At 36.5% G+C, this 57,671-nt stretch carries 45 protein-coding genes, 12 tRNA genes and 1 pseudogene (1 of these 58 running past the window's edge); 38 read left to right on the forward strand and 20 right to left on the reverse strand.

The window, feature by feature from the left end; all coding sequences use genetic code 11:
• Positions 1 to 166: 166 nt before the first annotated feature.
• The 12 genes from AB8P06_RS17410 to AB8P06_RS17465 form a co-directional block, all read right to left on the reverse strand.
• The gene (locus tag AB8P06_RS17410) at positions 167 to 901 is read right to left on the reverse strand and encodes a rhamnogalacturonan acetylesterase (protein ID WP_369843514.1); all 735 of its coding nucleotides are present in this window, start codon (positions 899 to 901) and stop codon (positions 167 to 169) included.
• A 243-nt stretch (positions 902 to 1,144) separates the two neighbouring features.
• Positions 1,145 to 2,122, reverse strand: coding sequence for a pectinesterase family protein (locus AB8P06_RS17415; RefSeq protein ID WP_369843515.1), 978 nt, complete (start codon positions 2,120 to 2,122; stop codon positions 1,145 to 1,147).
• 202 nt (positions 2,123 to 2,324) lie between these two features.
• Complete coding sequence (locus AB8P06_RS17420) at positions 2,325 to 3,233, reverse strand: alpha/beta hydrolase (RefSeq protein WP_369843516.1); 909 nt, start codon at positions 3,231 to 3,233, stop codon at positions 2,325 to 2,327.
• Between the two features lie 150 nt (positions 3,234 to 3,383).
• Complete coding sequence (locus AB8P06_RS17425) at positions 3,384 to 5,051, reverse strand: glycoside hydrolase family 28 protein (RefSeq protein ID WP_369843517.1); 1,668 nt, start codon at positions 5,049 to 5,051, stop codon at positions 3,384 to 3,386.
• A complete protein-coding gene (locus tag AB8P06_RS17430) occupies positions 5,048 to 5,899 on the reverse strand; it encodes a rhamnogalacturonan acetylesterase (RefSeq protein ID WP_369843518.1) in 852 nt (283 codons plus the stop codon). The genes AB8P06_RS17425 and AB8P06_RS17430 overlap by 4 nt, the downstream gene beginning before the upstream one ends.
• 175 nt (positions 5,900 to 6,074) lie before the next feature.
• Positions 6,075 to 7,715, reverse strand: a complete 1,641-nt coding sequence (locus tag AB8P06_RS17435; protein WP_369843519.1) for a glycoside hydrolase family 43 protein — start codon at positions 7,713 to 7,715, stop codon at positions 6,075 to 6,077.
• A gap of 51 nt (positions 7,716 to 7,766) precedes the next feature.
• Positions 7,767 to 9,026 carry a glycoside hydrolase family 88/105 protein gene (locus AB8P06_RS17440; protein WP_369843520.1) on the reverse strand — a complete coding sequence of 420 codons (1,260 nt, stop codon included), beginning with the start codon at positions 9,024 to 9,026 and terminating at the stop codon, positions 7,767 to 7,769.
• A gap of 11 nt (positions 9,027 to 9,037) precedes the next feature.
• Positions 9,038 to 10,033 carry a DUF4861 family protein gene (locus AB8P06_RS17445; RefSeq protein WP_369843521.1) on the reverse strand — a complete coding sequence of 332 codons (996 nt, stop codon included), beginning with the start codon at positions 10,031 to 10,033 and terminating at the stop codon, positions 9,038 to 9,040.
• 47 nt (positions 10,034 to 10,080) lie between these two features.
• Positions 10,081 to 11,496, reverse strand: coding sequence for a pectate lyase family protein (locus AB8P06_RS17450; protein WP_369843522.1), 1,416 nt, complete (start codon positions 11,494 to 11,496; stop codon positions 10,081 to 10,083).
• Between the two features lie 36 nt (positions 11,497 to 11,532).
• The gene (locus AB8P06_RS17455) at positions 11,533 to 12,555 is read right to left on the reverse strand and encodes a pectinesterase family protein (protein ID WP_369843523.1); all 1,023 of its coding nucleotides are present in this window, start codon (positions 12,553 to 12,555) and stop codon (positions 11,533 to 11,535) included.
• An 82-nt stretch (positions 12,556 to 12,637) separates the two neighbouring features.
• A complete protein-coding gene (locus AB8P06_RS17460; protein ID WP_369843524.1) occupies positions 12,638 to 14,452 on the reverse strand; it encodes a RagB/SusD family nutrient uptake outer membrane protein in 1,815 nt (604 codons plus the stop codon).
• Between the two features lie 13 nt (positions 14,453 to 14,465).
• Complete coding sequence (locus AB8P06_RS17465; protein WP_369843525.1) at positions 14,466 to 17,486, reverse strand: SusC/RagA family TonB-linked outer membrane protein; 3,021 nt, start codon at positions 17,484 to 17,486, stop codon at positions 14,466 to 14,468.
• Between the two features lie 879 nt (positions 17,487 to 18,365).
• Here AB8P06_RS17465 and kduI point away from each other — a divergent pair.
• The 8 genes from kduI (at position 18,366) to AB8P06_RS17505 (ending at position 28,071) form a co-directional block, all read left to right on the forward strand.
• Entirely contained in the window at positions 18,366 to 19,202 is an 837-nt protein-coding gene (gene kduI, locus AB8P06_RS17470) for a 5-dehydro-4-deoxy-D-glucuronate isomerase (RefSeq protein ID WP_369843526.1), read from the forward strand.
• Positions 19,203 to 19,210: 8 nt separating this feature from the next.
• Positions 19,211 to 19,993: a gluconate 5-dehydrogenase gene (locus AB8P06_RS17475; RefSeq protein ID WP_369843527.1), complete on the forward strand. Its 783-nt coding sequence runs from the start codon at positions 19,211 to 19,213 to the stop codon at positions 19,991 to 19,993.
• Between the two features lie 18 nt (positions 19,994 to 20,011).
• Positions 20,012 to 21,409, forward strand: a complete 1,398-nt coding sequence (gene uxaC / locus AB8P06_RS17480; protein WP_369843528.1) for a glucuronate isomerase — start codon at positions 20,012 to 20,014, stop codon at positions 21,407 to 21,409.
• 7 nt (positions 21,410 to 21,416) lie between these two features.
• Positions 21,417 to 22,424, forward strand: coding sequence for a sugar kinase (locus tag AB8P06_RS17485; protein WP_369843529.1), 1,008 nt, complete (start codon positions 21,417 to 21,419; stop codon positions 22,422 to 22,424).
• Between the two features lie 2 nt (positions 22,425 to 22,426).
• Positions 22,427 to 23,095: a bifunctional 4-hydroxy-2-oxoglutarate aldolase/2-dehydro-3-deoxy-phosphogluconate aldolase gene (locus AB8P06_RS17490; RefSeq protein ID WP_369843530.1), complete on the forward strand. Its 669-nt coding sequence runs from the start codon at positions 22,427 to 22,429 to the stop codon at positions 23,093 to 23,095.
• A 219-nt stretch (positions 23,096 to 23,314) separates the two neighbouring features.
• Positions 23,315 to 24,841, forward strand: coding sequence for an MFS transporter (locus tag AB8P06_RS17495; protein WP_369843531.1), 1,527 nt, complete (start codon positions 23,315 to 23,317; stop codon positions 24,839 to 24,841).
• A 146-nt stretch (positions 24,842 to 24,987) separates the two neighbouring features.
• Positions 24,988 to 26,451, forward strand: coding sequence for a tagaturonate reductase (locus AB8P06_RS17500; RefSeq protein WP_369843532.1), 1,464 nt, complete (start codon positions 24,988 to 24,990; stop codon positions 26,449 to 26,451).
• 6 nt (positions 26,452 to 26,457) lie between these two features.
• On the forward strand, positions 26,458 to 28,071 hold the full coding sequence (locus tag AB8P06_RS17505; RefSeq protein ID WP_369843533.1) for a UxaA family hydrolase: 1,614 nt from the start codon (positions 26,458 to 26,460) through the stop codon (positions 28,069 to 28,071).
• 391 nt (positions 28,072 to 28,462) lie between these two features.
• Here AB8P06_RS17505 and AB8P06_RS17510 read toward each other — a convergent pair whose 3' ends face one another.
• Positions 28,463 to 29,491, reverse strand: coding sequence for a LacI family DNA-binding transcriptional regulator (locus AB8P06_RS17510; RefSeq protein ID WP_369843535.1), 1,029 nt, complete (start codon positions 29,489 to 29,491; stop codon positions 28,463 to 28,465).
• 367 nt (positions 29,492 to 29,858) lie between these two features.
• Here AB8P06_RS17510 and AB8P06_RS17515 point away from each other — a divergent pair, with 367 nt between their 5' ends.
• The 3 genes and pseudogenes from AB8P06_RS17515 (at position 29,859) to AB8P06_RS17525 (ending at position 32,068) form a co-directional block, all read left to right on the forward strand.
• The gene (locus tag AB8P06_RS17515; RefSeq protein WP_369843537.1) at positions 29,859 to 30,572 is read left to right on the forward strand and encodes a DUF434 domain-containing protein; all 714 of its coding nucleotides are present in this window, start codon (positions 29,859 to 29,861) and stop codon (positions 30,570 to 30,572) included.
• A 1-nt stretch (position 30,573) separates the two neighbouring features.
• Positions 30,574 to 31,221, forward strand: coding sequence for a tRNase toxin domain-containing protein (locus AB8P06_RS17520; protein WP_369843538.1), 648 nt, complete (start codon positions 30,574 to 30,576; stop codon positions 31,219 to 31,221).
• 63 nt (positions 31,222 to 31,284) lie between these two features.
• Positions 31,285 to 32,068 (forward strand): annotated as a pseudogene (locus AB8P06_RS17525) (TatD family hydrolase).
• A gap of 116 nt (positions 32,069 to 32,184) precedes the next feature.
• Here the strand turns inward: AB8P06_RS17525 and deoD are convergent.
• Positions 32,185 to 32,895 carry a purine-nucleoside phosphorylase gene (gene deoD / locus AB8P06_RS17530; RefSeq protein WP_369843539.1) on the reverse strand — a complete coding sequence of 237 codons (711 nt, stop codon included), beginning with the start codon at positions 32,893 to 32,895 and terminating at the stop codon, positions 32,185 to 32,187.
• Positions 32,896 to 33,216: 321 nt separating this feature from the next.
• On the opposite strand from deoD, the gene AB8P06_RS17535 reads away from it, so the two are divergent.
• The 24 genes from AB8P06_RS17535 (at position 33,217) to AB8P06_RS17650 (ending at position 46,655) form a co-directional block, all read left to right on the forward strand.
• The gene (locus tag AB8P06_RS17535; RefSeq protein WP_369843540.1) at positions 33,217 to 33,606 is read left to right on the forward strand and encodes a VOC family protein; all 390 of its coding nucleotides are present in this window, start codon (positions 33,217 to 33,219) and stop codon (positions 33,604 to 33,606) included.
• 202 nt (positions 33,607 to 33,808) lie between these two features.
• Positions 33,809 to 34,456, forward strand: coding sequence for a conflict system bpX4 domain-containing protein (locus tag AB8P06_RS17540; protein WP_369843541.1), 648 nt, complete (start codon positions 33,809 to 33,811; stop codon positions 34,454 to 34,456).
• Positions 34,457 to 35,590, forward strand: coding sequence for an AAA family ATPase (locus AB8P06_RS17545; protein ID WP_369843542.1), 1,134 nt, complete (start codon positions 34,457 to 34,459; stop codon positions 35,588 to 35,590).
• Complete coding sequence (locus tag AB8P06_RS17550) at positions 35,563 to 36,306, forward strand: hypothetical protein (RefSeq protein ID WP_369843543.1); 744 nt, start codon at positions 35,563 to 35,565, stop codon at positions 36,304 to 36,306. The genes AB8P06_RS17545 and AB8P06_RS17550 overlap by 28 nt, the downstream gene beginning before the upstream one ends.
• A complete protein-coding gene (locus AB8P06_RS17555; RefSeq protein WP_369843544.1) occupies positions 36,297 to 38,687 on the forward strand; it encodes a hypothetical protein in 2,391 nt (796 codons plus the stop codon). Before AB8P06_RS17550 ends, AB8P06_RS17555 begins: the two co-directional genes overlap by 10 nt.
• Complete coding sequence (locus tag AB8P06_RS17560) at positions 38,677 to 40,365, forward strand: bpX3 domain-containing protein (RefSeq protein ID WP_369843545.1); 1,689 nt, start codon at positions 38,677 to 38,679, stop codon at positions 40,363 to 40,365. The genes AB8P06_RS17555 and AB8P06_RS17560 overlap by 11 nt, the downstream gene beginning before the upstream one ends.
• Entirely contained in the window at positions 40,358 to 41,380 is a 1,023-nt protein-coding gene (locus AB8P06_RS17565; RefSeq protein WP_369843546.1) for a soluble NSF attachment family protein, read from the forward strand. The genes AB8P06_RS17560 and AB8P06_RS17565 overlap by 8 nt, the downstream gene beginning before the upstream one ends.
• Positions 41,381 to 41,465: 85 nt before the next feature.
• Positions 41,466 to 41,594, forward strand: a complete 129-nt coding sequence (locus AB8P06_RS17570; protein ID WP_369843547.1) for a penicillin-binding protein — start codon at positions 41,466 to 41,468, stop codon at positions 41,592 to 41,594.
• A gap of 563 nt (positions 41,595 to 42,157) precedes the next feature.
• Positions 42,158 to 42,231 (forward strand) — tRNA-His (locus AB8P06_RS17575).
• A gap of 4 nt (positions 42,232 to 42,235) precedes the next feature.
• A tRNA-Lys gene (locus AB8P06_RS17580) sits at positions 42,236 to 42,309 on the forward strand.
• Between the two features lie 4 nt (positions 42,310 to 42,313).
• Positions 42,314 to 42,387 (forward strand) — tRNA-Arg (locus tag AB8P06_RS17585).
• Between the two features lie 5 nt (positions 42,388 to 42,392).
• Positions 42,393 to 42,477, forward strand: a tRNA-Ser gene (locus AB8P06_RS17590).
• Positions 42,478 to 42,485: 8 nt separating this feature from the next.
• Positions 42,486 to 42,557: transfer RNA gene (locus AB8P06_RS17595), tRNA-Asp, on the forward strand.
• A 69-nt stretch (positions 42,558 to 42,626) separates the two neighbouring features.
• Positions 42,627 to 42,698 (forward strand) — tRNA-Pro (locus AB8P06_RS17600).
• Between the two features lie 81 nt (positions 42,699 to 42,779).
• Positions 42,780 to 42,853 (forward strand) — tRNA-Ile (locus AB8P06_RS17605).
• 7 nt (positions 42,854 to 42,860) lie between these two features.
• A tRNA-Asn gene (locus AB8P06_RS17610) sits at positions 42,861 to 42,932 on the forward strand.
• A 465-nt stretch (positions 42,933 to 43,397) separates the two neighbouring features.
• A tRNA-Tyr gene (locus tag AB8P06_RS17615) sits at positions 43,398 to 43,484 on the forward strand.
• A gap of 83 nt (positions 43,485 to 43,567) precedes the next feature.
• Positions 43,568 to 43,639, forward strand: a tRNA-Glu gene (locus tag AB8P06_RS17620).
• Between the two features lie 432 nt (positions 43,640 to 44,071).
• Positions 44,072 to 44,144 (forward strand) — tRNA-Gln (locus tag AB8P06_RS17625).
• An 8-nt stretch (positions 44,145 to 44,152) separates the two neighbouring features.
• Positions 44,153 to 44,223, forward strand: a tRNA-Trp gene (locus AB8P06_RS17630).
• 134 nt (positions 44,224 to 44,357) lie between these two features.
• Positions 44,358 to 44,843 carry a ribonuclease H-like YkuK family protein gene (locus tag AB8P06_RS17635; protein ID WP_369843548.1) on the forward strand — a complete coding sequence of 162 codons (486 nt, stop codon included), beginning with the start codon at positions 44,358 to 44,360 and terminating at the stop codon, positions 44,841 to 44,843.
• A gap of 8 nt (positions 44,844 to 44,851) precedes the next feature.
• Entirely contained in the window at positions 44,852 to 45,253 is a 402-nt protein-coding gene (locus AB8P06_RS17640; protein WP_369843549.1) for a cyclic-phosphate processing receiver domain-containing protein, read from the forward strand.
• Between the two features lie 194 nt (positions 45,254 to 45,447).
• Positions 45,448 to 45,993, forward strand: coding sequence for a 3'-5' exonuclease (locus AB8P06_RS17645; protein ID WP_369843550.1), 546 nt, complete (start codon positions 45,448 to 45,450; stop codon positions 45,991 to 45,993).
• A 110-nt stretch (positions 45,994 to 46,103) separates the two neighbouring features.
• A complete protein-coding gene (locus AB8P06_RS17650; RefSeq protein WP_369843551.1) occupies positions 46,104 to 46,655 on the forward strand; it encodes a 3'-5' exonuclease in 552 nt (183 codons plus the stop codon).
• 50 nt (positions 46,656 to 46,705) lie between these two features.
• On the opposite strand, the gene AB8P06_RS17655 is transcribed toward AB8P06_RS17650, so the two are convergent.
• From AB8P06_RS17655 to AB8P06_RS17675, 5 genes are all read right to left on the reverse strand, one after another.
• Positions 46,706 to 47,152 carry a VOC family protein gene (locus AB8P06_RS17655; RefSeq protein WP_369843552.1) on the reverse strand — a complete coding sequence of 149 codons (447 nt, stop codon included), beginning with the start codon at positions 47,150 to 47,152 and terminating at the stop codon, positions 46,706 to 46,708.
• A gap of 455 nt (positions 47,153 to 47,607) precedes the next feature.
• Positions 47,608 to 49,122 carry a transcriptional regulator gene (locus AB8P06_RS17660; protein ID WP_369843553.1) on the reverse strand — a complete coding sequence of 505 codons (1,515 nt, stop codon included), beginning with the start codon at positions 49,120 to 49,122 and terminating at the stop codon, positions 47,608 to 47,610.
• Between the two features lie 412 nt (positions 49,123 to 49,534).
• The gene (locus AB8P06_RS17665; protein WP_369843554.1) at positions 49,535 to 51,049 is read right to left on the reverse strand and encodes a tetratricopeptide repeat protein; all 1,515 of its coding nucleotides are present in this window, start codon (positions 51,047 to 51,049) and stop codon (positions 49,535 to 49,537) included.
• 109 nt (positions 51,050 to 51,158) lie between these two features.
• The gene (locus AB8P06_RS17670) at positions 51,159 to 51,485 is read right to left on the reverse strand and encodes a helix-turn-helix domain-containing protein (RefSeq protein WP_369843555.1); all 327 of its coding nucleotides are present in this window, start codon (positions 51,483 to 51,485) and stop codon (positions 51,159 to 51,161) included.
• 14 nt (positions 51,486 to 51,499) lie between these two features.
• On the reverse strand, positions 51,500 to 51,925 hold the full coding sequence (locus AB8P06_RS17675) for a transposase (protein ID WP_369843556.1): 426 nt from the start codon (positions 51,923 to 51,925) through the stop codon (positions 51,500 to 51,502).
• A 591-nt stretch (positions 51,926 to 52,516) separates the two neighbouring features.
• Here AB8P06_RS17675 and AB8P06_RS17680 point away from each other — a divergent pair.
• Positions 52,517 to 54,055 (forward strand): SulP family inorganic anion transporter, encoded by a 1,539-nt coding sequence (locus AB8P06_RS17680; RefSeq protein ID WP_369843557.1) that lies wholly within the window; start codon positions 52,517 to 52,519, stop codon positions 54,053 to 54,055.
• A 146-nt stretch (positions 54,056 to 54,201) separates the two neighbouring features.
• On the opposite strand, the gene fusA is transcribed toward AB8P06_RS17680, so the two are convergent.
• Positions 54,202 to 56,268, reverse strand: a complete 2,067-nt coding sequence (gene fusA / locus AB8P06_RS17685; RefSeq protein ID WP_369843558.1) for an elongation factor G — start codon at positions 56,266 to 56,268, stop codon at positions 54,202 to 54,204.
• Between the two features lie 678 nt (positions 56,269 to 56,946).
• Here fusA and AB8P06_RS17690 point away from each other — a divergent pair.
• Together AB8P06_RS17690 and AB8P06_RS17695 are read left to right on the forward strand one after the other, a co-directional pair.
• The gene (locus tag AB8P06_RS17690; RefSeq protein WP_369843559.1) at positions 56,947 to 57,615 is read left to right on the forward strand and encodes an HAD family hydrolase; all 669 of its coding nucleotides are present in this window, start codon (positions 56,947 to 56,949) and stop codon (positions 57,613 to 57,615) included.
• Positions 57,616 to 57,624: 9 nt separating this feature from the next.
• Positions 57,625 to 57,671 carry the beginning of a phosphoribosyltransferase family protein gene (locus AB8P06_RS17695; RefSeq protein WP_369843561.1) on the forward strand. It continues 778 nt past the right edge of the window, so the window shows 47 of its 825 coding nt (coding positions 1-47); it begins with the start codon at positions 57,625 to 57,627; its stop codon lies off the right edge, out of view.

Raw genomic sequence — 57,671 nt, forward strand, 5'->3', positions numbered from 1 at the left:
TGATTAAAAATATTTGTCTATATATTCTTTGTCATTCTGCAGGAATCTAAACTTCATATTTGTCCTCAAAAAATTAGGTTCTACACTCCACTTTTGTTCCGTTCTGAATGACATTAAAATATGTATTTGAAACCAAACTTAAAGATCTGCATAATCTGCGAAAACATTATTTAATATATTTTTCTAATCCAGTTTTCAGATCCTTCAAAGAACCTACGGCCAGTTTTGCAACGGATTCGGCTCCTAATGTTGACAAATGCGTATCATCATCTTTTCCTTTCGGATAGTAAGAATCTTCACCTTCTTTATAATGCAAATGTAATTTTTTTGAATTTTCAGGACCATAAGAAATTTCCAATTGTTCTGTTAATAATTGCATATCCACAAACGGAACTTTTAAATCGTTAGCCACCATTCTTACTACTAAAGGATAATCTGTATGTGTATCTACCAAAACTCCATTTTCATTGAAGTTTCTTCTCACAATAGAAGTCATCAGAATAGGTGTTGCTCCTTTCGCTCTGGTTTCATTGACATATCTTTCCAAATTGGCTCTATACTGAGTAAAAGGATTGGTGAATTTTGTGGAATCTTTTACTTTCTGATCATTATGACCAAACTGAATAATTACAAAATCACCTTTTTTCAACTGCTTCTCCACTTTATCCCATCTTCCTTCCGTTCTGAAACTTTTTGAGCTTCTTCCATTCATGGCATGGTTCTGAACTTCGATACCTGTTGTTAAAAATTGTGGTAAAACCTGTCCCCAACCGTGTTCCGGGTTTTTATCGGGATTTTCTTTGTTGGCCATGGTAGAATCGCCGATTAAGAATAGAGTAGGCTTTTGTGCAAATGTCATGATTGACAAAAACAAAAATAGTATGGAAAGTTTTTTATTCATTTTAAATTTTATTTTTTTTAATTAATCTTCTTTTGTCTTGAAACAGAACCAAAAGTTCAAGACTTGGAAACTCCGCTAAAAATTATTTCTGTTCTCTAAAAATTCTAAAACTCGCGCGAATTTGATATTTGTCTTTTTTATTCAATATTTTGGTCGTGCTCAAACAATAGAATTTTCTTAACGTTCACAGAATTAATTTTCTTGACGCTCCATTTTCCTATGTCGATTTAATTGAAGTTATTATTACTTATTATTTGCAGTCGGATTCCAGCCATCAAAGATTTTCTCAATGGTATATTTTTTTAATTCTTTTTTTGTCAGTTGATGGGACCAGTTTACCCGTTTCGAAGAGTTTCCGCCATCGCCTTTGCTTCCATATTCTGCATAGTAAGCGGTTTTTTCTTTATCAGGGAACATTTTATCACCTTTCCAGGGATTCCAGCCTTCGGGGACAATGTGTTTTCCCATTTCAGTATTGATGAAAACGGTTTTTGCGTAAGGTCGCCACGGTCTTCCTAAATACACTTTTGTGATTCCTTCTTTTGCTATTAATTGACAGTCGAAAAAGACAAAACCATATTCTCTGTCGGCCTCTGTTGCAGCTGCAGTGATGTAAGAATCTGCTAAGCTTTTTAGAGTACAGTTTTTAAAAACAACGGTTGCCTGTCCGAAAATAAAATCTGTTGTTCCTTCGATATAGCAGTTTTCAAAATATTGCCTGCTATGATTGGTTGCGGAATAAATTGTATCCTGACAACCTAAAATATTAGCATTTTTAATCACAAAACGGTCACCTTCTACATGGAGAGAAACTGCCTGGCCTTCATTGCACGAACTGTTCTGAATAGTCAGGTTACTGATTTTAATATCATCACCCATCACCAATAAAGTATAGGAGTTGAAAGTGGTCATTTTTTCATTAAATGCATCCGGTTTTCCTGAAAAATCATTGTTGGTAATGATGGTGTTGTTTTTATTCTCTCCCTCTAAAGTAATTTTATGTTTTGAAGATGGAATAATTACTTTCTCGTTGTATGTTCCGGATTTAATGAACACTAAAGCCTCTGCCGGACCTAAATCTCTGATTGAGTTTATCGCTTTCTGAATAGAGACAAAATCTCCACTTCCGTCTTTTGCAACGGTTATTTTTATGTAGGGATCGTTTTCTGCAAATAGAAAATTGACCATCAATATAAGGAGAATTAAAAATAATTTTTTCATAAACTGATTTATTATTTTTTGACGCAAAGTTTTTTTCTTAATGCTGATTTTTAGAAAGCAAATGCAAATAAAATTTGCTCACAAAGCTATGGCGATAACTTTATCAAATCAACCCGTTGATTCATATTTGTTCACTAAAATATTCATTTACATTAAATTAGATCTTTACGATTAAAATCATAATTAATATTATTTAAAAACTTTATTTAAAAACTTTATTTAAAAAATCAACCGTATATTTCAATGTTTCAGTAAACCATGGCTCAGCCGACCAGAATGAATGCGGTGAATCTTTGATTTCATGAAACTCAGTCGGGATATTGTAGCTCTTTAATTTTTTCATCATATCGTCTCTTCCTGCATGAAATCGTGGTTGCGAACTGTTGATGAAAAGAGTCGGAGGGGTATTTTTATCCACATATTCCAGAGGGGAAGCTTCAGTCCAGTTTTTTAAATTGACATTTCTGTCACCACCCAGCCAATACGAAGCATAAGTACTTTCTTCAGCTTCAGGATGAATGAAGGAAACAATTCCGTCAACATTAATGATGGCTTTAATTTTATTCTTTGATTTTACCCCGACCAGAGTTGCGATCTGAGCTCCTGCAGATTCACCCAAAACGGCTATTTTGTTTTTATCCAATGCATATTTTTCGTGATTTTTCTTTAACCAAAGTATAGCCTTTTCAATATCTTCAACACCTCCGGGATATTTTGCCACATCAGCTAACCGATAACCGACTGCTATTGCGACATAACCTTTTGAAGCCAGTTCCATTGCCATATATTTTTCATTTTCCTTATTTCCTGAAATCCAGCCACCGCCGTGTACCATTGCAATTCCTGCATGCTTTTTTGTTTTGTCAAGTGGATAATAAACATCGGCTTTGAGGGAAAGTCCTTTTATATTGGCGTATTCCACATCTTTATCAATTGCTATATTTTGTGGAACAGGCCGGTTTAAAGGGGTAATAAAAGGATGTTTTTTCTTTAATTTTTCGTAGGTAGACTCATTGGTGTATGGAGAAGCATTCGGACGTTGTGCCTGACCGAATGCTGTCATCCATACAAAGAAAATAGAAATATAAGTATGTTTTCTGTTAAAAATCATGTTGTCAAATTTTTTAAATTTTGAACCATTAAGAGTATTGAAGAACTTAAGATTAATTAAGAAAATCATTCTGATTTTTATCTTAAAGCAGAGCAACTTACATATTCTTAATAACTTAATTTACCTTAATGGTTTAAATAATTGAGACATTTATTTAACTGCATTTTTCGCTACATCCGTCCCGATAGAAAGTGAATTCTTATCGGATATTATTTCTTTCGGCAACAATACTGCTCCCGTTTTGTTTCCTAAAACCTTAATAAACGGCTTATTTTGAGATTCAAACTTTACGGTTGAAAGATTGATGTTTTTACTGTTATACACTGTTGCTCCCGTTCCTTCAGAATATTTCAGCTTTACGTTTTTTAACTGAATTCCGTCTGCATCCACGATTGTTAAAGCTTTTTTTGTGTCAAACTGAGAATCTTCAATGACAATGTTTTTAAGATTCATTTCTGCCAGACCGGATAAAGTAATCGCTTCATAAGAATTCACGGCATTAATGTTTTTAAAGAAAATATTTCTGAAAATCGGAGTCTCTTCTGTAACAGGATACACCTTTTCCGGTGATTTATTGCCTTCTTTTTTTTGTCCGTCTTCCAGAACCGGAGAGGCACCTTCGTAGAACATATTGAACCCGATGGTCTGGGTCGGGATATTGATCATGTCAATATTTTTGATGTAAATGTTTTCAACAATTCCACCTCTTCCACGTGTTGTTTTGAAACGCAGACCGATGTCTGTTCCAATGAACGTACAGTCTGAAACGTGAATATTCCTTGCTCCGCCGGACATTTCGCTTCCCACTACAAAACCTCCGTGGCCGTGATACACGATATTATTTTTAATGATAACATTTTCAGTCGGCATATTTCTTTTTCTTCCGTCTTCATTTTTCCCTGATTTAATGCAGATTGCATCATCACCTACGTCAAAAGTATTGTCGTAAATCAAAACATTTTTACAGGATTCCAGATCAACGCCATCTCCGTTTTGAGAAAACCAGGGATTTCTCACGGTAAGGTTTCTTAAAATTACATTGGTGCACATCAGCGGGTGAAGATTCCACGCCGGTGAATTCTGGAAAGTAGGTCCGTCCAATAAAACTTTATCACAACCCACCAGACTTACCATAACGGGACGAAGAAAATCTTTAACTGATTTAAGTTCTTCTTTAGAAATTTTATCAGGAACATTGAAGCTTGAGCTGCTTTCAAATCCCTTTTTATAACTTTCCGAAGGATACCATGTTTTGCCGTCGGAAGATAAAATTCCGCCCGATGCAACGATTTCTTTCCATTCAGATTCAGATACTTTTCCTTTTTTGATGGCTCTCCATGCATCACCGCTTCCGTCAATCACGCCTTTTCCTGTAATGGCAATGTTGGTTGCATTTCTCGCTGAAATTGGAGACTGGCAACGGATGGTGTTTAACCCTTCAAAACTCACATCAACTAAAGGATAATCGTTTTTATCTTTACTGAAAACAATGAAAGCACCTTCTTCTACATGAAGATTAATGTTGCTTTTTAACTCGATCGGACCTGTCAGCCACATTCCGCGGGGAACAACCAGCTTTCCACCACCTTTTCTGGTGAGGTCATCGATTGCTTTTCTGAAAGCTTCCGTATTTTTTATATTTCCGCCTGCAATTCCGCCGTATTGGGTAATTGAAACGGTGTTTAAAGCGAAAGAAGTTTCTGCCACCTGAGGCATTTTAAACTCAATGTTTTTATAAATATCCGGGTTCTGAGCGTGTATATGTCCAGAAAACATCATGACTGCTACTGAACCGATAATTTTAAGAGACTTCTTCATTTTATTTTTTTTTGAGTTTTAATTAGATTTTTAAATTCCTGATAAACAATTGACGCGACTGCTTTTGCCCCTTCCGGCTGAAAATGCGTGTTGTCTTTCTGACCTTTCGGATAAGCTTCATAAGTACTTTCAGGAAGATTCATGAAATAATGAGAGGTCGTGAAATCCTGACCTTTCCGGGTAAAATATTCCATTGATAATTTGTTTAAATCAATATAAGGAACGTTCATTTCTTTGGCAATATCAATCGGAGCCTGCCAGTATTCTCCGTGTACATTTTTCAGTTTTCCTTCTTTCCATGGATAATTTCTTGCGACAGGTGTTATGATAACCGGGTTTCCTCCTTTTTGTCTTGTCTGGGTTACAAACAATCTTAAAAACTCCTTATACCCCTGAATATTTACATATCGTTCCGTATGCTTTTCCGAGCCGTCATTATGGCCAAACTGCATCAAAACATAATCGCCGGGCTGCAAATTTTCGTAAACATATCTCCACCTCCCTTCCTGAAAAAATGTGCGGGTACTTCTTCCACCATACGCTTTGTCAATAACTGCCACAGAATCTGTTTTAATCATAGGTTTCAAAGAAGCCAGACTGTCTTTTACAAAAAACGGCTGAAAGACCTGTCCCCAACCTGTAATAGGGTAACGTACTTTCATATAATCTTTGCCGGGTTCGTAATCTCCGGTATAATCTGCCATCGTGGAATCTCCGATAAGATAAATGTGCGTGACTTCTTTATTGCGTTTTGTTATTGTCTTTTGAGCGCTGTTTTGTGACTGGCATGCGGACAAAAGTAAAACGGCGGATAAAAATGAAACGGTTTTATAGATTGTTTTTATCATGGACTAATTTTTCAAAATCTATTTACAGGTTAATTGCTAAGGTGTAAGTTTTTATTTTTTAATTCTGTTATTACAACCTTTTCAGAAACCTTATAGGTTTTTAAAACCTATAAGGTTTAAAGTTTAAAATCTAAGGTTTACAGTTTAAGTCAGATTTAAATCAGGTTCAAGTCATTTAATTTTTAGTTATTCTAAACCAGTCAAAATCTGCATATCCACCACGTGGTGCTTTTGCCGTACTTATGCTGTACAGACCTACTTTAGCACCAATCCACTTTCCGGGTTTGGCCTGAAAAACTTTGCCGGCTTTCGTGAAATTTTTACCGTTTTCACTGTAGCTGAACTGACATAGACCATTTGGCTCACTTACATTGACTTTTAAGTAGGCTTCATTTCCTTTTAATTTTGTTTCAAATACAACCTTTTCTTCACCGCCTTTATCCGCTTTTTCGGCTCTTCTTAACTGTAAATAATATCCGTCCGGTTTATTGGTAATGACAATGGATTGATGATCTAATCCCATGATCAGTAATCCTGCGGCTTTTCCTTCTTTAGCATCTTCCGGGGTTAATTTAACTTTGGTAGAAGCGGTGAAATTCGGAGCCGGGAATTTTTGGGTTAATAGATTCGGAACGTTCCAGAGGTTTTTTTCTCCTTCGGGAACTTTTATAGAGAATAATCTTAAAAATTTCTGTCCCGGAAGCTTGGATGACCAGATTATATTTTCGTTCGCACTCCATTGCCATTGGATTCCTAATTTTTCACCATCAAATTCATCGGTTTCAGGAGGTGTAACGATAGGGTGTGATTGACCTGCGTTCGGCTTTTTATAGGTTAAAACCGGTTCTCCGATTCCGTTTTTATTGTTGTCGATTCCTATTACCGGCCAGTCTTTTTCCCATTTCATCGGCTGCAGATGAATGATCCTTCCATAGGTGTCAACATCCTGGAAATGATAGAACCAATCTTCACCTGAAGGGGCGTCTACCCAGGCTCCCTGATGAGGGCCGTTGATTTTTGTGGAGCCCTGTTCCAGAACAACTTTTTCCTCGTAAGGGCCATAAATATTTTTTGATCTTAAAACCAATTGCCAACCTGTAGCCACACCGCCTGCAGGGGCAAAAATATAGTAATAGCCGTTTCTTTTATACATTTTCGGACCTTCGACTGTGGGATGTGCATCGTGACCGTCAAACACATGAACTCCTTTATCCAATACTTTTGTTCCTTCAGGATTCATTTTATTAAGAGTCAAAATACTTTTCACTCCGGCGCGGCTTCCCGCCCAACCATGAACTAAATAGGCATTTCCGTCATCATCCCAAAACGGACAGGAATCGATTAAGCCTTTTCCTTCCATTACCAAAACAGGCTCCTCCCATTTTCCAAGTGGATCTTTGGTTTTTACCATGTAAATTCCGAAATCGGGATCGCCCCAATAAATGTAAAATTCTCCTTTATGAAAACGGATGCTTGGTGCCCAAACCCCGTCACCTCTTTTTGGGGTGGAGAAATGTTCATTGGGAAGAACATCCTGAATAGCATAATTCACTAATTTCCAGTTGACCATATCTTTTGAATGAAGAATCGGTAATCCGGGAGTTTCATTGAAACTTGAAGCGGTCATATAGTAATCGTCACCAACCCGAATAGCATCAGGATCAGAGTAATCTGCATATAAGATCGGATTTCTGTAATTCTTCCCCTGATCGGCAGTCCAAACTTCGGAAACGTAGTTTTTTGCCTGTGCATTGAGATATGTTGAAGCAATTGAAAATATCGTAATTGCTGCTATATTTAAAATTTTTGTCCTCATTAAATCAAATTCATTGTTTTAGGTAATAGAAATTAGGTTGCAGGTTTTAGTTTATTTTTCAAATTCCAAACTTGCCAGAATAAAAGGTCCTGTTCCTTTTGCATCGTTGGAACGAATTTCTTCATTCACATAATATTCGTAAGAACCGTCTCTGTAAGGTTTTCCACCCAAACCGGCAACGGCACAGCATTTATTTAAATTAACCACGCCGTTTTCATCTACTGTAATTAAATTTTTAATGATTCCGTCGTAGCCTTTTTTAGCATAAGCTTTATAAGATTCTGGTAAATAGCCGTTGTTCACAGATTTAATGATTGTGTAAACAAACATTGATGATGCCGTAGCTTCTGTATAATTCCCTTTTTCTCCTGCTTTATCCAACACCTGATACCAAAGTCCGGTTTCTTTATCCTGAACCTTGATGACAGCATCTGTATACGATTTTATATAAGAGATTAATCTTGCTCTTCCGGGATGGTCTTTCGGTAAATAATCCAATACATCTACCATTGCCATTCCGTACCAACCCATTGCTCTTCCCCAGAAATTGGGTGAAAGTCCGGTTTCTTTATTTGCCCAGGCTTCTTTTTTGCTTTCATCCCAGGAGTGATAAAGAAGTCCTGTTTTTTTGTCTGTAAGATTTTTTTGTACTGAATCAAACTGGAAAACAATATCGTCGTAAGCTTTTGTTGCATCTGTACCTTTCACAAAATCCTTGGTATAGTGCGTGTAAAATGGCATTCCCATGTACAGCCCGTCCAGCCATACCTGATACGGATATATTTTTTTATGCCAGAAAGAGCCTTCTGATGTTCTTGGCTGTCCGTCAATTTGTAAACGAAGAGTCTGAAGAGCTTTAAGGTATTTTTCTTTTTTCTCTTTTTCATAAAGATATAACAGAACATTTCCGCTGTTCAGCATATCAATATTGTATTTGTCCAAGTCGTAGGTAAGGATTGTACCGTCTTCTTTAATCAGTTTTTCACCGAAGTCGGTAATGTAGTTGTAATATTCTTTTTTACCTGTTTTAGCATATAATTTTTCAGCACCATCCAAAACAATTGCTGAAGGATACGTCCATTTCGGACTTTTACTGAAATCCAGCATCCAGGATTCCGGGAAACGATGCATTTCGGAAAGCATCATTCTTTCTGACCATTTCAGGTTGGCAGGAACTACTTTTCCTGATTTTGAAGTTTCTGTTGCCGGTTTTGATGCAGCTGCAGATTGGGTTTGAGCGCATGCTAAAAACATTCCTGAACCTAATATTGCAACAGTGTAAGCTTTTATTTTATGATTAATGAAATTCATTGTTTCTAATTTTAAAGTTGATTATTTTTATCTAAAATATCCAGTTTTTTATCCAGATCCTGATAAAAAGATGCTTCTGTTGTCAGGCCATTGGGCTCTAAAGACCATGCTCCCAAAAAGTAATAGGAAACATTTTTAGTTTTCTTGAAAACAATAGTATGGGTTGATTTTGTTTTGACATATTTATCAAAGTTATCAAGAGGGTAGAAGACCGCCATTCCCAGGTTATCATCTTTTTTGGTTTCGGTTTGATTTCCGTACGTGGCAATGTAAGCCCATTTTTTATTTTTACTGATTCCTTGTTTTAACGGAATATTTTTAATGGCAACAATTCCGGTGCATAATCCTGAAAGAGTATTGCTCAGGTTTAAATCTACCTTTACGAAACGGTCTTTATTAAAAATCGTCAGTTTTGACTGTAAATCTATCGCATCACCCCAGGTTTTCCAGCCTTTATAATCTATGATTGCATAAGACCTGTCTTTTTCATTAGCTACTTTTACCGTTGTATTTTTTACGATTTTAAAAGTTTCAACAAAATCATTCTGCTCGTCATATCTTCCGTAAGAACCGATCCCAATCGTACGGCCGGATTTTAAAATATCCTGTCCCCAAGGTGCATCGTGATGATAAGATTCAAAACCGTCCTGCCCAACTTCCGGCAGCACCAATGTGTTTACTTTTTTACCGAAAATATCGGTTGCATTTCTCCAGTCCAGATAGAGTCTGTAACCGATCTGGTTGTTTTCCAGACCAATGCCTTCATACCTGATGTAAGTAGAGTGGTCGGTATGAGATTCCGGAAGCATGAGCTCCTGAATGTTTTTAAAAGCTCCGCCGATGTATTGGTTCCCTTCCCATTTTCCGCCTTCTTTTACAGAAAGTTCCGCATAAGAAAACGGAGCTTTTGGATTCTTACGGATTTTTTCAACCGCAGAAGTCTGGGCAGAAAAATTTGAACTGATAAACACTCCCGTAATTAATATTTTAAATAAATTGAATTTCATACTATTTTTTTATTAGATCACCTTTTAATAAAATTTTTTCACAATTATTACTGTTGTCCTTCGGTTATTTTTTTTACAACATCATTTATATAAACTTCGATATTGTCATAATTTTTATCCAAATCTCTTCCGTTGGCATTTGCCGCTTTTGGGTTTAACTGATATTTGATTTCCCATTCATCCGGCATTCCGTCGTTGTCCAAATCTTGTAGTGGATTTCCGGGCTTCAAATCCGGAAATCCGCCTGCATCTTTCTGAGAATCAATGATTCCGTTGGTGCTTCCTTTTGAACCTTTGTAGGTGAAGCTTCCGTTTTTGATGTCTTTTAAAACATGCAAATCGACTGCATCCCGAACCAGACTTGCGCCTCCGAACTGCAAAGTTTTCACGTAAGCCTCTTTGGCAGAATACGTTTTCACATTATTCTGAATATCATGCGGCTGACTGATTTTTATGGCATTTTTATCCTTATCCGTAAGATTATACGCAGGTTTCATCTGGCTGAAAACACCTTCGTCCCAGTTGTCTTTTGTGGCTTCCGGGCTTCCTTCCACTACGTTTCCGCTGATGTAGTATTTCCCCCAGATATTGTAGACTTCCGTTTGTGGGTTCTCATTTTTATCGATGGCAACAATGCGTTGTTTGGTCATGGTTGCAGGTCCCGGTTTATAATAATTATTGACGATATTCACGTTCATTCCTTCGCCTCCGTAAACATTATTGTGTCCCCAGTTATAAATGACGTTGTTTCTGAAATCCGTGAGATCTGTCAGGGCAAATTTACTTCCTGCATATTCTCCCAATCTAGGATTCCTGCTGTCGTGGTGAGCATAAATATTATGATGGAAAGATGCAAATTTTCCACCGGCAATTCCACCGTATCCGTGGGCTCCTTTCCGGTGGGCAGAATTTCTTAAGCTTTCTGCAATGACACACCATTGAAGCGTTGTATTTTCATTGACATAAATGGAAACCGTCTCATCAGTTGACCAGCTCATCGAACAATGATCCACGATCAGGTTTTTGATAAATCTGGCTCCCAAAGCATCTCCTTCAAAGTTTTTCTGATCTCCCATCCTGAATCTCATATACCGGATAATGACGTTATCTGCTCCTATAAAAGTTTCGTAATTGGCAACGGTAATTCCGTCTCCGGGAGCGGTTTGTCCGGCGATGGTGACATCTCCTTCTTTTATTTTTAATGGTGATTCCAAATAGATCGTTCCACCGGTTTTGAAAACAACATACCTCGGACCTTTCTGGTCTAATGCATATCTTAGAGTTCCTTCCGAACCATCATCCGCCAGTTTGGTCACGAAATAAACTTTTCCGCCACGACCGCCGGTTGTGTATCTTCCGAAGCCTTCCGCACCTGGAAAACTTAACACATTTTGAGCATTTATCAGGATTGAAATCCCACATAAACCTGCTATCGTGAATCGTTTTGTGAAATGTTTTTTCATGATTGAAAATCTTTGGTGTTGAAGGTTGGATTTAAATTATTTTAAATTTTTTTTCACGTTCCAGTTGTCTTTTCCTTTAAGAATATTGTCTGTTGAATATTTTTTTCTTTCTTCTTTTGTCAATTGGTGTGACCAGGAAACTCTTTCTGAAATATTTGCTCCTGCTCCTTTTGAATTCAATTCGGCATAGAAGGTTGTCTTTTCTGCATCAGGCTTGTTCCAATTGTGCCAGCCTTCGGGTTTTATGGTTGAATTCAATTCACAATCGACATAAATTGTTTTGGCAAAAGGCCTCCATGGTCTTCCTAAATAAACCGAGCTGTTTTTGGCATTTCCGATGATTTTTGAATTGATAAAAACAAATCCGAAATCATTTTCCTGTGGAGTAGAAGCTGCTGTCACATAGCTTGCGCTTTCTTTTGAATAAATGGTGCAGTTTTCAAAAACGGCTGTTCCGGCTCCGAAAATATAATCGGTGGTTCCTTCAATATAGCAGTTGTAAAAATAGTTTCTTGAAGGTTTTGTTTTATCTTCCAGATCCTGGGCTCCTTTTAAATAGAGAGTGTCCTGGTTTCCTAAAAACCTGCAGTTTTCAAAAGCAATCCTGTCACCCGAAGTTAAAACGGCAACGGCTTGCCCGACTCTTCCTGAGCTGTTTTCAAATGAAATGTTTTTTGCCGTAAAATCATCTGAATAAATAAAAATCGTTGAAGAACCTGTTGTTCCTATATCTTTTCCGTCCGGATTTTTTTTTGAAGCATAATCATCATAAGTGATCATCGTATTTTCAGGATTTTCACCTTCCATCATGATGGGGCCTTTAGTTTCCGGGATGGTAATTTTTTCTTTGTAAACTCCTGCTTTAATTATAATTTTTGTTCTTGTGGAAAAACTGTTTTCAACGGCATCGATAGCCTGTTGTATTGTAGTGAAGTCACCTTTTCCGTCTTTCGAAACCACGATGATCCGGTCGCCGGCTTTGAAAGAAAGTAAGCTGAATAATGCTACCAGTAAAATTGAAAACAGCTTTGTATTTTTAAGTAAAATGGAAGTTTTCATTGAATAATTTTTGAGTTAAAATACAGACCTGCTTCCTGGGAAGAAAGTCTGTATCAACTGTTGATATGAATGTGTATTGTTTCTAATAACCGTAATCCTGAGTAAGATTATAGTTAGATTGAATGATGTCACTGTAAATAGGTAATAATTCTCTTTTATTCGGCTGGAAATATTGGGCAAAACCTTTCACCGGATCACTGATGTAGGTTGGTAAAACAGCAGCCCGCCATGCAATCTTTGTATAACCTGCCGGTGTGGCATCCTGAGAAGGCATATAAAATACCTCAGATTTGTCTCCGCCGGTGAAGAAAATATCAATATCATTTACATTCTGCTGTGCCGTTTTTGTTGGATCATAAGGTGATTTTTTATAGTAAAGGTTTAAAGGGGCGTTAGCATATTGTCCAGTTCCGTTGGCGAAAGCAGTAAGCTTCTGTCTGGTTTCCGTGATTTTGGCATCCAGTAAATTCCAGCGGATCAGATCATATTTTCTGATTCCTTCAGAGCCCAGCTCCAATAATCTTTCCTTTACAATATAATTGAAGAATCCTGTTTTATCAGCAGGGATGGTTCCTACCTGTCCTAAATTTCCTGTATAAGCTCTGGTTCTCACTGATCTTACTGCATTGATTGCTTCCTGGGAAGGAGCCCCGTGAATTTCGTTATCTGCCTCTGCAAACATAAGCAGTACATCTGAAAAACGGAGTAATGGCCAGTCAACCGCAAGGTTTTGAGAAGGTCCGGTAATATTCGTCCAGGATTTTCTGTATTTGGAATCTGTAAAAGAAATGGCAGTTACTATTTCAGCCTGGTTTGAATTGTTCACTTTGAAAATTCCCACGTTCATGTCTCTTCTTAAGTCATATTTAGTGAATTCGTAGAAGTAAACGGGAAGTGCATTGATACCACCGCCGCCTTTCCAGCTGGAATTATCATCATGTTTCAACCCGTTGTAATAACCGATTTTACTGTCTGTTCTCGCGTTTCCTCCGAAAGCTCCCACACAGAAGATGATTTCATTGGTCGCATCCTGAGTATTGGTATGTAAAGCTCTGAAAACTGCTTCGTAGCTTGGGTTTAAGCTATGCTCAGCGGTATGGTTCATAATATCTTTACATTCATCATAGGCAATCTGATAATAGACTTGAGGATTTGATCCCTGTGCCATTGCCTGTGGACTCCTTCTCAGAGAATATCCGGCTCTTGCCAAAGCAATTCTGGCTCTCAACCCTTTTACAAACCCTTTGGAAATTCTTGCATTGGTTGTACTTCCTTCAGATCTCCACGGTACTAATGTGGATGCTTTTGCAAGATCGGTAAGCATTTTTTCATAAATAACGTCTCTGTCCGTTTTCTGAAGGTATAAATTTTCCAGGTCGGATGACGGAACTTCCTGGAAAGGAACATCACCCCAGTTTCTGATCAGTTCATAATAAAACTGGGCTCTTAAGGTTAAAGCTTCGCCAAGATAACGGTCCATTAATTTTTTATCAGAATCTGAACCTGTTTGATATACCGGTGACAGAGGAATATTTTTAATACAAAGATTGGCACGTTCAATTCCGGAGTACAATTTCAGGAAAGGTTTGTTTAATTCCGTATTGGTAGGACAGGCCCCAAAGGTTGAGATCCCTCTTCTGTCATTACAGTTGTAGTCTCCCGAAGTTCTGAAATCGTCGCTGGAGTGGGGATAGATTAAAGCTAATCTTTGTCCGTATCCGTCATCACCCGCCAATTGGCTGTAAACACCTACCAATGCTGTAAAAGTATCGGAAGTACTGTCAAACTGCTGGGCTTCCGACACACTTGAATAATTTTCTGCATCCAGGTAATCGTTACATGAGTTGAAGGCTGATAACGAAAGAATGCAACTTAGAATTATTATTGTTTTTTTCATGTTTAAGTCTTAATTAAAAGGTTATATCAACACCCGTTAAAATAAATCTGCTTCTCGGATATGCAGCATAGTCAACACCCGGAGTCAAAGGATTTTTTCGGGTACTTGCCTCAGGATCGTATCCATCGTAACCCGTGATGGTAAACAAATTATTTACTGTAACATACATTCTGAAGTTTTTGATAGAAAGGCTTTCCAGTGAGCCTTTTGGCAGGCTGTATCCCAGTGTTACGTTATTTAATCTTAGGAATGATCCGTCTTCAATCGCATAAGAATGCAGAATATAACTTCCCTGTGGAGGCGTCCACATCGTTGTATTAGCATTTAATGCGGCTAAAGCGGCAGGATCCGTAACTTTTATACCGTTGTTGTCAAACCATCTCCATCGGTCTGCAACTTCGGCAGCCATGTTGTTGTCTCTGTAAAGATACTGTGATGTAAATTCAATTTTATTGGCATTGTACACTTTATTTCCGACAGAGAAGTTGAAGAATAAGCTCATATCCCAGTTTCTGTATCTGAAGGTCTGGTTGAAACCTCCGTAGAATTTTGGCTGTGCACTTCCCAGTTCAGTCTGATCGGCTGCCGTGATTTGCCCGTCATTATTAATGTCTCTCAATTTCAGATCGCCCGGCTGAATAGGTTTTGAACCGTTGGCAACAGCGCTACTGCTCGGAACACCTGCTTTTAAAGTATAGACCTGCGTGGAAGCATTATAATCAAAATCGCTGATCTCATATCTTCCTTCTGTGACGTAGCCGTAATAAGTTCCTACAGGATTGCCCACTTTCGCAATAAAATCATATAAATTGTTTACCCATCCTGAAGCTACAAGATAGTAATCATTATTGGCAGAAACGTTTGCCCCTAAGCTTTTAATAATATTTTTATTGGCCGAGATGTTGAAATCTGTTTTCCAGGTAAAATTCTCTTTATTGAAGATAATACCACCTAAAGATACTTCAATCCCTTTATTCTGGGTTTTTCCTGAATTCTGGTATTGATATTCATATCCTGATGTCTGAGGGATTTTAGCTAAGATAAGCAGATCTTTGGTGTCTGTGATATATCCGTCTACACTACCGTATAATCTTCCGTTAAAGAATCCGAAATCAAGACCGAGGTTCTTGGAAACCGTAGCTTCCCATGTCACGTTTCTGTTGGCTAGTGTATTTCCGGTAGTTGCTCCCGGAGTTACACCGCTTCCGAAAGTATATCCGTAATCCGTAGAAGTCGTGAAGAATGTATCATACAGATATGACGGAATTCTGTTGTTTCCGGCCATTCCATATCCGAAACGAAGCTTAAGCTCATCCAGCCATTCTTTATTTTTAAGAAAATTTTCCTGTTTGATTTTCCATGCTAATGAAACTGCGGGGAATGTTCCCCATCTTTTTCCTTCCCCGAAAACATTGGAACCGTCAGTTCTGATCGAAAATGTTGCGATATATTTGTTGTTGTAAATATAGTTGACCCTACCAAAGAAAGAAGCTAATCTGTCCGGTGGCAAAGCTGCTGTTCTTGCTGCATCCTGAATCATTCCCGAAGGCGGAATGGCTGCCTGGATATTAGAAAAAGCTTCATTGGGAAGAATAGACGTCGGTAGCCATTTTACATAAGTATTGGATGATTCCCCGTCTGTCTGTACCGTTTCCTGGCCAATTAACAAGTCGAGTTTATGATCCCCGAATTTCCTGGTATAATTTAAAGTATTCGTATTGGTGATTCTTCTCGTCTGTGATCTTGTAAGTTGTACAATCGGCTGGTTATTGTTGGCTCTGGCATCGCTGGTTACCGTACCCCAGAATTGATTGACTGAATTGTCTCTTTGTACATAACCTACCACACTTCTGAAAGTTAAATCTTTCGTGATGTTATAGTTTAAATAGGCATTTAATAACAAATCGTTGGTTCTGTTATCCTTTACCTCATTGTCGTTTAAGATCAGCGGATTGACAAGATTGGTAATCGTTGCATAATTCGGATCAAAATCATCAATCGGAACATTGCTTCCCCCTTCAAAAGGCTGATACCTTACTGCATTTCTCAGTCTGTTGGTTCCCTGGGAACCTGTTGCGGAAGTCCCGGCTCCGGAAATCAGCTGTCTGCTGTATCTTGCGTTGAAACCGACCTTTAATTTTTTAGAAATATCATAATCATATTTGAAGTTGGCCATGCTCCTTTTGAAACCTGAATTAAGCATGATCCCATCCTCTTCCACATGATTTAGGGTCAATGAGAATGCAGATTTCTCGGAACCTCCCGTTACACTTAAGTTATGCGTAAAGTTGAAAGCTTCCTGTCCGAAAAGCTCATCCTGCCAGTCTCTTTTTTTGATGTTTTTATACTTGTTTTCCAGCTCATTAAAACTTCCGTATCTCGTTTCAAAAGTTGTAATATCTTCTGCAATACCGCCTTTATTATAAAGCTCATACTGATACATTACAAATTCGTAGGGATCGAGCACAGGAATTGTATTCATGATTTTTCTTACCCCTGTATATCCGTTATAATTGATGGAAGTAATCGCTTTTTTGCGGCCGCCTTTTGTGGTGATCAATACCACACCGTTAGCACCCCTTGATCCGTAGATTGAGGTGGAGGCAGCGTCTTTCAGAACTTCTATAGATTCAATTTCTTTTGGAGAAATAATAGACAGGGCGTTATCCATCTGGATTCCGTCAACGATATAGAGTGGGGCATTACTCTGGGTAATCGAAGTACCCCCTCTTACTTTAATTTCAATATCTGCACCTGGGGAGCCTTCACTTGCCATCACCTGTACCCCTGCGACTCTACCCTGGATTGCCTCTGCTGCACTGTTTACAGGCATATCCTTCACTGCATCAGCTTTTACGGAACCTACTGCATTCGTCACGTCGGCTTTAGAAACTTTAGAATAACCTACCAGAACCACTTCATCGATCTTGGTTTCTTTTTCCTTTTTTGTTTCTTTTTCTTGAGCCATAGCAAGTACAGGAAGGAGAAAGACAGTTAAATATAACCACTTTATTGATTGTACTTTTTTATCCATGTTGTATCCTTATTGTTTTAATTATTGGTTGAAAGTTTTTTTCAATCTTTTGTTTTTTTGTGGATTTCGTAAGTATTCTATTTTTCTAGTGGTAAATATTTCCTGAAAATTTTACGCTTTTTATTGTGCAATCGATTGCGTAATTTTTCATAATGAAATAACTTGGCTTCTAAACTAATATTATTTTCCAATACACAAAGAAAAAAATATTATTTTTTCATTAATTTGATTGTTTAAAATCTTAAAGTTGACAAAATATTTGTTGAGTATTTTAATTTAATGTATTGATTGTTAGTTGTTTGTATTGTATTTGATTAGAATTTAAATTATTTAAAAAAATGTAAAAATTTACACTGTTTAATAATCCCAAAAGATAAAATATATAAAAAAACATCAGATTTTCTGGATATTAAATTCCCCAAAAATATCGCTCAAAGATAAAAAATTGAATTGTTTCCTGATTTTTGTCATCTTTTCATGGACGAAAATTATTCGTTTTTGTCAATTAATAACGATTGATCTTATTATGTATAGTATATATATGAAAATCATAATATTCTTATCAAATCAATATTGAATAATCATGGCTTTGTTTTGGCATGATTTTATTTTAAAGTTATACTTTGGTGATATTTATGGGAGAAATAAACTGCCATATTTTCTTTAAATTCTTTTGTGAATATTAAATATTTTATTTTTATTTAATTGATAATCAAGTTTTTATTAAATTAAATTAATTTTTTGTTAACTAATTGAATAATAATTATATATTTATCAACAAGTATTTCTATCGAATTTTAGTGTAATTTTATGCAATCGATTACGCAAAGTTTAACAGGTTTTGATAAAACCACAAAAGAAAAGTATAAAACAAGTAGTATGACACAATCGGAATTTCGATACGCCCACCATCCTGAAGATGCTAAAAAGTATACCACTGAAGATCTGAGGCGGGAGTTTCTTATCGATGATTTATTTAATGAAGACCGGATAAAGCTGGTATATACAATGTATGACAGGTTGATTGTAGGAGGGATAATGCCTTCAGAGAAAGCTTTGAAGCTTGAGCCCACAGACGATCTTAAAGCGGAGTACTTTCTTGCCCGCAGGGAATTGGGAATCATCAACGTAGGCGGTACGGGAAAAGTGACGGCAGACGGTGATGTATATGAGCTCCGGAATAAAGAAGCTTTATATATTGGAAAAGGAGTGAAAGAAGTGATCTTTGAAAAATCAGGTGATGAACAACCGTATTTCTATATCAATTCTGCTCCGGCTCATCATGCTTATCCGACCAAAAAAATCACTAAAAATGAAGCTGAAATTGTAGAGCTGGGTGAGGAAAAATATGCCAATAAAAGAGTCATCAATAAGCTGATTGTCAACAGTGTTCTGAAAACCTGTCAGCTACAGATGGGAATGACCGAGCTTCAGCCGGGAAGTGTATGGAATACAATGCCTGCACATACCCACACCAGAAGAATGGAAGCCTATTTCTACTTTGATCTTGAAGAAGGGCAGACGATCAGCCATTTCCTGGGACAGCCTCAGGAAACACGTCATATCTTTATGACCAACAGGCAGGCGGTTTTATCTCCGGAATGGTCAATTCATTCAGGGGTAGGAACTTCCAGTTATACTTTTATCTGGGGTATGGCCGGAGAAAATATGGACTACGGCGATATGGACGGTATCAAAACTAATGAACTAAAGTAATTTTTCTGATGAATTTATTTGATTTATCCGGCAAGGTAGCCGTTGTTACAGGCGGTACTCATGGATTAGGAATGGCAATGGCAGAAGGTCTTGCCTCCGCAGGTGCTGAATTGGCGATTACAAGTACGACCCCGTCAAAACTGGAAGAAGCTTTAAACCATTACCATGAAAAAGGGTACAAGGCTACAGGTTATATTTTTGACGTTACAGACGAGCGTGAAGCAGCCCAGAAAGTTGCTTTAATGGAAGCTACACATGGGAAAATAGATATCCTTGTCAATAATGCAGGGATCATCAAACGGATTCCGGCGATTGAAATGGAAGTGGAAGACTTCAGAAAAGTAATAGATGTAGATCTTACCGGCCCTTTTATCATGTCACAGCTGATTGGCAGGCATATGATCAAAAGAAAGTCAGGGAAAATTATCAACATCTGCTCAATGATGAGCGAGCTCGGGCGTGATAATGTGGTAGCTTATGCTTCGGCAAAAGGCGGATTGAAAATGCTGACCAAAAACCTGGCTACAGAATGGGCAAAGCACAATATTCAGGTAAACGGAATCGGACCCGGATATTTTGCAACGTCACAAACAGAGCCTATAAGAGTAGATGGACATCCTTTCAATGATTTTATCATCAGCAGAACCCCGGAAGGAAGATGGGGAAATCCCGAAGACCTTGCCGGAACAGCTATTTTCTTAGCCTCCGATGCAAGCAGATTTATCAACGGACAGATCATTTATGTGGACGGCGGTATTCTGGCCACCATCGGGAAGCCTGCAAATGAATAACAACAGAATTAAACAAGAATGAAATCTTTTATAACAGATCAATTTTTATTACAGAATAAATACGCTGAAGAGTTATACTTTAACTACGCAGAAAAATTACCGATCATCGATTATCATAATCATTTGATCCCTAAAGATATTGCAGAAGATACCCGTTTTGAAAATATTTCCAAAGTATGGATTGCCGGTGACCATTATAAGTGGCGGGCAATGCGTACAATGGGTGTGAATGAAAAATTGATCACGGGAAGTGCTTCTGATAAAGAAAAATTTCAGGCCTGGGGAAAAACGGTTCCTTATACTTTAAGAAATCCGCTATACCACTGGACACACCTGGAACTTAAACGCTATTTCGGAATTAATGAGTTGCTCAACGAAAATAATGCCAGCGAAATTTATGATAATATCACGGCACAATTGCAAACCCCTGAAAAATCAACAAGAGGGTTATTAAAAATGATGAATGTAGAATCTCTGTGCACAACGGAAGATCCTACAGATACGTTAAATTACCACCAGGACCTTGCAAAAAGTGATTTCAGTATAAAAGTAAGCACAGCTTTCCGTCCTGATAAAGCGATTTTAATCGAAAATTACAACTTCGCAGATTATATGGGGAAACTTGGCGAATCGGCAGGAGTTACCATTGATTCTTACCAGAGTTTATGTGATGCTTTATTAAATAGAATTGAATATTTCCATGAAAACGGATGCAGACTGTGCGACCACGGATTGAATAATATTTCTTTCGAAGAATTCACAGATGCTGAAATCAACACTATTTTCAAAGATAAATTATCAGGGAAAGTGATTGCCGAAAAACAGGTCAATCAGTTTAAAACAGCTATTTTATTATTCCTGGGTGAAGCTTATCACAAATTCGGCTGGGTTCAGCAGTTCCACTTGGGAGCTTTGAGAAATAATAACGAGCGTATGCACAGAATTTTAGGCCCTGATACAGGCTGGGATTCTATCGGCGATTTCGTTCAGGCTGAAACCCTGTCTAAATTCTTAAATACTTTAGACGGAAAAGATAAACTGACTAAAACTATTGTATATAATTTAAACCCTGCCGACAATGAAATTTTTGCAACAATGATCGGAAATTTCAATGATGGCAGTGTAAAAGGAAAAGTGCAGTTCGGTTCCGGATGGTGGTTTCTGGATCAGAAAGACGGAATGATCAAACAGATGAATGCATTATCCAATATGGGACTGATCAGCTGCTTTGTAGGAATGCTGACAGATTCAAGAAGCTTTCTTTCTTATCCGAGACATGAATATTTCAGAAGAGTATTGTGTAATCTGTTCGGAGAAGAAATGCAGAACGGTGAATTGCCGGATGATATTGAGCTGATCGGAAGAACGGTTTCCGATATCTGCTACTATAACGCTAAAAATTATTTTGATTTTTAACTGAATTATGGGCAGTAAAATAGTCACATTCGGTGAAGTGATCATGAGGCTTTCACCACCGGGAAACAGAACCATGAAGCAGAGCCACGAAATGGAATTCTTTTTCGGAGGCACAGAGCTTAATGTTGCCTCTTCATTGGCGACAATGGGTTGTGATGTAAAGCATGTAAGTTGTCTTTCAGATGATTTTGTGGGTGAATCTGCCGTTTCTTTCATTAAAAGTTTTGGAATTGATACAGGTTTCATCAACAAAAATGAGCATCCGCTTGGATTATATTTTCTTGAAACCGGATCATCTGTCCGGGCAAGCAGAATCGCTTACAACCGTTTAAATGGATCTTTCGCCAATATTAAACCTGAGCAGGTTGACTGGAAAAAAGCGTTGGAAGGCTGTGAATATTTTCACTGGACAGGCATCAGTCCCGGAATTTCCGAAAGTGCCTATGAAACTTTGAAAGAAGGCTTAAAAACTGCCCGGGAAATGGGAATTCAGGTTACATCTGATCCTGCATACCGCTCAAACCTCTGGAAATATGGTAAAAACGGAAATGATATTTTAAAAGAACTGGTTTCATATTCCACCATTTTTATCGGCGGTGTGAATGAGATTAATGAAATTTTAGGAACTCAGTTTCCGTCAGATAAAGAAGGTTTCATTGAAGCCTGTAAAGAATTAAAACAACAAATTCCTTCCATTCATAAAATTTTCGATAAAATAAGAATCGGAGTTACGGCAAGCTCTCAGCAAACGCAGGGAAGGGCTTTGACCGATGAAAATTATTTTGAGACCGGACTTCTGGAAGTTAATCCTGTGGTTGACAGAATCGGAACCGGAGATGCTTTTGCAGCAGGCTTAATTTACGGATTACTGAATTTCGATGATGAAAAAGCATTAAAATTCGCAAATGCTGCCTGTGCGATTAAGCATACCATTCCGGGAGATATCAATTATTGTAGCGCAGAAGATATTCTGGAAGTGATGAACGGAAACTCAGGAGGAAGAATAAAAAGATAATTATGGCAAAATTTACGCGTATAGAAGTTGCATTAAAAGCAAAAGAAACAGGATTGGTCCCTGTATTTTACCATGCAGATACAGAGATCAGTAAAAGAGTCGTGAAAGCCTGCTACGACGGTGGCGCCCGTGTTTTTGAATTTACCAACAGGGGAGATTTTGCCCATGAAGTTTTTGCAGAGCTGCTGAAATATGCGACTAAAGAACTTCCCGGAATGATTCTGGGAATAGGCTCTGTCCTAGATGCCGGAACAGCCTCCCTGTATATTCAGAACGGAGCCAATTTTATTGTTTCACCCTTATTGAATGCCGATATGGCTAAGGTTTGCAACAGAAGAAAAATCTCATGGATGCCCGGTTGCGGATCGGTTTCTGAAATTTCTTACGCAGAAGAATTGGGTGCTGAAATTGTGAAAATTTTCCCGGCAACACAGGTAGGCGGACCGGAATTTATCAAAGCGGTAAAAGGCCCGATGCCCTGGTCAAACATTATGCCTACAGGCGGTGTGCTCCCGACAAAAGAAAACCTTACGGAATGGATCAAAGCCGGAGCATATTGTGTTGGCCTTGGCTCGCAGTTATTTGTGAAAAATGAAAACGGAGATTACGATTACGTAAAAATTACGGAGACTGTAAAAAATTCAATTCAAACGATTAAGGAATTAAGATAAAATGTATTTGGACCATTAAAATATTGAAGATGTTAAGTTTAATCAAGCTCGTCCTTACGGTTTTTAAAACTTAACCAACCTTCATGTTTTCATATGTCTTCAAACTAAACTATTGATAGTGATAAAAGTTTTTCTTTGCTTAAAATAGCGTGAAAAAGGGAGTTTTACATCTAAATTGCTTTCAAAATCAATAAAAAATCAATACTATTAAAGATTGATATGAAAAAAGAAATATCCTCGAAACCGAGTAACTTCAGATGGACGATATGCGTGCTGCTTTTTATTGCCACCACCATCAATTATATGGATCGCCAGGTATTGTCGTTAACCTGGAAAGACTTCATTGCACCGGAGTTTCACTGGAATAACAACGATTACGGGAATATCACCGCGCTGTTTTCTATTTTTTACGCGGCAAGTATGCTTTTTGCAGGGAAATTTGTCGATTGGATGGATACAAAAAAAGGTTTCCTCTGGGCGATTGCCATCTGGTCTGTCGGAGCGTGCTTACATGCATTCTGCGGAATTGCCACATCTGGAATCCTTACAGGAAACTGGTTGGTAGGTTTTCATGAATCTAAAGAAATTATCGGAACGGTAAACAATATTTCTACAGTGATAAGCACCAGTGTAACCTTGTTTATTTTTGCAAGATTTGTATTAGCAGTAGGTGAAGCAGGAAATTTTCCGGCAGCAATCAAAACGACGGCTGAATATTTTCCTAAAAAAGACAGGGCTTTGGCTACCAGTATTTTCAATGCGGGAGCAACAGTGGGAGCTTTGGCAGCACCGGTTACAATCCCTTTTATTGCAAAATCAATGGGTTGGGAATGGGCTTTTATCATCATCGGGGCTTTAGGCTTTATATGGATGGGATTATGGGTGTTTTACTATAAAAAACCACACGAGCATCATAAAGTTAATGAACATGAATTAACCTATATCCAACAGGATCAGGATGATATTCCGAATACGGATCCGGGTGTTCCTGAAAAAAGATTTTCTTTCAAAGAATGCTTCAGCTACAGACAAACCTGGGCTTTTGCTTTCGGAAAATTCATGACCGACGGGATCTGGTGGTTTTTCCTTTTCTGGACACCGGCTTACTTAAGTTCCGTTTATAAAATGGATTCTACGCAAAGTGCATTTCCGTTGTTTGTCCTGTATATGATTACCCTATTTTCAATCATCGGTGGGTGGCTTCCTAAATACTTCGTTGAGAAAAAGGGAATGAATGCCTACACCGGAAGAATGAAAGCGATGCTGATCTTTGCATTTTTCCCTTTACTGGCATTGCTGGCTCAGCCCTTAGGCTCAATCACCTATTGGCTTCCGGTTTTGATTATAGGAGTTGCAGGAGCAGCGCATCAGGCATGGTCGGCCAATATTTTTTCGACAGTCGGCGATATGTTCCCTAAAAAAGCTATTGCAACCATCACCGGTATCGGTGGAATGGCGGGCGGAATCGGATCATTTCTGATCAATAAATCTTCAGGAGTCTTATTTGATCATGCTCACAAAGCCTGGTCAACAGTTGACGGAATACCTTTTTTAGAAAAATATCCTCAGTACACCAACGAAAGATTGCCGGACGGTTTTTTTGAACAGTTAGAAAAGTCAGGAGCCGTTGTGGTAGACGGAATAGATAAAGGATATATGATCATATTTTCAGTGTGTGCTGTTGCTTACCTGATCGCATGGAGCGTAATGAAAGCATTGGTTCCAAAATATAAAGTAATAAAATAGTAAACCGCATAGCAAAAGATTTCAAAGATTTTTGCTGAGTGAAATTCCTTTGCGAACTTAAAATAAACGGGATTATTTGCAAAAAACTTTGCGGACTTTGTGTTAAAAATAAAATCATCAAATCAAAAGATGATAAAATTAAAAAGATGGAAAATCAGATAAAACAAAAATTAAATCGTGAATTAATTGGTTCTCAGGAAAAGCTTCCGATCAAAATTGTACAGTTCGGAGGCGGAAATTTCATGCGGGGATTCACAGATTATGTCATCGATAAATTAAATAAAGAAACAGGATTCAATGCAGGAATTGTAAACGTACAACCTACACCGGGAGGCTCAGTGCATAAGCTGGAAGAGCAGGATAACCTGTATACTCTTTTTTCAAGAGGAATTAAAAAAGGAGAGATTATTGATACCAAACGGGTGATTTCAGCGATTCAGAAATCGGTTAATCCTTATACGGATTATGATGGGTTTTTAGCATTGGCAAAAGAAGAAGAGCTTGAATTTATCTTCTCAAATACTACAGAAACAGGAATTGCTTACGATGAATCCGAAAGTAATTATGCAGGGCCACATAAAAATTTCCCTGCAAAGGTAGCCGTTTTACTATATGAAAGGTTTAAACATTTTAATGGGGCAGCTGATAAAGGATTGAGAATTATTCCCTGTGAACTGATTGAAGACAATGCTTTGGCTTTAAAAGAAATCATCTTAAAATATGCCTCATTGTGGGATTTTGAAAGTGATTTTGCACAATGGATTGAACAGTGTAATTATTTTCATAATACTTTAGTCGACAGGATTGTTCCGGGTTATCCGAAAGACGATGCAGAAGCTTACGAAGACCAGCTGGATTACGAAGACCGGATGATGGTCGTTTCCGAAGTTTTTTTACTTTGGGTAATTCAGGATGCAGGAAATTTAAAAGAAAGAATTCCTTTTGATCAAATCAATGAGCAGATTCTGGTAGTTGATGATATTCAGCCTTACCGTTTAAGAAAAGTCAGAATTCTGAATGGTGGCCACAGTTTGATGTTGGCTCCGGCGATTTTATCAGGAAAAGAAACGGTAAAAGATTCTATTGATGATCCATTTTTAGGAAAATTTTTAAGTGAAACGATTGCCAATGAAGTCAATCCGACTTTAGGATTAGATGAAAATGAATTGAAAGATTTTGCAGATGAGGTTTTCGACAGGTTCAGAAATCCGTTTATCAAGCATTATCTGTCAAGTATTGCTTTATATTTTGTTTCCAAATTTAAAGTGAGAGTCATTCCAAGCTTGTTAAGATATGTAGAGATCAATCATAAATTACCCTTGAATCTGACGTTTGCTCTGACAGGTTTAATCAGATTCTATCAGGGAAGCTTTAAAGGAAATGTTTTACCATTGAATGATGAAGAAACGATCATCAACAGATTTAAAGAGATCTGGGCGAATGAAGATTATGAAAAAGTAGCTGAGCTGGCTTTAAGCGAAACCGGTTTCTGGGACACTGACCTTACACAGGTAGAAGGTTTAAAACCTGCAGTGGCAAAAGCGTTATGGGAAATTGAGCATCACGATATTGAAACTGCCTGGCAGAATTTTGTCAAATTTAATTCCTGAGAAATCATGCAAAAGAAAGTATTGAAAGTAAATCCCAGAGATAATGTAGCAGTGGCATTGGTAGATCTGAAGCAGGGGGAAGTTGTTACTTTGGACGATATTACTTATGAAGTTATAAAAGACACGAAAGCGAAACATAAATTCGTGACCGAAGATCTTGCCGTGGATGATTCTATCATTATGTACGGTGTTTTAGTTGGAAAAGCAAATCAGCCGATCCAAAAAGGAGAGGTGATCACCACTGAAAATGTAAAACATCAAAGTGCAAAAGTAAAAGGCAAAACCGAAACAACTTCTTGGACAGCACCAAATGTAGACAGATGGAAGGACAAAACTTTCATGGGCTATCACAGGGAAGACGGACAGGTGGGAACAGAAAATGTATGGCTGTTTTTTCCGTTGGTTTTTTGTGAAAACAGGAATGTTGAGATTTTAAAAGACGTTTTTGAAAAAGAGCTGTTGTTTGAAAAAGCAACAAAACATCAGCTGTTATTAAGATCATTAATTAATAATTCAGAAGAAGAACCGGCCACTGAAGAAGAGAAAGATTCGAGAGTTTTTAAAAATATTGACGTAAAATTCATCACTCATCAGGGTGGCTGTGGCGGAATTCGTCAGGATGCAGAAGCGTTGGGACGCCTATTGGCAGGTTATGTTAAAAATCCGAACGTGGCTGGAGCAACGGTTTTAAGCCTGGGCTGTCAGAATTTACAGGTTCAGATTTTTAAAGATGCATTGGAAAAAATAAGTCCGGATCAAAAAAAGCCGATTATTGTTTACGAACAACAAAAATCCGGAACAGTAGATGAAATGCTGAACGGGATCATTAAAGATTCTTACGAGGCGATCAAAAAAGCCAACGAAATCCAAAGACAGCCGGCATCGGTTTCAAAACTGGTTTTAGGCTTGGAATGTGGTGGCTCAGACGGTTTTTCAGGAATTTCTGCCAATCCGGTTTTAGGACAGCTGTCAGATCTGATGGCAGGAATTGGTGGGGCTACAATTCTTTCGGAATTCCCGGAATTATGTGGAGTAGAGCAGGAGCTGGTCAACCGCTGCATCAACGAAGAAGATGCCGAAAGATTTTTACAATTAATGAAAGATTTTGAAGAATCAGTTGTTGCTGCAGGATCAGGCTTTGATATGAATCCGTCGCCGGGGAATATTAAGGACGGCCTAATCACCGATGCTATGAAATCTGCAGGAGCGGCTAAAAAAGGCGGTTCTTCACCCATTAATGATGTTCTTGATTTTACGGAATACATCAAAGAACCGGGCTTGAATTTGCTATGTACTCCCGGAAATGATGTAGAATGTACAACGGCTTTAGTCGGTTCCGGTTCAAATATGGTGTTATTTACAACAGGTTTAGGAACCCCGACGGGAAATCCGGTTGCCCCGGTAGTGAAAATATCTTCCAATACTGCCCTTTCTGAAAGGATGCCCGATATCATCGATTTTAATACAGGAGATGTAATTACCGGTGAAAAAACAATCGATGAAAAAGCAGAAGAATTGCTGGAATTTATTATTGAAGTTGCCAGCGGAAACATAAAAACCAAAGCTGCAGTCTTGAACCAGAATGATTTTATCCCCTGGAGAAGAGGCGTTTCTCTTTAAGTTCATTTATATAAATATTAGGTGTGAAAATGCTTTCTACATAATGTGGAGAGCATTTTCTTTGATTAATTGTAGCCACAATAGACAAAAATTTTCACAAATAAGCAAAATCAGAATCAATAGGAACGGGCTTTAGCCCGTTTATGAAAAATTATAAATCAATCTTGCTTTAGCCAAAACCTATATAAACATTAAGAAAGTTGAAGGATTTAAGTTGAGTTAAGAAATATCCTGCGATATTTTAAGCAGTTTTATAATTCAATTATTTAACTACGAATAGCCACAAATATTTTCACAAATAAGCACAAAATCAGGATTCAATAGGAACGGGCTTTAGCCCGTTTACAAAAAATTATAAATCAAATCTTGCTTTAGCCAAAATCTATATTAATTACTTCCTTTTTGAAGACTTCCTGATATAAAGCTGCGGTGCCAACACCACTTTCTTCTCTATAGAAACTCCGGAGCCGTTTTCCTTTACACTTTCAATAAATACCTGGCCTGCTATTTTTCCCATGGTAACAGGCGTCTGATCCACAGAACTCATCGGAAGCTCCATAAATTGCGTAAAAGGCTCATTGGAAAATCCGATAACGGCAACTTCCTGAGGAATTTTTATTTTACGTTTTTTTAATTCCTGGCAGGCTCCCAATGCAGCAAAATCACTCGATGAAAAGATTGCATCCGGGACAGATTTTTTATCCCAAAGCTTTTTGATGGCATCAATTCCCGCATCAATCGAGCTTCCTGTGGAAATGATATTATCTTCTTTCACCTGGAACTGATGATCGGTTAATGCCTGTTTATAGCCATTAAGACGGTTCTGATAAATCTCAAGATTAAGATCTCCTGCAAAATGACAGATATTTTTATAGCCTTCCTTGATAAGATGCTCCGTTGCCATATAGCCACCACGGTAATCATCAATGGTTACAGTGCTGATTCCCGCAATATCTTTCTTTCTGTCGAAAAAAATGATCGGGGTATTGCTGGTATCCAGGATATTCTGAATATGCTCCGTATCGATTGTTGTCTTGGAAACCGACATGAAAATTCCATCAACCTGGGCATTTAAAAAAGTATTAAGAAGCCTTTTTTCAATATTGACATCCTCATGGCTCTGACAAATAATCACATGATAACCGTGCGGAGCCAATTCTTCTTCGATTCCGCGAATGACAGATGAGAAAAAATTGGTATTAATATAAGGAACGATAATCCCTACGTTTTTTGTTTCCCCACTTTTAAGAGCCTTGGCAAGATTATTCTGCTTATAATTCATCTCTTTAGCAGTTTTCTTTACCAGATCTTTTGTTGCCTGACTTATTCTCGGGTGATCATTAAGTGCCCTGGAAACAGTAGCCACACTTACATTAAGTTTCTTTGAAATGTCATATATCGTGGCACTTTTCTTATTCATAGATGTTATTTTCTGCTATTTTTTTAACCTGAATTATTGACGTAAATTTAATCAAATTATATCTAATAATATGGAAATAAAAAGTATTTTATACTTAAAATAAAATTAAATTCTTCATCTTAATGATATTGATTCAGATGATTTTATTAAAATAGTTTTATTGATCGCGAAAACTGAAATATTTTATCAGAAACAAAAAAAACTTGCCGAAAATCTTAGATTTTCTCGCGTCTTAAAAACATAAGATTTTTAATAAACTTTGCGCCTTTGCGTCTAATAAATTATAATTATAATCGGTTGCACGAATTGATAATGTTATTTTCATGTGTAATTATCTCGGTTTCTTTCAAAAACTTTATTTTTGAACATGAATAACAGAAACCGTGGAAAAAATACAGGTGATGATACACTTTTCGGAACGGATAAGCAGCTTGATAAGCTAAGATCAGCGGTTCAGGATATGCAGTATCTGATGAGCAGGGAATATGCTGAAAAAGCCGCGTCTGAATTGATTGGAAACCGGTATAGATTAAAAACCAGACAAATTCAGGCATTCCGGAGTGCTTCCGCTTCTGAAGTTCAGGTTCAAAACAGGAAAACTAAAGAAATGAAAGTTGCTGACCTGAAAGATAAGATCATTTATCTGGATGGTTTTAATATATTGATTTTACTTGAGAGCATTCTTTCCGGGGCTTATATTTTCGAAGGTGTTGATGGTTGCTATCGGGATCTTTCCGGTGTTCACGGAACCTATAAAAGAGTTAGTCAAACCTTTAGATCAATAGAATTGGTTGCCGGATTTTTCCGGAAAGTCGGGCTTCAGAAAATGATATGGATTTTTGATCAGCCGGTTTCAAACAGTGGAAGAATCAAACAGAATATTCTGGAATTTGCGCAGGAAAATCAGCTTAACTGGGAAGTTGAACTGCAATATAATCCGGATAAGTTTTTAGCTGACAATGCAGAAATTGTAGCTTCTTCCGATGCCTGGATTTTAGATCACTGCAGACAATGGTTCAATATCATTAGTTATTTAATTGGAGAAGAAAAATTGGAGGCTAATCTCATAAAAATGTTTTAAAATGATTGAACTGAATCAATATATTCCATGGTTTTCAGATTCCTGGAAGAGTAAATATGATGTGGTCTTAGCTGAAGAGCATTTAAAAAATATAGAAAAAAATATACTGAAATATAAGACGCAGACTTTAGACTGGGATCTTCCTTATTTCAACGAGGAAATTAAAATTGACAGAGATGAAAGTTTCAGAATATTCATCGATATTTTGAAGCTCAATGAACAGGAATCAATAGCAAAAAAACTTGAAGGGATTTCTTTTGAGCACTGGCTGAATGTTTTAGGACAACGGCTGACTTCCGCAAGCATTCGTGATGAAACTGCAATTCCGCCACTTAAAAGTATATTGATTGAAAGCTGTCAAAAATTATTTAATGATGAGATTACGATCGCTCAAAGGGCGTGGGAAAAGCATATCGGTCGAATGGATGCTCAATTTTGGGGCGAAATGAAAGGGAATAATGAACAAAAGCAGAAGAAAGTAATGGGAAAAGTGAATGATATCATTGAAAATAAAACCTGGTGGAATGTGTTTTTTCATTATAAACACGGGATTGTTTATGAGATCAGGGAAAAAGTAGGTCACGGAATCCGCTGGAGCCATAACGGGACTCAACTGATCGGTTTTCTGGAAACTTTTATCAATGACTAATTTTTTATCACGTAAAAACATTGCGTATCCGGTATTTATTTTTGCGGCTTAAAATGAAAACAAATGAATACATTTATCGATATTGGCATTAATCTGACCAATAGACAGTTCTATCACGAACGCGAGGAAATCATTAACCGGGCACTCGATAACGGAGTGGAACAGATGATCCTCACCGGAATAAACGTACATGGAAGCAAAGAATCGGCGGAAATTGCAGAAGATTACCCGGAAATTTTATTTTCTACGGCCGGAATCCATCCTCATGATGCCAAGTCCTTTAATGAACATAGTATGAATGAGCTGAAGATTATTAAAGCTTTCCCATGTCGTTTCCGTAGGAGAATGCGGGCTGGATTTTGACCGGGATTTTTCGCCAAGACCCATTCAGGAAAAATGTTATCGTGCACAGCTTGAGCTGGCTGTTGAAATTGATAAACCTCTTTTCCTTCATGAGCGGTCTGCTTTTAAAAGGTTTAATGAGATTACGGATGAGTATCTGTCTAAGCTTCCCGAAGCAGTGGTACATTGTTTTACCGGAACTTTAGAGGAAGCCAAAATATATCTGGATAAAGGATTTTATCTGGGATTTACAGGAGCGATCAGTGATGAGAAGAGATTTAAGCATCTGGAAGAAGTAATTAAATATACTCCGATCGACCGGATGATGATTGAAACAGATGCACCATTCATGCTGCCGAAAAATATGCCACGGATTCAAAACCGGCGTAATGAACCTTCTTTTCTGCCATATGTTGCACAAACCATCGCCCATTTGAAGAAGATCAGCGTTTCCGAAGTAGCGGATGAAACTACTGAGATCGCCAGGAAATTTTTCAGGATATAAAAAAGAGCTCTACTGTATTGGTAAAGCTCTTTTTTATAGCAAAACAGCAAATTTGTTTATTAAATCTATCAGCTTTTTTGCCTTTTAGCAATTTTGCCTTTTCACTCTTAAGTTTCCTAAACGCTTTTCAACGCCGATTCCAAAGCCAGCTCCATCATTGGTTTCAAGGCTTTTTCTCTTTCATCAGCAGAAATTTTTTCGTGGGTAGGAATAATATCGGTTACCGTAAGGATTGTTGCTGCATTTTTTCCTAAATGACGGGCATTTGCAAATAACCCGAAAGCTTCCATTTCTACTGCCGGGCAGTTATATTTTGTTGCAATGGCAGGAATATTCGGGTCTTTTCTGTAGAAAATATCACTGCTATGAATATTGGTTGGCTTAGCTTTCAAAGATAGCTGTTCAGCCGTTTCGTTGATGATACCGAAAATATTTCCTTGTGGAGCAATGATTTCATCTTCAATTTCCCATGCGTATTTTGCGTAGGTACTTTCACTGGCTGCATTTTCAACATTTAAAATATCAAAAAGTTGTAAATCCGTTGTATACGCTCCACAGGTTCCTATTCTGATGATGGTTTCCACATCATACTCAGTATATAATTCAAAAGAATAAATACCGATGCTCGGAAAACCCATTCCACTTGCCCCAACAGAGATTTCCTTACCTTTATAAAGCCCGGTATAATAAAAAATACCTCTTGTTTTGCTTACCAGTTTTGCATCTTCCAGGAAGTTTTCGGCAATATACTGTGCACGAAGCGGATCTCCCGGCTGTAATACTACTTTAGCAATTTCTCCTTTTTTTGCACTAATGTGAATACTCATAATATTATTTTGAAGGGACAAAGATAGCAACTTTCGGTTGAAAATATTCTGAGGTTGCGAGTCGGTATAGTAAATTTTCCACGCCAATTTCCTATCTCCGGATAGATAGCACCCAAAGATATTACAAGATGTAAAAAAACACAGTAATTCACTCCATAAACACTAATCAATTTCAAAATCCTATGAAATTATTATGATCTGCTTTATCTGCTCAATCTGCGAGAAAATAAAACGGCAAACACAACATCAAAAAACAATAATACAGAAGAAGTATTTCCAAGCCCTCCTTCTTATTTTAGCAAAAGTTAAAAAAAAACAACAATGAAAATTGAACACATTGCGATCTGGGTAAAAGATCTGGAAAAGATCAGAGCATTCTATCAAAAATATTTTGGAGCCGTCTCCAATGAAAAATACCACAATCCCGTGAAACATTTCCAGTCTTATTTTTTAAGCTTTGAAAATGGCTGCCGTCTTGAGATTATCAACAGACCCGATATTAAGGATAGCGGAAACTCTTATGATTCCCAGCAATTCGGGATCATTCATCTGGCATTTTCTACAGGCAGTAAAGAAAAGGTAGATGAGATGACGGAAACTTTAAGAAAAGACGGTTATACTATTGCCGGTGAACCTCGTACAACAGGCGATGGCTATTATGAAAGTGTAATTCTGGATCCTGAAAATAACATTATCGAAATAACTGAGTGATCTTTATTTTAAAAATGAAGTTTTCGGTTATAAGTTTCGGCTGGCGGCGGCAAAGCCGCCGCCAGCCGAAACTTATCCTCTTGTATTACACACCAAACCAAACCTCACAGGTTTTCAAAACCTGTGAGATTTTTTTATCATAAACAAAACAAAGCCAACCACTTTATCAGTCTAATCTGCGAAATAGTTTTATTTTTGTTAGATGATGCAAACCAAATCCCCATTTTTAGATACTCTTTTCCTGCTTCGTAAGGAGGAATGCATTACCGTTTTTTCAGAGATTCACACGATCTCAAAAGATGAAGAGGATGAAGCTGCCCATTATTTTGAAGCTGAATTTGAAAATGAAAGACTTGAATTTTTATCAGATCAATTGATTTGTAATAAAGAAGCTGCTGTTTGGGCGGCAAAAGTACTGTATCACAGTGCTCAACTGTATCTGATCAGAAAAGATACTGCAAACAACCTGGGTGAGCTGATTCCACAATATAAAAGAATGCCAGATGTTTCTTCAGTATTATCTGCCGATTTATCGTTAAGGTTTTTACCACAGATTATCTCTGTGCTTCAATCTGCCGATCCGGAAGACCCGTTGATTAAAATATTGGAGAATATTTTGCTGCAGTTTCATTACTCAGGGATTGGGCATGATCTTGATCTGGAAAAAATAAACTGGGAAGAAGAACTGAAAGATAAAACATACAGAAAATTATATCTGGAAAGAATTGTGGAAAAGAAGGCTTATAAATTAGCTGAAATTCCGTTAATCAATCAATGGCTTATTGCAGAATTTGGTTTGCATAAAGAAGTGTTTTGGAATGAATTAAAAATAACTAACGAAGAAAAATAAATGACCGGAAATATCAATAAACTTAATACAGTTCTTAACTATGTAAAAGAAACTTTTGTCGGGAAAAATGATGTTGTTGATTTGTTGGGAATTTGCCTTCTGGCAAGGGAAAATGCTTTTTTGTACGGGCCTCCGGGAACAGCAAAATCAGCAATTGTAAGAACCCTCTCACAAACGGTGAAAGATGGTAAAAACTTTGAATACTTACTGACCCGTTTTACAGAGCCCAATGAAATTTTCGGTCCTTTTGATATCAGAAAACTGAAGGAAGGCGAGCTTCTTACCAATACGGAAGGCATGATGCCGGAAGCTTCGATGGTTTTTTTAGATGAGATCTTCAATGCCAATTCTGCCATTCTTAATTCTCTTTTAATGGCTTTGAATGAAAAGATTTTCAAACGCGGAAAGGAAACCAAACATTTGCCGGCCCTGATGTTTGTAGGAGCGAGCAACGTTCTTCCGGAAGATGAAGCATTGAATGCATTATTCGACCGTTTTCTGATCAGGATTAATGTAGATTATGTGCATCCCGAACTGCTTCAACAGGTACTTTTAGCAGGAAGAAAATTAGAAAACGCTGTTGAAACCGAAATTCCGGAAATTCATGCAGATGAGATCCGTGAGCTTCAGAATTTATGCAGGACAGTGGATCTGAAACCTATTTATGAAGTATATTTAAATAGTATCATCAGCCTCAGAAATACAGGAATTGCCATCTCTGACCGCAGAGCGGTAAAGCTGCAGAACCTTATTGCCGCAAGTGCTCTGATTTGTGGTAGAAACGAAGCGATTCTTTCGGATCTTTGGGTACTAAAACATATCTGGGATACAGAAGAGCAGATTGAAATTCTGGAAGGAATTATCAACAGGACTATCGAAAAAGATGAAAACCCGCAATCTCATCCACAGGCTTTGCAAAACAAAACACCCAACCCTGAAGAAGTAATGAAAGATGTAAAAATCCTGATTGAAAAATGGAACAGCGGAACATTGAGCTTTGAAGAGCAGAATGTGATTAAGGATAAATTGAGATACCTGCAGACCCGTTGTGACTGGATCAGGCATCCTGAACAGAAATTATATATCCAACAAGAAATTGAAAGTCTATGGCAGAAAATTCTTCAAAGCGTATAAAAGAATTTTGGGCAGAACTTCCCCGTGCTGATGAAGATTTCCTTGGCTCGATCCGTGACTGGAGAAATGTTCAGATTGCTTTAGATGAAGATGTGATCTGGCTAAAAGGTTTTACCGAAGAACAGGCTGTTTCTCCGGAAATTCAACAACTACCGAATTTTTTATCGTATGAATTAAGAGAGGGGCTTTTATTTCGAAAAGGAGCTTTGGTTCCTAGTAAAAAGGTTAGAACCGCTTTGTTTTGGACACCTATAGATAAGGCATTAAGATTGACTTTTCCACCCTCCAATCAGAATTTCTTTGGGATTGATGAAAAAGTTGAGATTAAATTAAAACCAAGTGAAGAAGAACATCCCGCCGCAGCTTTGTTATGTTCAATGGCTGAAATTAAAGATCTCATTATAGCAACTCCGAAATTTAAGCTGGAAAATATAGACTGGATCATCATTGATGGAAAAGCATTGTTTCTCGGAACCCCTTTATTGGCGTTTCCGGGAAAAACTTACTGGTCCAAAGACGGTCATCTTTTACCGGCAGGTTTTGATTTCGAATTTAAAAATTTAAGTTCACTGTTGCAGAGAAAATATAATAAAGAACAGAATCAATGGCTTCTATGGAACGAAAACGGAAGCTATGTACCAATAGATAAAAATGATTTTCGGAAAATGTCCGTAAGCTCATTCCGTCTCACTGAAAAAGCACAGGAATGGAATTAAATGAATATTTTCAGTCCTATAAAGATTATTTCTGGGAATGGATGACGGATGAAGACATTCGTGATGATTCAGGATATCATGAAAATAATCTTATATCTTTTCCGGGTATTGGGGCAATTGCTTACAGGCCTTACATTATTGAAATTTTAAAAGAGCTGCAGCCACAGGGTTTTCCGCCTTTCGGATCATTGCTTTTAGCGTTATATGTCACTCAGGATGGTTATTTAGACACCGGATATATTTTTTCAGAAATTGAAAACCATCCTTATACTGATCGTAAACAGATAAGCGACTTTATACCTGACGCCATAAATTTCCTGGAAAAGTTAAAAGCACTGGACAGGGTTTACAAAAAAGGACAAAACAGGGTTATTCTTTTCCAGACTGTTTTCAAAAGCATTCATAACGGGGTTTCATCAGCTAATGCTGAACAGATTCTTAAAAGCTATTATAAAAGGCCTCATAAAATTGCTGTCAGTGCACAAAAACTGGACCTTTCCCATAATTATTTCAGCAGAGATATCAGGACTCTGGCTTTTATGAATAAGAGTTTCCCGACAACACAATCCATTATTGATGCGATGAAAAATGTTGTTGATCTTCCAGATCTTGACGATGAAGTTGTAGAAGAGGAAACAACGGTAGAAACCGACAAAGATTTCATTCAGGAATTAATAGAAGAACCCAAAACCTTCCAGGTCGGAAGTTTGATCAAAAGAATCTGGAGCGGTCTGAAAATTCCGATGCGGCACCTTTCTCCGGGTGAGCAACCGATTGGAGGAATTTCGGATATGACCAATAAAGGTGAGCTTCACAGAATGCTCCTGTCTGAATTTGCCAACGAAGATGAGGTTTTTATGAGCCGTATTGCCAATAGCGAAGCACTTTACATTCAACGTGAAATACCGCCTGAAGAAAACATCTTTGAAAGGATCATATTAATCGATACCTCTCTTAAAAACTGGGGAACTCCTAAAGTTTTAGCTTTTGCATCGGCTATTGCTGTAATCAAGCATCCGAAAGCCAATTCAGAATGCAGGGTTTTTGCTTTGGGACAAACGAACGTTTCTATTTCACTGGACAAAATTGAAGAGATTATTGATAACCTGAATCAGGTAAGCTCTGTTTTAGAGGTTTCAGCTTCACTCGAAAAGTTTCTTGGAGATGAACATAAGGAGAAAGATCTTGAAGTTTTCTTTATCACCCATCATGAAAATTTGCAAAATGAAAACCTGCAGCGGGTGATTCACCAAAACAGGGACCGGCTTAAGTTTTTAATAACAACTTCAACAGATGGCGAACTGAATTTCTATAAACATCATCAGGGAACAAGAAAGCATGTGCAGAAAATTATATTGCCTTTAAAAGAGCTGTGGGCCAATCCGCCAAAGCAAAAACAAAAGGTCGGACATGTTTCGGGCAATGGAAGAAAAACGGATTTACCCCAAAATTATCCGATATTATTTCCTACCCCTTTCAATAAGATTGCCCGGTTTTTATATGAAGGTGAATTCTTTATTTTAAGTTCAAAAAAACAATTATTACGTACATATTTGTCTGATAATTATTACAATAAAGATTCTTACAACTATTACAAGACCTACCACGGCAGTGAAGTGTTAATAGAAAATATTTCCATAAAACCGAGAGGGCAGTTTGCTCTGGCAAGAAATAAGCAGCAACAGTTTATTATCTGTCAGTACCAGTATGATAAAAAGCTCGTATCAAAATTAAACCTGACCACCAAAGAATATTCAGAATTAAATGTGACGGGTCAGAATATTCCTCCGAGTTCAAAATTGATTTACTTTAATAAAAATTTCTATCTGTATCAACCTGGTCTTCCCAATGTTTTTAAGATAAATATAGAAGGAAATATCTCTGTGGAATCGGTGAACAATGAAGCTGAAATAGAAAAAAGTTACCAGAAAGTATCGACGGAAATCGCCAAATTAAATCAAAGCGGAATTAAAGTTCTGAGTAATTTTAATAAAATAGGAATCAATACTAAAAACAGGTTAGTGGTATCCGGAAGTGAATTGGTTATGCATTATGAAAACTCTCTGAATTTCTTTAAAAACAGATATGCAATCAGCATTTTTGCAGAGCAGAACAAAAATAAATTTACTTTCCCGGATGGTAGCGAAATCATAACAGATTCCCGTGGAATGCTTACCTTCAGGAGCAGCAGTAAAAGCATACATGAATTTTATATTCCTTCCACAGAACATGGTTTTCTGTCATTGGCTACCCATACGGACTTTGGAGGCTCGGAATATTATCTCCCCGAAAATACCCTGCTGAAAGTAAAAAAAATGGAAGATATGTATTCCGGATATCTTGAAGCTTTTATCAACCAAATTTTGGAATATGGAACTTAGAATAAAACCTTTTCCGAAAAATAATTATCCAAAAAAAGGACTTTTAATCAAAGGTTCTTCACCTTTGGTTTGGTTACATGAAATGGAAATTTCAGGGATTGATTTGCACCAGATCAGGTCTTTCCCGGTACCTTCCAACGAACCGAATATTTTATATGGCTGTTTTTTGATTTTCGATCATCTGGCACCGCAGGACATTGGCAGGAACTCTTACTTTCAATGCGTAGATAATAAATTGTTCATCCCCGAAAATACTGTTTTTTATCCTAAAATAAATCCTGAAGACTGGCAGAATACAGATGCTGAATTTCTCATCATGCATCCTGAATTTGGTTTGGTGAAATTATCAGAGCAGATCAACTGGATTTCATTACTTCAGGAGCCTGAAAAAACAGATATCATCATTAAAAAACCTTTAAATGGCGTAAAAATTCCTCAGAGAATAGAGCGGTATACTGTGGAGATGGATGATGAAAAAGTGATGGAAGCCCTCCAAACCCCACAGACGGAAGAAGAATGGATGAAAGATCTCCCTTTCGATCTGAAAAAAGTGATGGCCGGAAATAAAAAAGAAATTGAAAAATATTTAAAATATATAGAGAAATATCCTGACAGAGCTATAGACCTTGGAGTTCCGCTCGATATTATGGGAACTTCCCGAGGTGATGGCTTTGGAAAATTTAAATTTGGGAATAGTTGGCTTGGAAAGTTTTTTGGACAGAACAATTCCGGTGCAAGAGATTATCGGTGGCTGTTGCTTGCTTTCTGGATTATTTTTGTTATTGCAAGATTAAGCTTCCATTCGGATAAAAAGGAAACCGAGGTTGTGCAACAGTCTTCAGGCACTGTACTTTCCAATGATGCCCTTAAAAATCAGCCTTCGGATATCCTGGCTTTTGAATCGGGACTGACGGAGATTGATATGAAAATTGATTCTCTGTACAGGAAAGAGCGTACTCAGCTGATCAAGGAATATTCCACTGCAGTTTCTATGGAATCAAAAGACAAAAAGCAGGTGGATGATTATAAAAAGCAAGGTGGAAAAACTGTAGCTGAAGTGAAAAAAGAGATTGAGAATTTTAAAAATAAAGAAAATAAAACCAGGGACTTTCTCAAAAAGATTTATAATCAGAAAATAAAAAAACATATTGAGGAAAAATCGGAAAGCTATCAACGGAAAATCTCAGATTCTTTAGAAAAAGCACATCCATGGAAACCTGCTAATAAAAGAATTGTGAAGAGTATCTGGAAGAAAAAACAGGTTCTGATAGAAGATTCTTTAGGCCGTCTTTACGGGACCCTTGAAAATCCGCAGCTGTCCTTTGATAAAAAATCAAATGATGCTACAACAGGCAATTCCGGAGAGGTCTCTTCCAAAAAAGAAGTTTCTTTTTCTGAAATTATCTCACTGATTGCCTTCATTATGGGTAGTGTGGGAATCTATACTTATTTCTTCCGGAAAAAATCTTTGAATATCGGAGGCAGCAGTGTTCCGAACGGAATCAAGATATTCTTGGCTGTTGTATTGCTGGCTATGCTGATTTATCTTTTCTATCCGCTCATCGAAATGTTCGGGTACAACTGGTTTGTCTGGATTCTCATTATCTGTGTTGTCCTCCTTTTATACCGTCTTTTCAGTGAAGATAAAACCATTTTAAAATCAGACGAAAATGAATAAGCAGAAGTTTATAGACAAATTTATGGCGGCTTTTTTCATTTTGGTGATTCTGAAAATCATCGGGATACTGGCACAGCTGTTCCATGAAAGTTTTTGGAGTGTAATCGGGACACTCATTATTTTCATCATTATTGCAGCTATCGTTTTTCTGGTGATTACGGTTTTAAAAAATAAAGAGCAGAATGAGAAAAACCCGGGCAGATCCAATGTAAGAGGTGGCGGGAATTTTTATCTGGAAACTTCATTGTTTGATAAGATCCGCAATAAATACGAAGAGCTGGCTCAAAAATATATTGAAGAACAGGATTATAAAAAGGCTGCAAAAGTTTATATCAATTTGCTTCAGGATCATTACCGTGGAGCAAAAACGTTGGAAGACGGAGGCTTTTATAATGAAGCAGCCGTGGTTTATCTGAAAAAATTAAAAAACAAATCGGAAGCTGCAGCCTGCTATGAAAAGGCAAAACAGTATAAGAAAGCGATTGACCTTTATAAAGAACTGGAACAAAAAGAGAAAGTAGGTGATCTGTATAAAGAGATTAATGATGTCAAAAATGCCAATGTCTATTATCAAATGGTTGCAGATGATTATGCAGGTAACGATCAGATGGTGAAAGCTTCTCTGATTTACCGTAAAAAAATGGAGATACCCGACGAAGCCCAGAAAATTCTGAAAAAAGGCTGGGACGAAAATAAAGATGCATTCAATTGTCTCAACAATTATTTCGCCAATATTTTTGAAATAAAAAAACTGGAAAAAGAAATTAAAAACCTATATGAAGAAGCTACACCGGATCAAAAAATAACCTATCTGGAAGCCATGAAATATGAATTCAAAAAAGATCCGGAACTACAGCCTGTAACAAGGAATATCGCGTATGAAATTATTGCAGAAAAAATAAATACCCGGTCCGAAATTGTAAATGAATTAAAACATTTCAATCCCAATGATGAGGTGATTTTAAAAGATATTTCAAGATATAAAACGGGAAGGAATAAAATGTTCAGAAATTAATGGATTAAAACTTTCATAGCCATCGCTGTAACAGTAAAATGATCAACTAATTAAGAAAAAGATTTATCTTTGCGCCAATAACATTATGACAAAACAAAGAGCACATATCAATGTAAACCTATGCGAAAGCCCTTCAATAAAAGGACTATTCGGATATGATGAAATGATATGGAATGAGGCGAAATGTGCTGACTTTGGAAATTATTTACTGTAAACCCGTAAAAATTTAATCAAAATACTGCAGAAACGCCTCGGTTACCGGGGCGTTTTTTTGTGTTTTTATGACAGAAATTATTTAGAATGAAAAAAAATAACCATAAAAGTGAAAATTTTTTAATTAACAATGAACAACAAATAAGATAAATAAGAGTGATTATTAACCCGATGAGAGACAGTCATTTAGGTAATTAAGGTATCTGTAAAATATTACGGACAGGAATTCTTATCTCTAAATTTTAGATTTAATTTATTGATTTTCAGATAGTTGTGTTTTAAATTTATTTGTGAGTTAAAAAAAATCATATTTACTTTGCAACCGAAAATTGAAAGCAACAGGTTTTCAGGATTCAAAAAATGTTTAAAACAAAAAATATAATGAAACAATTACATCACATATTTAATCAGTATTCAGGATTACAAGGACAAGAGCCGAGAAAACAGGATTGTATTCTTGATAGTGAATTTATGGATGAAAGGTGCTTATATACGTGGGTCAACTAATGATCTCTTACGTCAGAATATATACAGCGCCTCCCGAAAAGAGGCGCTTTTTTTATGGTTTCTTTAGCTTATTTGGTAAAGCGCCGGTCTGTGGAACCGGAGAACAGGGTTCGATCCCCGAAGATACCCCAACATAATCTCATAGCTCAATAGGTTAGAGCACCGGTCTTTTAAACCGGGGGTTGAAAGTTCAAATCTTTCTGGGATTACAAAGGTTCCGTGGCTCAACCGGATAGAGTATCGGTTTTCTAAACCGAGGGTTACAGGTTCGAATCCTGTCGGAATCACAAAAGGAGAGTAGGCAAATATTGGTTTGTTGCGGCTTACTGCTAATGAGTTCTACGACAGTAGTGAAGGTTCGATTCCTTTGCTCTCCGCAAAAAATGGTCTATTGAGGTAATGGCTAACCTGCCCGACTGTCTCTTGGGCACTGCGAGTTCGATTCTCGCATAGACCGCAAAGATTCATGGAAAAACTCGGTTTCGGCTGTCTCCCGGAAAAGAAATTTAGAAATGAATCTGCAAAACTGGAAAGATAACGGTGGTTGTTTACCCGCCTTGGACGCGGGAGGTCATAGGTTCGAATCCTATTTTCCAGACAAAAAAGGTGAATGTGTAAATGGTGCTTTGCAATAAATTTTAAAATTAAAAGCATACCGAGTTGGGAATTTACCGCATATGATTTCGTAGCTCAAATGGTTAGAGTTTCGGTCTGATACACCGAAGGTTGAAGGTTCGAGTCCTTCCGAAATTACAAAGACGATTCTGTAGCTCAATGGTAGAGCATTGGTTTGTTAAGCCAGAAGTTGAAAGTTCGAATCTTTCCGGAATCGCAATAACTAAATGTTAATTGTTTCAAAGAGAAAAAGAAAAGGTTTGTCAGAGCAGAAGATCTTTACGCCAAAAACATGGAAAATATAGACAGACTTTTTCTTAACTCAAGAAAAGAAATTTGAGCTAGAATGGAAGATGGAAGTGAAAATATTACTCATCATTTATCTTCATCATTTAAAATCTGATGGTTCGCCGAAGTGGAAGAGTCGGCGGTCTGCAAAACCGTTGCGTGAGCTGAGTGGGTTTGAAATGTGAAACATTCGTGAATTCAAATAAAAAATAAAATAGGTGATGAACAATCCCATAACCATCTCAAATAACTAAAGTGAGATTAGTTCCGGAGAAAAATAAAAGTTTGTCGAGCGTAGAAGTTCTTATATCAAACAAAAAATAAAGACAGGCTTTGTTTTTCTTCAAGAGAAATGGGAATTAAGTTTTGTAAAAAATTGGGCATCATTAAAAAAGGAAGTACGCCGAAGTTGGAGAGTCGGGGCAGACTGTAAATCTGTTGCTTCATTGCTGAGCAGGTTCGAATCCTGCTACTTCCACCAAAAAACCACTGATAATGTAATGGCAGCATGCAGGAAATGTACTCTTGTTGTTCAGGTTCGATTCCTGGTTGTGGTTTTTAATTGCTCTATTCGTCTAACGGTCAGGACGCCTGTCTTTCGAGCAGAAAACAAGGGTTCGATTCCCTTATAGAGTACAAAAAAGTGAATAGGTTAATAGTGAATATTGCTATGCAAGTGAATTTAAAAAATTGAAAGCGAAAAAATTGACAATTCACCATTGACACAAGAAATAATAGGAACGGGAAAGGTTTTGTCAAGCGCAGAAGATCTTTACAACAATATTACAGGCATAGTTTATAATAGACAAGCCTTCTCAGACCTAATTATTGTGAATAGTCAATTGTTAATGGTGAATTTTACAGACAGTTTTTATCACCAATCATAATTACTTTTAAACCGGAAGAGTGGTGTAGAAGATCTGCACGTTAATCTGAAAAACTAGAGGTGCAGGTTCGATTCCTGTTTGTTCTATAAAAAATTTATTGTGAAAAGTGAATACGCCAAATGTGAATTAAAAAAGTACGAAAAAAATTAACAATTGACCATTCACAATTTTCAATTAACTCTGATTCATAGTGTAATTGGTCAGCACACAAGACTTTGACTCTTGTTGTTCAGGTTCGAGTCCTTATGAATCAACAGAAATTACTCTGATAGTGTAATGGCAGCACTTCAGTCTCCAAAACTGATGGTATAGGTTCGAGTCCTGTTCGGAGTGCAGAAAAGTGAATGAAGATAGTGAATAGCAAATTTTACTTCGTAAATGAATTTAAAATTGATCGTGAAACGGATTGACAATTCACCATTCACAAGTAATATTTTAACAAAACAACTTTAAAACATGTAGAAAAAATGGAAACGCAACAACAAACATGGCAGAACATGAATGGAAAAATTTTCCGGAATTCTATCAGAAAGCTGGTAGAAGAAGCCATCATCCGCGAACAGGCTAATGGACACCGACTGAAAGTCTGTGTGGGATCAGATTCCCATGTATATGGTGACGCCATTAATTATGCTACCGCAGTAGTATTTATTCGTGAGGGAAAAGGAGCGTTTACCTTTATCAGAAAAGAAAGAGAAATACAGAATATCAGTATCAAAGAACGAATGCTGAACGAGGTGAACAAATCCGTAGAAATTGCATACGCTATCTGCTCTGTTTTGGATGCTTATGGTGTGGAAATGGAGGTACACGCTGACATTAATACCGATCCGGATTTTAAATCCAATGTCGCATTGAAAGATGCTATGGGATATATTCTTGGAATGGGATATGTGTTCAAAGCAAAGCCTTTTGCATTTGCAAGCTCCAACTGTGCTGATATGATGGTTTAATTAAAAATATGAACTTTCCGATTAAAATTAAAACAATGGAAATGCCCAAAAGATTTTTATTCCTGGATGATGTAAGATATCCTGTTGATGCATATCATTATACAAAACAGGATATTTTTCTCAGAAAAGACTGGCATATCGTTCGGAATTACGAGGAGTTTGTTAATAGAATTCTGGAAAAAGGACTTCCTGAAATGATTTCTTTTGATCACGATCTTGCAGATGAAAATTATCTGAAGCCGAATTCTCAGGAAATTGCTGAAAAAACAGGTTATGATTGTGCAAAATGGCTGATAGAATACTGCATGGATAATCACATAGACCTGCCGGAATTCTACTGCCATTCGATGAATCCTGTGGGAAAGGAAAATATTGTAGGTCTTTTGAAAAACTTTAAAAACTTAAAATAAAACTAAAAATGCTCCCTTCGGGGAGTTTTTTTGAAATTATTTTAGCTGCGTAAATAGAATGCGTATTCATGTTTTTATCTTTGCAAAGCTTTAGCAGCAACTTATTCTTTAGGGTATTTCTTCCCACTTTTCCTCCATAAATTATAAAACCGGATGCAGATGAATAAAAATATGTAGAATAAAAAATAATAAAAATGAAAACAACCAATGAAATTTTAATCATCGATTTGGAAGCCACATGTTGGGAAAACGACAGAATTCCTATCGGGCAAAAAGTTGATATTATAGAAATAGGAATTTGTGAATTAAACTTAGAGTCAAAAACAATTTCCAAAAAACAAAGCATCTATGTAATTCCGGAAAGATCTGAGATCAATAGATTTTGTACCGCTCTTACCGGAATCAGTCCGAAACTGATAGAAGAAAAAGGTATTTATTTTGAAGAAGCCTGCGAAAAAATCAAAGACGAATATCACTCACTTCCGCTTACTTGGGCAGGATTTGGAAACTTTGATAAAGAACAGATCTTTGAACAATGTGACTGGCTCGGAATTGAAATTCCCTTTTCTTATGACTATCTGAATGTGATGGATGAATTCAGGCAATATTTTAATCTTCATAAACTGATGGGTTTAAAAAGAGCCCTGAATTATCTGAAGATGGATTTTGAGGGAAATCATCATAGCGGAGCAGACGATGCTTATAATGCAGCCAGGATTTTAAGAGAAATTTTGGTGTAGTAATAAAGTAAGGAAGTTAGAAGTATAAGGAGAGAAGCTACTACAGAAATGTTATTTGCTTCAGGTTTCTTTAAAGCCTCAAATTTTCAACTATTAATAAATTTAAACAAATGAAAACAACAGATAAAATATTAATTATAGACCTTGAAGCGACATGTTGGAATGACCGGCCACCGAGAGGTCAGGAAAGTGAAATCATAGAAATCGGAGTCTGCATTATGGATGCAAAAACCGGCATGGTTTCCAAAAATGAGGGGATTTTAGTTAAGCCCCAATTTTCAAAAGTAAGTCCGTTTTGTACAGAGCTGACTTCTATTACTCAGAAAATGCTGGATGATGAAGGCATTTTACTGGAAGATGCACTGGATATTCTGAGGGCAGAATATGACTCGGAAGACCTGACATGGGCCAGTTATGGAAACTATGATTTGACGATGCTTCAAAACCAGGCAAGAAGATTCAATCTTGATTATCCTTTGAGTGATGATCATATCAATGTGAAAACGTTATTCGGGGAATTGCATCCGACAGTCCGGAAAAGTGTTGGTATGGCAAGAGCGTTGGGTGAACTGAATCTTAAACTCGAAGGGACTCACCACAGAGGTGTGGATGATGCAAAAAATATTGCGAAAATTTTACATTGGTGCCTGATGCAATATTAATGTAGCGATCTAAAAACATGACAATGGCTCCCTTTCAGAAAGGGAGTTTTCTATTTCCTCTCCAGCCATTCCTCATAAGAAAGTACTCCCAATTCAGGTTTTCCGTCACCTTCCAAAATTGAAATAAACTCCAGCTGGTTTCCATCCGGATCATTAAAATAAATAGCTAGTGCAGGCATCCAGGCAAAAACCATGGGGTTATCCGTCCCGTTTTTCAGAAAATTATAAGGTTTCAGATCCTGTTTTCTTAAAAACTCAACAGAATAATTCAGGATATCTTCCTTATCCGCTGAAAATGCAAAATGTCTGGGCTGCAGATTTTCCTTTTGTTCCCACAAACCAAGCATAGATTCCTTATTTTTCCCGATCCATAAAAATACAATCGGACGGTTTTCATCACGATGGGCAAGCTTTAAACCTAAAGCTTCAGTATAAAACTGTATAGAGTTTTCCAAATTACTTACCTGAACATGAGTTTCATATAATCCTTTAATCATAGTTTTTAATTTAATCTGAGCAAAGCTAGAAAACAAATCCTCAAAAATTTCAAGCAGTTGATTTCTTTATATGAAATAAATGATAGATAGATCTTATGTGTTGGTTGTTTGTTGATTATATTACCTTTATAAAATAGCCTGATGAAATAATCATCAGGCTATTTTTCGAAAAAGTAAGATATTTGAATAATATTGATTTTATGTTTTAATTTGAATAGAAGCAGGGCAATTTTTGAATCATTGCCCTGCACTACTATTTGTTCATCATTGTATTTTTACAGAAAATGATTATCTGAATATTTCTTTCTCATCATTTGTTTTTTAGAAATATTCACTCAATGAGGATAATTTGTTTTCTGATGCAAATAGAATGAAAATTAAATATAGACCCAAAAAATAAGGGTACTATTTGGATACTATTTTATAAAAAAGTACAATTTTTTGATAATAAACTGTTAGCTTTCCATTAGCTCCCTGAGCCAGATTCCCATATCCCGTTCAGTTGGAATATTGAATTTTTTGCGTAGATTCTGTTTCCTGTTCCGGATTGTATGAACAGATTTGAAAGTGTATTCTGCGATATCTTTAATGGTAAACCCTAAAAATATATAGGCACAAAGAATAAGTTCCGATGTTCTTAAACCCGGGCATACTTCCAATATTTTTTTTTCAAATTGCGGATAAACCTGCTGGAACCGGAAGTAAAATGAAGAATCATTATTCTTGGAAAATTTTATTAATTCATTGTAGGCATCGCTGCTTTTTAATTGCAGGTCCTGATCAGTGCTTTTTTGAGAAATAACTTCATTTTCCGGTATGGGAGTATTGATGGCGGTGTCAGGAGGCAGTTCTTTATGTGTCCTTTTTTTTGGGGTAATTTTGAATATTAAAAATGCTAAGGCCAGCAAGGCAATAATGACACCGCCATACAACCATAAATTCTTTTTCTTTTGGGATGTTTTATATCTTTTTTCATAGTCTTTTATGATAATATTAAGGGCATAATCTATATTTTCATGCTTTTCTATCAGGGCTTTGTTTTCCATTTTAAGATAAATACCCTCATATTTGTTTTGCATTTCTTTGTCACCTAAAACTCCATACATTTTTGATATATCAGAATAGACATAATTAAATGATGCCTGGTTTACAGAATAATCTTCCATATTCCGGACTGCCTTCTGGTAAAAATCCAATGCCTTTTGATATTCCTTAAGTTGACGATAATAATTTCCAAACTGTATGTACTCCATGAAAAGGACCGGATTATTATATTTCTGTTTCAGCTGATAACTTTTTTGATAATAATAAAAAGCGGAATCCGTGATTTGTTTCTTTAAAAAAGCATTTCCCAATTCAATATAATGATCAGATAAGTTCCTGTAAATATTGGTGTATGGTTCCGGGAATTTTTTTAAAAGTCTGTCCTTTAATTTATAGTATATAAAAGCAGAGTCCATTTTGCTTTTATTTTGATAATTCTTTCCGATATGGCCATAAACCCGGATCAATACTTTTGTTGAGGCAGTATCCTCCTTTTTTCGTAACAGGTTGACAATACCAAAGAGTTCTTTCTGACTTTGCGATGTAAGGCCCAAAGTCATATAATTGTATGATTTTACTTCTTTCAGTTTAGATTCAAAGACAATATTATTTTTGGTATAAGGCTGGTCGTAAGCTTTTTCGATATAGAAAAGACTTTGTTTCTGCAGTCGGAGATGGGATAAAGAAATGGCCATACTATAATAGCTTCTCGCCATTCTTTCTGAGTTACCTGTTTTTTCAGCTAATGAGCTTGCTGCTTTAGCATACTTTAAACCTTCAAAATCATTGTATTTTTTACGGCTGTTGAAGGATTGGGTTAATAAACTGTCAATTTTCTTAAATTCATAATCCTGACAGGTCAGAAAACCTGAGACTAGAATAGTGAACAGTACTAAACTATTCTTAATAAATTTTGTTTCAGTCATACTATCCTTATTCCTTAATTAACTAAAATTAACGATCACAAAAATAGAATAGTTAATTCTAAAATAAATGAATAGTAATAAATTTAATGAATTATTTGTTTCTTCATGATATTTTTATCATAAAAAAGAAAAATAAAAGTTTTTTTTAATAAAGTTTAGAAAAGGTGAAGAATGGAAATTAATAGTAGTAGGGCAATACAGGATGAATATACTACCCTATCTTCTACTAATTTTCATCATTGTGTGTTTTTAGAAATAAATCAGAAAAATGTAAACACTTAACTGATCTTCATCATTTGTGTTCTATGAATTTCTATGATGTAAATTGACAGAAAATTAACAAGAAATACAAAAAGATAACATACCATTTGTATACTATCCGAGTGTAACTCGTTGATTTATAAGATTTATTTTAGCTGTTTTTTTTGATTTTGATTAAATTTATTAACCAAAATTTTATATCCTGATCAGGTTCAATATTGAACTTTTTGCGAATATTTTGCTTTCTGTTCCGAATAGTATGAATAGATTTAAATGTATATTTTGCAATATCCTTAGACTTGAACCCCAAAAAAATGTAAGCACAAAAAGTAAGCTCGGAAACTCTTAAACCAGAATTATATTCAAGGAGTTTTTTCTGAAACTCAGGGTAAGCTTCCTGAAACCGGAAATAAAATGAAGCATCATTGTTCTTGGCAAGTTCTATTATTTCCTGATAAGCAAGATTAGATGTAATCTGAAGCTCATCAATTTCAGTAGTTTTGTTATGTGAAATATCATTACTTTCTTGTGAAAAGTCCGCAGTTTCAGGGGCAGAAATTTTCTTTTCTGAGTTTTTTCTCAGCAACTTATATCCCAAAAAAGCAGTAATAAATAATATCCCAATTCCTGTCAAAATAAATATATTGTTTCTGTCTTCAGAATTTTTATATTGATCCTGTTTGTCACTTAGGACGATGTTAAGAGCATAATTTATATTTTTATTTCTTTCTGCAATCAATTTTTTCTGGAGTCCAAAATAAATGTGCTCATATTCGGACTGTTTTTCTTTTTCCCCTATTTTTCCGTACAGATCTGATATTTTTTTATAAAGACCATTATTCGCCGAAAGTTCGGGTGTTGCAGATTGTTCCTGGATATTTTGAATTGCTTTCTGATAATAATTGATGGCCTCCTGATATTGTTTTTGTTCGGAATAATAGTCTCCAAAAGCAATATAATCCAGTAAAAGGACAGGATGATGATATTTCTTGTTAACTTCCAGGCTTTTGTTAAAGTAATAAAAAGAAGAATCTTTATTCTTTTTCAGAAATTGTGCACCTAAGGTTCTGTATAAATCAGATAATTCCAGATATACTTCTTTTTCAGGTAATTGCTTTAGCTTGTTAAAACATAATTGGGCATAATATCTTGCAGAGTCTTTTTTATAAAGGCCGATAATCAGGTATGTTTTTTGTAAAAGAAGAATGGCTTTTTTACTTTTGTCATCCTTCAGGAGATTAACGATATCCGTTAATTCTTTTTTAGCCTGGGTATGTAATCCTAAATGATAATAATTGTAAGTTTTTATATCTTTCAACTGAGCCTGAATAAGAGTGCTTTTTTTAGAATAGGGTTGTTGAAATGCTTTATTGATGTAAATAAAACTTTCTTTTTGCATCTCCAGAAAAGACAGGGAACGCGCCATAGAAAAATAACTTTCGGTTATCCTTTGTGAATTATTAATTTTCCTTGCCAATTCGTTGGCCTGCTTGGCATATCTTAATTGATCCAGATCGTTAAGATTCCTGAAACTATTCTCAGATTTCTGCAATAGCTCATCAATCTTTTTAATTTCATGATGCTGTGCCTGACAAACAGAAATGTTTGACAATAATAGGATGACCAATAAAAAACTGTTCTTTATAGAGTTGAAGACTTTAACCATACGATCTTTACCTCTTAAAGATAATGATTATAGATTAAAATTTCAACACGGCAATACAGGTAATGAAAAAGCCGGCAAACTATTTGTTTACCGGCTTTGATATTCTGAATTAGCCAATTTCTTCTTCAAATGTTTTTTTCCAATTGGAAATAGTAGTCCTGCTTATTTTATATTTTTTAGACATATAGCTTGTAGAAAACCCATGCTTTTTTTGATATTGCAAAAGCTTAAGCATTGTTTTTTTATCGTACGTCTTTAATTTCTGATTGTTTTTTAAACTTTCTTTGGATTGCTTGAAAAGCTTATCATTAAAGTTTAATACTTCTTCCGTAGTATTCAGCTTTTTTAGCAGTTCCCTGATCTTAGGATCCTCTAATTTATCAGGATGCTCAAGCTGCAGCATATCGTGAAATATTTTTCTGTAATTAGGCCTCATTATTATTTTGCGTATTATCGGGTGTTATTTATTTTTTGAAACCAGCGGTGGAGGGTGCTTTTGGGAATAGAATATTCATTGATCACCTCAGAATGCGTCATTTCGCCGGATTGAATTCTTTTGATGATAAACTCTTTAATTTCCTGGGTGTAAATATTCTTCCTGAAATAAGGAATCTTTTCAGATTTCTCAGTGCTTTTATTAGTGCCGGAAGGTGGGGCATATAAAATAAGATGGGAGCTGTACAGTCTGAAAAAGTCATATTCCAATAACTTTGACCATCTGAGAAGAAGTTCGGTATCCAGTGATTTGCTGTTATACATTTTTTCAACGGCTTCCTCATCTGTATTTAAAAAATTACAGATCCTTTCTATTGTAATTTCTCTTTCATCAACTCTTTCCTTTATAAACTTTCCTATATGAATTTCTTTGTATAGCATTTTGTGTAAACCTTTTGTTAAACAATTTCATGTGCTAAAAACGAGTAATAAATGTTTCAGAGATTGATTTTTGAATTGATATAATCAGGAAGCAGTATATTGTTAAAACAGGTAGATCACTCAATTAAATACATTAACAGTTAATAATAAATACATTTTTTTAATATTTAAAAACTTAATATGCATCATATTACTCTCTTCAATGCTTTTGACGATTACATGTTTCCTGTTTCATTCGCCTGCTAAAATTCAACTTTTCAATCCAAGTGTGAAATTATTACGTCTTAAGCTCTTTCATGCAATTTTCTTTATATAATTTAGCTGTTATTATATAGTCGGAAACTGATTTTAAATAGCATTAACCATCAGTTTCTTTGTTTTCAAATATAGAAAAAATACAAAGTAAACCAAAGGATAAATTAATTAATATTAGTTTATGGTAAATTTTAATAAAAAATAATATAATATGTAATAAGATATGTTAATGATATTTTATCTATTTTAATACATATGGTTTAGAAATTTATTAGACTAAATAATGCCGAAGGAATGATTGTATAAAATATTTCAAGTACATACCTTTGTGACTCAATGAAAAACTCCATCACTTTATTCGATTTTTCGAAAAAACTCAACTATAAAAATGAGATATTGGCAGGGCTTACCGTAGCAATGACCATGATTCCCGAATCTCTTTCATTTGCTATTTTGGCAGGTCTTTCTCCTTTAACCGGTCTCTATGCCGCTTTTTTAATGGGTTTGGTAACTGCTGTTCTGGGTGGCCGTCCCGGAATGGTTTCAGGAGGGGCAGGCGCAACGATCGTCGTGCTTATTGCTTTAATACAAGCCCATGGAGTACAATATCTTTTTGCAACAGTGGCTCTGGCAGGGATTTTTCAAATGCTGGTTGGTATATTTAAACTCGGGAAATTTGTACGGCTGATTCCACAACCTGTAATGTATGGCTTTTTAAATGGCCTTGCCGTTATTATTTTCATGGCACAGATTGAACAGTTCAAAATCACAGATGCTCAGGGAACGATCAGTTGGATGCGGGGAACTTCTTTATATATTATGGGTGGCTTGACGGCATTAACGATTGCTATCGTGTATTTTTTTCCTAAAATAACAAAAGTAATTCCGGCTTCTCTGGTGGCTATTTTAGTGGTCTTCGGAATTGTTGCCGGATTTAACATCAATACTAAAACTGTAGAAGATGTTGCCAGCATCAGTGGCAGCCTGCCCGAGTTTCATATTCCGAAAATCCCTTTCTCACTGGAAACATTACAGATTATCTTCCCTTATGCATTGGTGATGGCAGGAGTAGGGTTGATAGAATCTCTTCTTACCTTATCAATGGTGGATGAAATTACAAACTCAAAAGGAAGTGCCAATCGCGAATCTGTTGCACAGGGTGTTGCTAATATAACTAATGGTTTCTTCGGTGGAATGGGTGGCTGTGCAATGGTTGCGCAGACTCTGGTGAATCTTAATGCCGGTTCAAGAGCAAGGCTTTCGGGGATTATAGCTTCCGTTACCATTTTAATCATTATTTTATTCGGGGCTCCTCTTATCGGAAAAATTCCGATGGCGGCTTTAGCAGGTGTAATGATGATGGTTTCCATAAGTACATTTCAATGGGTTTCCATAAGAATCGTCAATAAAATGCCAAGGTCTGATATCTTTGTGGGAATTACTGTTGCCCTGATTACGATTGTGCTTCATAATCTGGCTTTAGCTGTTCTTATCGGAGTTATTATTGCTGCTTTGGTTTTTGCCTGGGATAATGCGAAAAGAATCAGGGCCAAAAAGTATGTTGATGAAAATGGAATAAAACATTACGAAATATACGGGCCTCTGTTTTTCGGGTCTGCAACTGCTTTTACAGATAAATTTGATCCGGTGAATGACCCTGATGAAGTCGTAGTAGATTTTAAAGAAAGCAGGATTGTGGATATGAGTGCCATTGATGCCTTGGATAAATTATCAAAACGTTATCATCAACAAAATAAAGTACTGTATTTACGTTACTTAAGTGAAGATTGCCGTGCCATGCTGAAAAATGCCGAGGCTGTAATTGAAGTGAATATTCAGGATGATCCTACCTATAAAGTAATGCCTGAGAAGTAGAAGCTGCAGGTCATTGCGAGAAGCGAAGCGACGAAGCAATCTCAAAAAACTAAGTAATCCATTAATTCCACGAGAGAAAATAAGATTGTGAATCCATCACTCATAACCAGACAAGGACTGTAAATCATTTTACAGCCCTTGTTTTTTTAGGTTATCAAAGTATTTGAAATGAAATCAGGCACTAAAGTATAATGAGATAATTTCATACTGATGGAAGCTCTTCCGCTCGTCAGTGTTCTCAGATCTGAAATATATCCGAAAGTGGACGCTAAAGGCACTTCTGCAGTAAATATCTTTCTTCCTGATTTTTCATCAATAGAAGTGATAATACCTCTTCTTTTATTGATATCAGCGGTTATAGCACCGGTGTATTCTTCAATACTCTGAATTTCAACCTGCATAACGGGCTCCAGAAATTTAGGTTTACACTGCTTTGCAATAGCTCTGTAGCCATCTCTTGCAGCCATTTCAAAATCATAAGCTGCAGAATCCTGAACATGGGTAGATCCATCAAGAAGAATAATTTTCATCCCTTTTAGCGGATATCCGTTTAGTGGTCCATTTTCCATAGCTTCTCTGAAACCTTTCTCTACTGATGGAATAAATTCTCCAGGGATTACGCCACCTTTAATTCTGTTGATAAATTCCAAACCGGTTTCGTCATGATCTCTGGGGCCGATCTCAAAAGTAATATCAGCAAAATGTCCGCTGCCGCCACCTTGCTTCACGAGTTTTTCCCTGTGAGTGTTGGTCTCGGTTAGAATTTCTTTGTAAGAAACTTTAGGTTTTCCCTGGTTGATTTCAATGCCATGATTTAACCGGATTTTTTCTAAAGTAACTTCAAGATGCAGCTCTCCCAAACCGCTTAATAAAGTTTCACCAGTCTGATTATCCCGTTCTACCCATAAAGAAGGATCTTCTTCCTGAATTTTAGCCAAAACCAAACCAAATGATTTCTCATCATGATTTGTTTTAGGTTCAATCGAAATCCTGATGACCGGTGCCGGAATTGTAATAGGTTCCAGTAAAACAGGTCTCTTTACAGATGATAAAGAGTCCCCGGTTTTGGCATCTTTTATTCCTGTTAAGGCAACGAGGTCTCCGGCTTTCCCTTCTTCTACAGATAATGTTTTGTCAGACTGCATCTTTAAAATCCTCGATATCCTGAAGTGTTCACCTGTTCTTACATTTATAACCGTGTCACCGGATTTTATTTCCCCCGAGTATATCCGTAGCATTGCCAGTTTACCCATATGTTTATCGATCATAACTTTAAACACCAATCCGGAGAAAGTCTCTTCTTCATTTCGGTCGAGCTCAATGATTTCTTCTGTAGCCGGGTTTTTTCCTTTTATGGAAGTTAACTGATCCGGAGCCGGAAGATAGCTCACAATGGCATCCAGCAATGGCTGAACCCCTTTGTTTTTGAAAGCAGATCCACATAAAACGGGAACAACTGCTAAAGACTGACAGGTCTTTTGAATACTTTTAATAATCATTTCATCAGTAATCCTGTTTTCGGAATTCATGAAAATTTCAAAGAAAGTTTCATCATATTCGGCTAAAGTCTCCATCAATTTCATTCTGTATTCTGCTGCTTCTGTTTTATACTTTTCCGGAATTTCTTCTTCCACAATCGTTTCCCCGTTTTCATCTAGCCAGTATAATGCTTTCTGTTTCAGCATATCAATTACTCCCTCAAAACGATCTTCAGAACCGATCGGAATCTGTAAAACCAATGGAGTTGAATTTAATTTCGTTTCAATTTCTCTCACTACAGCAAAGAAATCAGCTCCGATTCTGTCCATTTTATTGATAAAACAGATTTTTGAAATGCTGTGTTTTTCAGCCTGAAACCAGACGTTTTCAGTTTGTGGCTGAACTCCTGATGAAGCACAGAAAACCGCAACAACACTGTCTAAAACCCTTAATGAACGTTCAACTTCCACTGCGAAATCAATATGTCCCGGAGTGTCAATAATATTGATGTTATAAACATTTTGACCTTTTTTCCATTGTGTGGAAATGGCTGCAGAAGAAATGGTAATTCCTCGGTTTTTTTCCTGAATATCTTTATCCATCGTGGTATTTCCTTCGTCTACGTTTCCTATTTTATGGATTAATCCTGTGTAATACAGTAACCTTTCCGTCAAAGTTGTTTTTCCCGCATCTACATGTGCTATTATCCCTATATTTCGTGTGTTGTATTTCATTTTGTTTAATTTAAATTGTTGATTTTTAAACTTCTGAAATAATGTTGAATGATGTTTCTTGAATTTTTTGAAGCAAAGATTTATTAAAATTAAATCTAATTTAAAGAGAGCAAAAATTGAATTAATTTTAAGACGTTTTCTTGATCAGCGACTTTGTCGCCGTACTTCGCTCACTGAAATATACAGTTTATAAATCTTTGCGTTTGAAAGAAATTTCCAATACTTTATCATCAAACAACAGAAGTTTTTTGATTGTTAAAGCTGAAAAGTAGGGTAGCAAAAAAGACCTCTCTGAACAGAAAGGCCTTAATATATTTTTTGTTGTATAAAGGTCAGTTACTATTCAGATAAATATTTAGTGCTACCAAAGTACACAGCTCTGATAGGATGGTTTAAAGTAATAATATTTATCATTTTTGTTGACATTGTTGATTTTTAATCGGTTGCGAAATTAGAGAAAAAAATGAAATGTAAAAAATTTTTTATATTTTTTTTGCTGAGATGTTGAGGTAAATGCTGCCAAATCTTAAAAAATCTTAAAAAATAAGACTTTAAGTATAAAAATTTTATCTTTGAGAAGAATTGAAAAATTCAACTTAAAAACTAAAGTGAAGAACATGAAATCAAATGAAATCTTTTTCAGGAAAAAGCTGAATAAAACTTTTAACTTCTAATATTTTGAAAGTAGATATCGACATCCACAATCACTCACATTTTTCCTTTGATTTGTGGCTTACCTTAATAAAATCTCATCCTGAATTTAAAACAAAAAGAGTTGAGCTGTTCACCTCGTTTTTCAACATTGATAAGCCCGTTGAGGAAGTTGCGAAAATTGTAAAATATTATGATGATTTATGCAATACGATTAATGAAGTGATAGGCGGGAATATCGATACATTTGAAATGTATCTGTTGATTTTAGGAGCATCGGATGTTGATTTAAAGCAGATAGGCAAGGAGAAATTAAATGAGTTTTATCTGGAAAGTGAAAAGCTTTTTCTGGAATATAAGCCTGTTATTATTTTTGAAAATATTCATCCGTTTTTTGATGAAATTAAAAGTAAAGGAAAGACGATTAATATTTTGAGCAATACAGGTTTTATCAAAGGAACAACGATGCGGAAATTTCTGATCGAAGAAAACCTTGATCAATACATAGATTTTCATATTTATTCGGATGAAATTAATTGTTCCAAGCCGAATCCGCTTGTATTTCAGGAAGTGAAAAATAAGATTAAAAATCAGGATTTACCCATGAATCAGATTCTGCATATCGGAGACAATCCGATCGCTGATTACAAAGGGGCAAAAGATTTTGGTTTCAGTGCGCACCTGCTTAAACACTAAAATATTAATATGAATAAGAGATACAGTTTACATCACATCCATTCTGCGGAAGAATT

Source organism: Chryseobacterium tongliaonense (genome assembly GCF_041224435.1).
In the GTDB taxonomy this organism is placed as follows: Bacteria; Bacteroidota; Bacteroidia; order Flavobacteriales; family Weeksellaceae; genus Chryseobacterium; species Chryseobacterium tongliaoense.

Bases quoted from the DNA above. Each gene is read 5' to 3' on its own strand.
- AB8P06_RS17410 (WP_369843514.1), bottom strand. From the start codon at position 901: ATGAATAAAAAACTTTCCATACTATTTTTGTTTTTGTCAATCATGACA.
- AB8P06_RS17415 (WP_369843515.1), bottom strand. From the start codon at position 2,122: ATGAAAAAATTATTTTTAATTCTCCTTATATTGATGGTCAATTTTCTA.
- AB8P06_RS17420 (WP_369843516.1), bottom strand. From the start codon at position 3,233: ATGATTTTTAACAGAAAACATACTTATATTTCTATTTTCTTTGTATGG.
- AB8P06_RS17425 (WP_369843517.1), bottom strand. From the start codon at position 5,051: ATGAAGAAGTCTCTTAAAATTATCGGTTCAGTAGCAGTCATGATGTTT.
- AB8P06_RS17430 (WP_369843518.1), bottom strand. From the start codon at position 5,899: ATGATAAAAACAATCTATAAAACCGTTTCATTTTTATCCGCCGTTTTA.
- AB8P06_RS17435 (WP_369843519.1), bottom strand. From the start codon at position 7,715: ATGAGGACAAAAATTTTAAATATAGCAGCAATTACGATATTTTCAATT.
- AB8P06_RS17440 (WP_369843520.1), bottom strand. From the start codon at position 9,026: ATGAATTTCATTAATCATAAAATAAAAGCTTACACTGTTGCAATATTA.
- AB8P06_RS17445 (WP_369843521.1), bottom strand. From the start codon at position 10,033: ATGAAATTCAATTTATTTAAAATATTAATTACGGGAGTGTTTATCAGT.
- AB8P06_RS17450 (WP_369843522.1), bottom strand. From the start codon at position 11,496: ATGAAAAAACATTTCACAAAACGATTCACGATAGCAGGTTTATGTGGG.
- AB8P06_RS17455 (WP_369843523.1), bottom strand. From the start codon at position 12,555: ATGAAAACTTCCATTTTACTTAAAAATACAAAGCTGTTTTCAATTTTA.
- AB8P06_RS17460 (WP_369843524.1), bottom strand. From the start codon at position 14,452: ATGAAAAAAACAATAATAATTCTAAGTTGCATTCTTTCGTTATCAGCC.
- AB8P06_RS17465 (WP_369843525.1), bottom strand. From the start codon at position 17,486: ATGGATAAAAAAGTACAATCAATAAAGTGGTTATATTTAACTGTCTTT.
- kduI (WP_369843526.1), top strand. From the start codon at position 18,366: ATGACACAATCGGAATTTCGATACGCCCACCATCCTGAAGATGCTAAA.
- AB8P06_RS17475 (WP_369843527.1), top strand. From the start codon at position 19,211: ATGAATTTATTTGATTTATCCGGCAAGGTAGCCGTTGTTACAGGCGGT.
- uxaC (WP_369843528.1), top strand. From the start codon at position 20,012: ATGAAATCTTTTATAACAGATCAATTTTTATTACAGAATAAATACGCT.
- AB8P06_RS17485 (WP_369843529.1), top strand. From the start codon at position 21,417: ATGGGCAGTAAAATAGTCACATTCGGTGAAGTGATCATGAGGCTTTCA.
- AB8P06_RS17490 (WP_369843530.1), top strand. From the start codon at position 22,427: ATGGCAAAATTTACGCGTATAGAAGTTGCATTAAAAGCAAAAGAAACA.
- AB8P06_RS17495 (WP_369843531.1), top strand. From the start codon at position 23,315: ATGAAAAAAGAAATATCCTCGAAACCGAGTAACTTCAGATGGACGATA.
- AB8P06_RS17500 (WP_369843532.1), top strand. From the start codon at position 24,988: ATGGAAAATCAGATAAAACAAAAATTAAATCGTGAATTAATTGGTTCT.
- AB8P06_RS17505 (WP_369843533.1), top strand. From the start codon at position 26,458: ATGCAAAAGAAAGTATTGAAAGTAAATCCCAGAGATAATGTAGCAGTG.
- AB8P06_RS17510 (WP_369843535.1), bottom strand. From the start codon at position 29,491: ATGAATAAGAAAAGTGCCACGATATATGACATTTCAAAGAAACTTAAT.
- AB8P06_RS17515 (WP_369843537.1), top strand. From the start codon at position 29,859: ATGAATAACAGAAACCGTGGAAAAAATACAGGTGATGATACACTTTTC.
- AB8P06_RS17520 (WP_369843538.1), top strand. From the start codon at position 30,574: ATGATTGAACTGAATCAATATATTCCATGGTTTTCAGATTCCTGGAAG.
- deoD (WP_369843539.1), bottom strand. From the start codon at position 32,895: ATGAGTATTCACATTAGTGCAAAAAAAGGAGAAATTGCTAAAGTAGTA.
- AB8P06_RS17535 (WP_369843540.1), top strand. From the start codon at position 33,217: ATGAAAATTGAACACATTGCGATCTGGGTAAAAGATCTGGAAAAGATC.
- AB8P06_RS17540 (WP_369843541.1), top strand. From the start codon at position 33,809: ATGATGCAAACCAAATCCCCATTTTTAGATACTCTTTTCCTGCTTCGT.
- AB8P06_RS17545 (WP_369843542.1), top strand. From the start codon at position 34,457: ATGACCGGAAATATCAATAAACTTAATACAGTTCTTAACTATGTAAAA.
- AB8P06_RS17550 (WP_369843543.1), top strand. From the start codon at position 35,563: ATGGCAGAAAATTCTTCAAAGCGTATAAAAGAATTTTGGGCAGAACTT.
- AB8P06_RS17555 (WP_369843544.1), top strand. From the start codon at position 36,297: ATGGAATTAAATGAATATTTTCAGTCCTATAAAGATTATTTCTGGGAA.
- AB8P06_RS17560 (WP_369843545.1), top strand. From the start codon at position 38,677: ATGGAACTTAGAATAAAACCTTTTCCGAAAAATAATTATCCAAAAAAA.
- AB8P06_RS17565 (WP_369843546.1), top strand. From the start codon at position 40,358: ATGAATAAGCAGAAGTTTATAGACAAATTTATGGCGGCTTTTTTCATT.
- AB8P06_RS17570 (WP_369843547.1), top strand. From the start codon at position 41,466: ATGACAAAACAAAGAGCACATATCAATGTAAACCTATGCGAAAGCCCT.
- AB8P06_RS17635 (WP_369843548.1), top strand. From the start codon at position 44,358: ATGGAAACGCAACAACAAACATGGCAGAACATGAATGGAAAAATTTTC.
- AB8P06_RS17640 (WP_369843549.1), top strand. From the start codon at position 44,852: ATGAACTTTCCGATTAAAATTAAAACAATGGAAATGCCCAAAAGATTT.
- AB8P06_RS17645 (WP_369843550.1), top strand. From the start codon at position 45,448: ATGAAAACAACCAATGAAATTTTAATCATCGATTTGGAAGCCACATGT.
- AB8P06_RS17650 (WP_369843551.1), top strand. From the start codon at position 46,104: ATGAAAACAACAGATAAAATATTAATTATAGACCTTGAAGCGACATGT.
- AB8P06_RS17655 (WP_369843552.1), bottom strand. From the start codon at position 47,152: ATGATTAAAGGATTATATGAAACTCATGTTCAGGTAAGTAATTTGGAA.
- AB8P06_RS17660 (WP_369843553.1), bottom strand. From the start codon at position 49,122: ATGACTGAAACAAAATTTATTAAGAATAGTTTAGTACTGTTCACTATT.
- AB8P06_RS17665 (WP_369843554.1), bottom strand. From the start codon at position 51,049: ATGGTTAAAGTCTTCAACTCTATAAAGAACAGTTTTTTATTGGTCATC.
- AB8P06_RS17670 (WP_369843555.1), bottom strand. From the start codon at position 51,485: ATGAGGCCTAATTACAGAAAAATATTTCACGATATGCTGCAGCTTGAG.
- AB8P06_RS17675 (WP_369843556.1), bottom strand. From the start codon at position 51,925: ATGCTATACAAAGAAATTCATATAGGAAAGTTTATAAAGGAAAGAGTT.
- AB8P06_RS17680 (WP_369843557.1), top strand. From the start codon at position 52,517: ATGAAAAACTCCATCACTTTATTCGATTTTTCGAAAAAACTCAACTAT.
- fusA (WP_369843558.1), bottom strand. From the start codon at position 56,268: ATGAAATACAACACACGAAATATAGGGATAATAGCACATGTAGATGCG.